This window comes from Modicisalibacter xianhensis (genome assembly GCF_900113605.1).
GTDB classification, from domain to species: domain Bacteria; phylum Pseudomonadota; class Gammaproteobacteria; order Pseudomonadales; family Halomonadaceae; genus Modicisalibacter; species Modicisalibacter xianhensis.
In genome coordinates, this window is sequence record NZ_FOPY01000006.1 from 57521 (window position 1) to 113962 (window position 56442).

Sequence of the window (56442 nt, forward strand, 5' to 3'; positions counted from 1 at the left end):
TCGAACCGCCGGAACTGGAAACGCGCGTGGCCATCCTGATGAAGAAGGCCGATCAGGCCAAGGTCGACCTGCCGCATGACGCGGCCTTCTTCATTGCCCAGAAGATCCGCTCCAACGTGCGCGAACTGGAAGGCGCCCTGAAAAAGGTCATTGCCGACTCCCATTTCATGGGCAAGCCGATCACCCAGGACTTCATCCGCGAGTCGCTCAAGGATCTGCTGGCCCTGCAGGACAAGCAGGTCGGCGTGGACAATATCCAGCGTACCGTGGCCGAGTACTACAAGATCAAGGTTGCCGACCTGCTGTCCAAACGACGTTCTCGTTCGGTGGCGCGGCCGCGTCAGGTCGCCATGGCGTTGGCCAAGGAGTTGACCAACCACAGCTTGCCGGAAATCGGTGATGCCTTCGGTGGTCGCGACCATACCACCGTGCTGCATGCCTGCCGCAAGGTCCAGGCCTTGCAGGAGGAGAGCGCCGACATCCGCGAGGATTACAAGAATTTGCTGCGATTGCTGACCAGCTGACACACGGCAGCCATCGTCATGCGATGGCACAATGTTGCCCAGGAACCCAGTTCAAGAGTGGAGCCTTCATGAAATTTTCCATCTCCCGCGAAGCGTTGCTGCGCCCGCTGACGCTGGTCGCTGGTGTGGTCGAGCGTCGTCAGACACTGCCGGTGCTGTCCAACGTGCTGCTCGAGGTGCAGGATAACCAGCTATCCCTGACCGGTACCGACCTCGAAGTCGAATTGATCGGTCGCACGGAGCCCAATACCGTCGACGAGCCCGGCTCGGCTACCGTGCCGGCCCGCAAGCTGATGGATATCTGCAAGTCGCTGCCGGATCAGTCCGAGATCAACTTCAGCCTGGAAGAGGGGCGGGCGGTGTTGCGCGCGGGGCGCTCGCGATTCACCCTGTCGACGCTGCCTGTCGCGGAATTTCCCAATATCGAGGACGGCCAGAGCACCCAGGAGCTCAGCCTGCCGCGCGGCACGCTGAAGCATCTCATCGACTCCACGGCCTTTGCCATGGCGCAGCAGGACGTGCGTTATTACCTCAACGGCATGCTGCTGGAACTGGGCCACCATATCGTGCGCACCGTGGCGACCGACGGACACCGCCTGGCGGTCTGCTCGCGGTCGGCGGATGTCGATGTCGATCCGGTGCAGAAGCTGATCGTGCCACGCAAGGGTATCCTCGAGCTGGCCAGGCTGCTGGACAACAGCGATGAGCCGGTCAGCCTGACGCTGGGGGCCAATCATGTTCGTGCCCACACCGGTGAATTCACCTTTACTTCCAAGCTGGTCGACGGCAAGTTTCCCGATTACGAGCGGGTCATTCCGCGCGGGGGTGACAAGGCCTTCATTGCCGAGCGCGCCGAGCTACGCCAGGTCCTTTCGCGTACCTCGATTCTCTCCAACGAGAAATACCGCGGGGTACGCTTGAACCTAGAAGAAGGCAATCTACGCGTCATGGCCAACAATCCGGAGCAGGAAGAGGCCGAGGAAAACGTCGCTATCGAATACGACGGTACGGCCATGGAGATCGGCTTCAATGTCGGCTATCTCATCGATGTGCTCAATGCCCTCGACGAGAGTCGTGTTCAGATGACCCTGTCCGACCCCAACAGTAGCGCAATCATGGAAGAGCCGGGTGGTGGCGACGCCCTCTACGTTGTCATGCCCATGCGCCTCTAATCCTTCCGACCGGCGGCGCTCTTGCGCCGCCGCCGAGCGCAACGATGCCTCTCGACCGTCTGACCTTCCTGGGCCTACGCAATCTCGACTCGCTGGACATGCGTCCGTCTGCCGGGATCAATCTGATCTTCGGTGCCAATGGCAGTGGCAAGACCAGCGTACTTGAAGGTGTGCATCTGTTGGGTATGGGGCGTTCGTTCCGTACCCAACAGGTCAAGCATGCGATTGGCCATGACAGCGATGCCCTGGTACTCCATGGCCGCCTGTCGGGGTCACCTCCCTTGCCGCTGGGTGTCCGTCGGCAACGTGCCAGCAGTGAACTGGAAATGCGCCTGGGAGGCGAGCGCGTCGCGCGCGTGGCACAGCTGGCCGAGGCCTTGCCCTTGCAGTTGATCAATCCCGATGCCTTCCGGTTGCTCGAAGGCTCGCCTGCCTCTCGGCGCGAGTTTCTCGATTGGGGAGTGTTTCACGTGAAACACGACTTCTTTGCGGTCTGGAAAGGGTTCCGTCGCGCGCTGAAACATCGGAATGCCCTGCTTAGGCATGATAGAATCGACCTTCAGTCCATCAGGGTCTGGGAGCATGAGCTGGTGCAGTGGAGCGAACGGCTCGATGCACTACGCGAGGCCTATGTGGAACGCTTTCTGCCGGTCTTCGAGGAGACGCTGGCAGGCCTGCTGTCGTTGCCCGGCCTATCGCTGAAATACAGTCGGGGCTGGGATCGCAGCCGTGCGCTGGCCGAGGTGCTGGAGCAGGGGCGTGACAGCGATAGCCAGATGGGATTTACCCAACAAGGCCCGCAACGCGCCGACCTGCGCATCAGGCTGGAGCGTCGCCCTGCCGTCGAGGTGCTATCCCGGGGGCAGCAAAAGCTGGTGGTCAGCGCCATGAAACTTGCGCAGGGGCGCCTGCTGGAAGCCTTGACGGGGCGGACCTGCATCTACCTCATCGACGACTTGCCTGCAGAGCTGGACATCGAGCACCGGCAGGCTTTCTGCCGCTGGCTGGAGCGCATGCAGTGTCAGGTCTTCATCACCAGTGTCGAGCGCGAAGCGCTGGCCGGCCTGTGGCAGCCGGAAACCGCAGTCGCGATGTTTCACGTGAAACAGGGGCGGCTCATGGACCATGGACAGTACGACTTCACGACGGAGTAGCCAATGAGCGAACAGGCTTACGACTCATCGAGTATCAAGGTTCTCAAGGGCCTGGATGCGGTACGCAAGCGTCCAGGTATGTACATCGGCGATACCGACGATGGGACTGGCCTGCACCACATGGTGTTCGAGCTGGTGGATAACTCCATCGACGAGGCATTGGCGGGGTACTGCAGCGAAATTCGTGTCATCATCCATCCGGACGAGTCGATCACGGTCAGTGATAATGGGCGAGGCATTCCCACCGACATCCACTCGGAAGAGGGGGTGTCGGCAGCCGAAGTGATCATGACCGTACTCCACGCGGGGGGCAAGTTCGACGCCAATTCCTACAAGGTGTCCGGTGGGTTGCACGGTGTCGGGGTTTCCGTGGTCAATGCGCTCTCCGAAGAACTCAAGCTGACCATCTGGCGCAGCGGCGACGTCTACGAACAGATGTATCAGCATGGTGTCCCTCAGGCCCCCCTGGCGATCGTCGGTCAGACTGAGAAAAGCGGCACGCGGGTGCACTTCCGTCCGTCCAAGGACACCTTCACGCATATCGAGTTTCACTACGACATACTCGCCAAGCGTCTGCGCGAGCTGTCATTTTTGAACTCCGGCGTGGCCATTCGCCTGCTCGATGAACGGAGCGGCAAGGAAGAACTCTTCCATTACGGTGGCGGGCTCAAGGCCTTCGTCGATCATCTCAACACCAACAAGAGCGTGCTCAACCAGGTGTTCCACTTCTCCGTGGATCGTGATGATGGCGTCACCGTCGAGGTGGCGATGCAGTGGAACGATACCTTCTCCGAAAACATCTTCTGCTACACCAACAACATTCCGCAGCGTGATGGCGGAACGCACTTGGCCGGGTTTCGTGCAGCGCTGACGCGCTCATTGAACAACTATATCGAGGCCGAGGGGCTGCTCAAGAAAGCCAAGGTCAGCACATCCGGCGACGACGCTCGCGAAGGCCTGACGGCGATCATTTCGGTCAAGGTGCCCGATCCCAAGTTCTCCTCGCAGACCAAGGACAAGCTGGTTTCCTCCGAGGTCAAGACAGCCGTAGAGCAGGAACTAGGTCGCCAGTTGTCAGATTACCTCATCGAGCATCCCAACGAGGCCAAGTCGATCGTCAACAAGATGCTCGAGGCGGCGCGGGCCCGCGAAGCGGCGCGCAAGGCGCGCGACATGACGCGTCGCAAGGGAGCGCTGGATATCGCCGGCCTGCCTGGCAAGCTGGCCGACTGTCAGGAGAAGGATCCCAGCCTCTCCGAACTTTACCTGGTCGAGGGTGACTCGGCGGGCGGCAGTGCCAAGCAGGGCCGCGACCGGCGTACCCAGGCGATCCTGCCGCTCAAGGGCAAGATCCTCAACGTCGAGAAGGCGCGCTTCGACAAGATGCTGTCGTCCGCAGAGGTGGGTACGCTGATTACCGCCTTGGGCTGCGGCATCGGGCGAGAGGAGTTCAACCCGGACAAGTTGCGCTACCACTCGATCATCATCATGACCGACGCCGACGTCGATGGCTCGCATATCCGTACGCTGCTGCTGACGTTCTTCTTCCGCCAGATGCCCGAATTGATCGAGCGTGGCCATGTGTTCATCGCCCAGCCGCCGCTGTACAAGATCAAGCGAGGCAAGCAGGAGATGTATCTCAAGGACGAACAGGCGCTGCTCGACTATCTCACCTCGACTGCCCTGGATGGCGCTCGCCTGCATGTGCACGCCGATGCACCGGGAATCGGTGGCGAACAGCTCGAGACGCTGGTGAGCCAGTATCGTGACGTGATGAAGCGCATCGACCGTTTGTCGCGCGTCTATCCCAACGAGGTGCTGCGCAAGATCGTTCATGCCGCGACCCTGAAAGGCGAAGAGAGCCTCAAGGATCGCGTGACGATGCAGAACTGGATCGAGTTCTTGCAGGCGGAGATGGATGCTCTGGTAGCTTACGAAGGCGGGCCGCGGCATGTCTTCCAGCTGCAGGAGGATACCGAACGTGGCATCTTCCTGCCGAGCGTGGCGCTGACGGCTCATGGTGTGACGACGGATTACGTCTGGGGGCTGGATTTCTTCCAGAGTGCCGATTATCGCGCCATGGCAGCCCTGGGTGAAACGCTCAATAACCTGCTGGAAGAGGGGGCCTACGTATCGCGAGGCGAGCGTAGCAAGCCGGTGACCACCTTCTATGAAGCGCTCGACTGGCTGATGGCGGAAGCCCAGCGAGGTCTTTCTATCTCGCGTTACAAGGGGCTGGGTGAGATGAACCCCGACCAGCTTTGGGAAACCACCATGGACCCTGAAACACGGCGCATGCTTCGCGTGTCGATCGAGGACGCTGTCGCGGCCGACATGATGTTTAACACGCTGATGGGCGACGAGGTAGAGCCGCGGCGTGACTTCATCGAACAGTTTGCGCTGATGGCTAATTTGGACGTGTGATCGTTGTCCACTGGGACTGGTTTCATCCAACCCGGCTTCTTGCGAGGCCGGGTTTTTTATTGCAATGAGGTAGATAGTAGCCTACCAGCGACTGAACGTTAAACCATTCCCCCTGAGTGAAGGCAAATCTGCTTCGCAGTCATGGGTCTCTTGCTGCGCAGCAAAACTAGAATAATCAATAAGTTAAATGCACAAAATGCAGAGAGTTCAACCCAGTTAACAGCCTGTGCTGTGCAAATAACCGCCACTGTCTTGCTGCGCAGCATGAGAGTGTAGATATTGAGACGGGCGGATCGATGTAAATCGAATGGGCTCTGTGGTCCCCGGCGTGGAGAGGATAATTCCTCTGCATGAGTGTATATCGTTTACTGCACTAGCGGTCCGGCGTGGCGGCGATGCGGAAGGAAAGGTCTGTAACGGCTGGCGCGAAGTGCAGGGCTACGGATTGATCCATCGAACGTCAACAAGGATACCTGAGGCATCGTAAGACAACCTTGCCCTTAGATTGTGTCGCCGCCTCAGTTGAAGCCAGTCCAGCGTCCTGGTCTTGAAATGGATAACTCCGAAATGCATCTTGCCTTTCGTATCGTGTGTCCCCTGCAGTGCATCGGTTTCAGTGAGGGTGGCGTCAGCGTGCTCGTTCCCGGGTGGTCCTCCCGTGTAGGTTTGGCGTGTCCAGCTAGGTAGGGCCTGCCAGGCGTGGTTGGCAACGGCGCTATCTGGCGAGTAAATCCTGGCTGTTCCCTGCAATCGAAGCTGAAGTCGGGTCTGGCCGCAGAAGCCCAGAATTGTCATGTGAGGGTTTCTGGATAACTCCAGCCACTTGGGGCTGCGTACATCAGTATGAAAGGCGAGTGTCCGCGTTGCCCTATCCGCGTCGCGCAAGACAACCATGCGCGCTTGCGGTTTGCTCTCGGCATCGACAGAGCAGAGGGTCAAGTAGCGAAAGCCTGACTGCGGGTCGGCCACGGCATTGACAAGTTCAACCCAGGTCGAAGCGTCTATGTCGGCGAGTGTCAATGGTAGAGATGCCATCGGGTCGTCTGATGCCATTTGAATTCGCCTCGCTACAGGGTGCTTTGGTTGGTTCAGTGCAAGGGTTGTAAAAAATAGGCGAAGCCCGCCAGATCATCGAATATCCTGACATTAGCCAATCCTCCCTTGGCCTCGGTGCGATGTCCCTTGCCGGTGCGCACCAGAACGCCATGGCATCCTTTGCTTTCACCTGCCTGCAGGTCACGCAGGCTATCGCCGACCAGCCAGGCTCCATCGAGACTTTCCAGTTTCAGTACAGCCTGAATTTCGTCGAGCAAGCCGACACGCGGCTTACGGCAGACGCAATCGTCATCAGGTCCGTGGGGACAATAGGCAATGTGGGCAATGTCACCTCCGGCGTCGCGTACGAGATGCTGCAGGCGTTCGTGCATGCGGGTCAGTTCTGCCTCGTCGTAATAACCGCGAGCGATGCCAGACTGATTGGTCGCCACGGCAATCGTCCAGCCATGCTGGGACAGGTGAGCGATGGCCTCGATGGCCTGAGGGTAGGGCTTCCACTCATCGAGCGATTTGATGTACTCGTCGGAGTCCTCGTTGATGACCCCGTCGCGGTCGAGGATCACCACTTTTTGTGGCACCAGGTCGTAGGGTTGGGTAGGGAGCGGCTGCTGGCTCATGATCTGAAGGCTCCTGTCATGTTTCACGTGAAACACTTCGCCAAGATGCTAGCCCGTGTTTCACGTGAAACAGTGCGCATGAAAAAGGCCGGCTAGATACCGGCCTTGGGTGTGTCATTCAGTATAGCGAATGGCTTACTGCTGCAGTTCGGCGATATCCGCCACTTCGAGGAACAGCCCTTGAAGGTTAGCCAGCAGTGCCAAGCGATTGCGGCGCACGGCCTCGTCATCGGCCATGACCATGACCTTGTCGAAGAAGGTGTCGACAGGCTCACGCAGCGCAGCCAGGGCATCCAGTGCCTCGCTGTAACGCGCCTCGGCGAATAGCGGGGCTACCTCGCGACGGCGCGCCTCCAGGGCATCGGCCAGGGCGCGCTCGGCATCTTCGGCTAGCAGGTCACTGGCGACATGGAGGGAAATGTCATCGCCCTGCTTGGCGAGGATATTGGAAACACGCTTGTTGGCCGCGGCCAGGGCGGCAGCTTCCTCGCGCTGGCTGAATGAATGCACAGCACGGGTGCGACGGGCGAAATCCAGCGGACGGGTTACCGGGCGCGAGCGTACGGCGAGATAGACTTCGACAGCGATACCCTCGTCTTGGGTCCAGGCGCGGAAACGGTCGAGCATGTACTCGAGCACTTCGTCGACCAGCCCCTCGGCCTTGGGCAGGTCGCGGTGCTGTGCGGCAGCCTGTTCGAGCAATTCGCGCAAATCCAGATCGAGCTCGGCCTTGATCAGTATGTTGAGCACGCCGATGGCGGCACGCCGCAAGGCGAACGGGTCCTTGGCGCCAGTGGGACGCTGGCCGATGCCAAAGATACCAGTCAGGGTATCGAGACGATCAGCCAGCGCCAGGGCCAGACCGGTCCTGGTCTGCGGAATGTCATCGGCGGCGAAGCGTGGCAGGTATTGCTCCTGCATGGCCAGGGCGACGTCCTCGGGCTCGCCATCGTGACGCGCATAATAGCAGCCCATAATGCCCTGCAATTCGGGGAATTCGAGAACCATCTCGCTGACCAGGTCGCACTTGGCGAGTTGCGCAGCACGCGCGGCATGCTCGCTGTCGCCTTCGATGCGTTCGGCAATGTAGCGGGCCACGGCCTCGCTGCGATCGGCCTTGTCGGCCAAGGTGCCAAGCTGCTGCTGGAACACCACGCTTGCCAGGCCATCGCGACGCGACGCCAGGCTATGCTTGAGATCGGTCTCGTAGAAGAACGCGGCGTCGGCCAGGCGAGGGCGAATGACCTTTTCGTTGCCCTCGATGACCTGCTGCGGATCGCGACTGTCGATATTGGAAATGGTGATGAAGGTCGGCTTGAGCTTGCCGTCGCCATCGAGCAGGTGGAAGTACTTCTGGTTGGCCTTCATCGATGAGATCAGGCACTCCGCAGGCACCTCGAGGAAGCGCTCGTCGAAGCTGCCAGCCAGCGCTACCGGCCATTCCACCAGACCACTGACTTCGTTGAGCAAGTCCTCGTCGATCACTGCCGTGGCTTCCTGAACCTCGGCCTCGGCCAACACCTGCTCGCGGATGCTCTCGCGGCGACGCTGGCGGTCGGCCAGCACGTAGGCGTCTTCCAGGACAGCCAGGTAATCGTTGGCATTGGGGAGTGCAATGGCCTGCGGCGCATGGAAACGGTGCCCGCGTGTCTCACGACCGGACTTGAGGCCAAGGATCTCGGCCTCCACTACATCGCTGCCGTAAAGCATGACTAGCCAATGCACCGGACGCGAGAATTCGATTCGCGAGACACCCCAGCGCATGTTCTTGGGGACAGGCAAGGCAGCGACCGCCTTGGCAGCGATGGTGGGCAGCAGGGCGGTCACCGCTTCCCCAGTCTGCTCGTAACGATAGCCTAGCCAGGTGCCTTTGTCGGTTTCCAGATGAATCAGTTCGTCGACACTGACGCCACACGACTGGGCGAAGCCCTGGGCGGCCCGGGTCGGTTCGCCATCCTTGAACGCCGCTGCCAGTGCAGGGCCGCGACGCTCGATCTGGCGGTCGGGCTGTTTTTCGGCGAGGGCGTCGATCTGCACGGCCAGACGGCGCGGCGTGGCGTAGGCGCGCACCTCGCCGAACTCGACCTCGGCCTCGCGCAGGCCGGCAGCGATGCCGGAGGCCAGTGAGTCGGAGAGACTGTCGATGGCGCCCGGCGGCAGTTCCTCGACGCCCAGTTCGACCAGTAGGGTGTTGGATGCCATGCTCACGCGTCTCCCTCTTCGGCTAGCGGCTCTTGGGCAAGTAGTTCCTGGCGCAGGGCGTCGGAGGCCATGGGGAAGCCGGCCGCCTTGCGCGAATCAAAATAGGCGTGGGCCACGTCACGGGCCATGGTGCGCACACGCAGGATGTAGCGTTGTCGCTCGGTCACCGAGATGGCGTGACGAGCGTCGAGCAGGTTGAAGGTGTGCGAGGCCTTGAGCACCATCTCGTAAGCGGGCAGGGGCAGGTTGGCTTCGAGCAACTTGGCGCATTCGCCTTCGAGGTGGTCGAAGCTGGCGAACAGGGCCTGCACATCGGCATATTCGAAATTGTATGTCGATTGCTCGCGCTCGTTCTGCAGGTAGACATCGCCATAGGTGACCTTGGAGCCGTCGGGCGCCACGGTCCACACCAGGTCATAGACGCTGTCGACGTCCTGCAGGTACATGGCGATGCGCTCAAGGCCGTAGGTGAGCTCACCGGTGACCGGGTAGCACTCGATGCCACCGGCCTGCTGGAAATAGGTGAACTGGGTCACTTCCATGCCGTTGAGCCAGATTTCCCAGCCCAGCCCCCAGGCCCCCAGGGTCGGCGATTCCCAGTTGTCTTCGACAAAACGGATGTCATGCACCAGCGGGTCGATGCCCAGACGCTCGAGAGAACCGAGGTAAAGTTCCTGAAAGTTTGCCGGGGAGGGCTTCATTACCACCTGGAATTGGTAGTAATGCTGCAGGCGGTTGGGATTCTCGCCGTACCGCCCATCGGTGGGGCGGCGCGACGGCTGTACGTAGGCGGCATTCCAGGTTTCGGGGCCGATGGAGCGCAGGAACGTAGCCGGGTGAAAGGTCCCGGCGCCGACTTCCATGTCCAGGGGCTGCATGACCACGCAGCCCTTTTCGGCCCAGTACTGCTGCAGGGCGAGGATCAGGCCCTGAAAGGTTGTCACGTCTGGCGTCGACTGTGTCATTGGTGAAGCACCGTTGGCCCATGAATTCACAAACTGTCGAGTATACAATCAGCGGCTAATCGGTTATAGGCACCGGGGTGGAATGTCCCTGTACGTCGGCCCTGCGGCGTTGGAGTTCACCTCGATCGGTACATTGACTTCAATTCGGCTTCGCCGCGGACGGCCCACGGCGAAGCTAGCCAAGATAGGGGATCGACATGATCGTAGTGACGGGCGGTGCGGGCTTCATCGGCGCTAATCTGGTCAAGGCGCTCAATGCGCGCGGCCGCAACGACGTGCTGGTGGTCGATGACTTGAGCGACGGCACCAAGTTCGTCAACCTGGCCGATTGCGCCCTTGGCGATTATCTCGACAAGGATGACTTCCTGCAGCGTATCCAGGCCCAGATGCACGGCGAGGATGGCGGGCTGCCGCCCATCGAGGCCATCTTCCATGAGGGTGCCTGCTCGGATACCACCGAATGGAACGGCAAGTACATGCTCGAGAACAACTTCGAGTATTCCAAGATTTTGCTGCACTACTGCCAGAAACGCGGCATTCCGTTCCTGTATGCCTCGTCGGCGGCCACCTATGGCGGCAGCGAGGTGTTCGTCGAAGCACCCGAGCACGAGAAGCCGCTCAACGTCTACGGTTATTCCAAGCTGCTCTTCGACCAGTATGTCCGGGCACGCTGGAAGACCTTCAACAGCCAGGTGGTGGGCTTCCGCTACTTCAATGTCTACGGGCCGCGCGAGCAGCACAAGGGCAAGATGGCCAGCGTTGCCTATCACCACCACACCCAGGTGCGCCAGGGCCAGAATCCGCGCCTGTTCGGTGCCTGGGACGGCTACGACGCGGGCATGCAGAGCCGCGACTTCATCTATGTGGGCGATGTGGTCGACGTCAATCTGTGGTTCCTCGACCATCCCGAGCAGTCCGGCATCTTCAACCTGGGTACCGGGCGTGCCGAGCCGTTCAAGGCCATCGCCGAGACGGTGATCGACTATTACGGCAAGGGCGACATCGAGTACATCGATTTCCCCGACGAACTCAAGGGCCGTTACCAGAGCTATACCCGTGCCGACATCTCGCGCCTGCGCCAGGCCGGCTACAGCGCCGAGTTCCGCACGGTGCGCGAGGGCGTGACGGCCTACCTGGAATGGCTCAATGGCTGAGGCGACGACGACAGGCGAGCGGATCCTGGTTGTGGGGCCATCCTGGGTTGGCGACATGGTCATGGCCCAGAGCCTGCTCAAGACCCTCAAGACGCGCCATCCCGGCTGCTCGATAGCGGTGCTGGCACCGGGCTGGTCGCAGCCGATCCTGGCGCGCATGGCCGAGGTCGACGAGGCCATCGGGCTCGACGTCAAGCACGGTGAATTCGGCTGGGGTGCGCGCCGGACACTGGCTCGTTCGCTGCGCGGACGCTTCGACCATGCCATCGTGCTGCCGCGCTCGTGGAAGTCGGCGCTGGTGCCGTTCCTGGCGAAAGTGCCGCGGCGTACGGGGTTCACCGGTGAACAGCGCGTGGGGCTGCTCAACGAGCGACGGCGCCTCGACAAGACGCTACTGGACCAGACCGTCAAGCGCTTCGTATCGCTGGGCTTGCCTGAAGGCGAGGCGGCACGTGGCGACTTCACGGTTCCCCAGCCGCGCCTCGAGATCGATACCGTCAACCTTGCCAGGCTGAAGGCCGAACATGGCCTGGGCGAATGGCCGGCGATCGCGATGATGCCGGGCGCCGAGTACGGCCCGGCCAAGCAGTGGCCGCTCGAGCATTTTCGCCGTCTGGCCGAGCAGTTGATCGACGATGGGTTCGAGGTTCGTGTGATGGGTGGCCCCAAGGACGTCGATGCGGGCGAAGTGATCGTCAGTGGCCTGTCGCAGGCGTTCAACCTGTGCGGGCGGACGCAACTGGCCGATGCCGTCGATCTGCTGGCCGACTGCCGCCAGGCCGTGACCAACGACTCGGGCCTGATGCATGTGGCGGCCGCGGTAGGTATCCGTGTGCAGGCGATCTATGGCTCGTCATCGCCGCGCTACACGCCGCCCTTGACCGACAACGCGCGTATTCACACCCTGGCGTTGACCTGTGCTCCATGTTTCGAGCGTACCTGCCCGCTGGGGCATACCCACTGCCTCAAGCAACTCGCCCCCGAACGGCTGTTCCGCGCGATTCGGGAGGAAGCACTGACCTAGTCCCGGGCGGTGTCGTTCTGCGCCGTGGTGGGTGGCGGCATGTCGTCGGCCTGCTTCCACAGCCGCTGCTGGAGGGCGTTCTCCGCAAGCAGGCGGGCATTGAAGCCTTCCAGTCCGTGGCGCTCGACCAAGGTCTGCGCCTGTGACAGCAATGAAGCGCCCAGTCCGGCCCGATGGGAGGAAATGGTAAAGCCCATGGCCTCCAGCAGGGTAGGCAGGGTATCGACGGTCGACGCCTCGCGCTGGATCACCCCTCGGGGCAGGCCATTGCCGAACATCATCAGCGTGTTCTCGCGCGGCCCCTCGATCAGGCGCTGCCAGGCGGAGTTTTTCATCGACAGGTGATCGCTGGCCACCACCACCAGGGTGTTCTCCAGCAGGCCCTCGGCCTCGAGGCGTTCGATGAAGCGACGCGCCAGGAAGGCACTGCACTGCACCGAGTAGAGGATGTTGACACCGTCGAACTCGCCCTGGCGGTCGTAGCACGACTGCGCCGGATACCCGTAGGGCGGATGTCCCGAGAGGGTCAGGCCGACGAAGGCGAACGGACCGGGTTTCTTGGCCAGTTGGCGGATCTCTGTTACGGCCATGTCGAGCAGCGAGTCGTCGTTGATGCCCCAACTGTTGACGTATTCCGGGTCCTCGAGGCGCTTCTCGAGCTGCTCGCGCCCGAGCATCCGGTCGAAGCCGTGATCCTGATAGAACAGACCCTTGCCGGCGAACTTCAGGCTGGCACCGCCCATGAACATCTGGCGGTAGCCCTGGGCGTCGAGCAGGTCGCCCAGGCAGTTCACCCCGGGGACCACATGATGCAGTGGCTCGAACTGGTTGTCGTGCATCAGACCTGCCGGCATCAACGGCGCGCCGCACTGGCTGGCGATCATGCCGCCCATGGTCCAGCCGGTGTTCTCGATCTGGCGCACGCCGTGAAATACCAGCCCGCGCTGGCCGAGTAGTTCGAGATCGTCGTAGGCATCGCCGAAGCGGGCCTCATCGGCATAGGTGCCTTCGATACTTTCCAGATAAAGCAGGATCAGGTTGGGCGGGTTGGCCGGTGCCTTTTCGATGACTGGCGGCACATAGCGCCGGTCGAGCCAGGAGTCGTCCTCGGCGACAATGGCGGCGCCCTGGCGGGTGATACCGAACAGCAGCGGATTGAAGGCCAGCAGGAACATCACCAGCACTTTCTCGAGCAGGCGCCAGCGATGATCGACCCGTACCAGCCAGGTAAAGGCGGCCAGCATGAGCAGGCCAACCAAAGTATGTACGATGGCGTAAAGGATCCGTCCGGTGCCGCCATGATCGGTCACCCCAGCCTGGAAATGAAACAGGATGGCCGACAAGTCGACCCGGCCATAGCTGTTGGTGACGTAGATGCATAGCCACCACAGGGCCAGGGGAAACAGCGACCAGGGCCAGACCTTGTCCGGCGCTCGGGCCTGCTTCGGCGCTCCCCAGCGAAACCCCCAGGCCAGGGCCAGCCAGAGCCCCAGGATGGGCAGCGTGAACAGGTGAGGCAGGGCGATCACGGTGGTAATGGCATAACCGAGGCACAACCCGAGCAGAATCAGGGAAGGCCATCGGTGCCCGGGATGACGAATCGACATCGTTGCAGCGTCCTTTCAGCAATCCCGAAAGAGTAACAAGCCTGTCGTGGGCTTGTCATAAGCAAACTCAATGTCGTGTCATGACATGGCCGTCATCGGTGCGCCAGCAGGCTGCGATACAGCGCTAGGTAGCGCTCGGCCATGGCGGCGGGCGTGAACGCCGCCAGGCGCTGCCGGGCCCCGGTCACCAGGCGCCGGCAGCGCTCGGGATCGTCGAGCAGGGCGACGATGCCCTGGGTCAGCGCCTCGGCATCGTTGGCCGGCACCAGAAGGCCGCTTCGCTCATGCACGACGATGTCGGGAATACCGTCGACATCCGTGGCGACGATCGGCACGTCGTGGTCCATGACATCGAGCAGGGTCGAGCCCAGGCCCTCGTTGCGCGACGGGAAGGCGAACAGGTCCATGGCCTCGAGATAATCGCCGACATTGCTGCGAAAGCCTTCCCAGACGAGGTTGTCCAGGTCGGCGCTCTCCTGCCGTAGCACGGCGTCATCCTCGCCCTGGCCCAGGCACACGAATAACAACTCAGGGTGTGACTCGCGCAGTCGACGGGCGGCATCGATCAGCAGGCGCTGGCCCTTGTGGCGATCGACCAGTGCGCCGATATGACCGACCACACGCCGCCCCGCGAAACGCTGGCGCAGCGCCTCGACCTGCTGCGGATCGCTGGGCAGGTGCGACAGGGCGCTGGGAATGCGCGTGACAGGACACCAGCCCAGGGCATCGAGATGTTGCTCGATGACGCAGGAGATTGCCACGGCGCTGGCGGCCGAGCGATAGGTGAGTCGATTGAATGGCTTGTCCTTGACCGGCTGCGGCACGCGTCGGGTCAGGATATATGGGACGCCGCGCAGCCGATGGTGCAGGTAGGCCCAGTGCACGGCCTTGGCCTCGTGGGCGTGGACCAGGTCGGCGTGCCCGCCGCGGAAGTGGCCGGCCAACTGGTGATCGGCCGCCAGGATGGCGACATCCACTCCGGCCAGCGCTGCCGGCAGCGGCGAATCGTGGCGGCAGACCAGGCTCTGGCTGACGCCATGGGCCGCGAGGGCGCGAATCAGCAGCACGGTCTGGCGTTCGCCACCGCGAAAGCCCTTGGCGAGATTGACGTGGCGCACATGCAAGGGCGTGGAGGAGGTCACCATACCCGGTCGAAGTCCTCGGCATCGCGAACCTTGCGATCGCGCTGGTATTCGAGCAGCTTGGCGTACTTGAGGTAAGCGTTGACTGCGGCGGAAAGGGCCACGGAGACGCCATCGATGCCCGACAGGAATCCGCGTTGGAAGACGTACTTGCGGACGAAGGCATTGGCGCCGTGCACGAACGGTGACAAGGCATTGGCCCGTTTGCCCTTGAGATACATGATTTTGGCCGCGCGGGTAGAAAACCGGCCGCTGGCCTTGGTGAACAGCTCGCTGAGGTTGGCAAACGAGTAATGCTCGATGTCGGCCTCCAGCCGGGTGACGTCCCTGGTCGTGACCGAGGCGTGCTGGCGGCTGTCGGAAAAGCCGGTGCGCTCGCGGTCGTAAAGGCGGATGCAGTAGTCGGGATACCAGCCACAGGTTTTGACCCAGCGCGAGCCGATGAAATTGCGCCGGCGCAGGGCAAAACCGGCCTGGGTCGTCGTGGCCAGGTCGAGTTCCCGAATGGCTTGCACGGCCTCGTCGGTCAGGCGCTCGTCGGCATCCAGCGAAAGTACCCAACGATGGTTGGCCTGGGCAGGACCGACGTTCTTCTGCGGCCCATCGCCGAGGTAGGGCTGCGCGATGACCCGGGCGCCGGCGCGTTCGGCGAGTTCGCGGGTGGCGTCGTGGGAGCCGGAGTCGACGACGATCAGCTCGTCGCAGACGCGTGCCAGCGAGGCCAGGCAGGCCTCGATATTGTCAGCTTCGTCGAGCGTGATCACCACGCCGGTTATGGGGGCCATGAATGCTCCGGAATTGCTGGGGGCGAAGAGACCGCTAGGGGGCATAGAAACGCTTGGATACTTGCATGGCCTCCAGCACAGCGGGGGATATCGTTTCCTTCTGCTCGTTCAGCTGCCGGTCGACGACTTTCCAGCTGCCAGTCCCGTCGACCACCGTGATGCGCTGCTTCTCGATGATGCCATAGTCGAGATAGCTGCTCGACATGACCCACGGATGGTCCAGCGTGGCATCCAGCATATCGCGTCCCTGGCTATAGTCCTGACTGGCATTGGCGCACCCTAAAACATGACGCATCAGGGTGGGCACCACATCCAGGTGACTGGTAGTGCCCTCGTGCTTGCCGGCAGAAATGCCGGGGCCATGCAGGATCATGGGTACCTGTGTCTGCGGCGGGGCGAAGTGACTGTTGTGCCCCCAGTAATTCTTGCCGAAGTCATTGAACGACTGGCCGTGGTCGCCGGTCACGATCAGCACCGTGTTCTGCCAGTCACCGCTGGCCTTGAGATCGTCGATGACCCGCCCGATCAAGCGATCATCATGATAGACAGCGTTGCGGTGCAGGTTGTAGTAAGGCCGCGGGTCGGTATCCGGCCCCAGCTTGAGATAGTTCATGCGTCTTGCCGTGGGCTGGAACGGCATTGTCGCGTCCTGCGGTGTACTGTAGCCGTGAGGTGCATCATAGAAGAGCATGCCGAACCAGGGCGTTTCGGAGTCCGTCCGGCGCCGTGTGGCCTGCCAGTCCAGCCATGACTCGGTCATGGCCCGGTCGCGCTGTGCCGGTGTCTCGCCCTGGGCAGCCGGCGGAAGCTCAGGCACCGAGGCAAACACCGAGCGGTCAAAGCCGACACTGTCCAGGCTAGCGGCGCTGAATATACCCAGTTCATAGCCTGTCTCTTGCAACTGTTTGATCAGCAGCGAGGGGGTCTGGGTGTCCTCGAGCAGATGGTAGTAATTGCCGGTCAGGCCATAGAACAGGCTCATGACTCCGCTGCGTGTGCTGTTGCCGCCACTGAAGTGAGACAGGTAGCGTCGTCCTGTCCCATCGAGGGCCGCATGCATCCGTGGTGTGTTCCGTGCGCTGTACTCATCGCGACGCCATGAATCGATCAGGACCAACAGGATGTTGGGAGGCCGTGTTCCGGCATTGCAGGACAAGGGCTGGCGTGGCCAGTTCAGGCTTTCCGCCCCTTCTGGCGACGTGCCGATATTCGCGTTGCGAGCGGCACGCGGGTCGAGCCAGCCACGCGCCTCCATGAAATCCTTGGCCGTCGCCGGAAACAGTAACGGGTAGATAGCGGCCTGTTGTGTGACGCTGCGCTGGTAGCGGGCATCACCGACGATATGTATCGCGTGGCTGGCGGTCATGATCAGGAGCAGGGCACCGGCCATGTGCCAGACGGGCAGGCGCACGGTCCGTGACGAATTGAACAGGAACCTGGCGAGCCAGGCCTCACCCGCCAGCAGTACCAGGGCGATACCCAGGACAGCGAGCCAGGTTGTCGTCGTGAAGCTGAAGATTTCACCGTTCTGGTCATTCAGGAACAGCGTGATCATGAACTGGTTGATGTGGAAACGGTACTGAGCGTAGACCCCGGTATCCAGCAACAGGAGCCACAGCCCGGCCGTGGCCAGCAATGCGGCTGGCAACCATGCGGCGCGACGGGGCAAATCCAGCGCGATGACTGCCAGCGGCACCCAAGCGAGCAGCACCAGTAAACCGAAGTGGCCGACCCATGTGGTGACGAGATAGCTGGCGCCGAGCCAGTCATCAGGTGTCTCCAGATACGGAACGTAACGAAGGGCGATCAACCAGACCAGTGGCAGGTTACATAGCGCAAAGGCAAGGCTGGCGCGCAGGCGCCGGCGGGGAGAAGAAAGGGAAGTATCGTTCATGGTGTCTCGTTACTGGACGTCATAGCCTCGGCGTATCTGGCGCAGCCTGGCCTTGCCTTGGCCAGGGACAAATCGCTCCACTGAACGTTGCAGCCGCTTGAGGTTGGCCTCCTGCCAGTTGCCTGGAGCGCGCAGGCGACAGCGATCGAGATCGATCAGCCAGACGCGCTCGTCGGGAGTGACCAGCAGGTTGCGCACGTTGAGGTCGACGTGATCGAGCCCCGCCTCATGAAAGCGCCGCACCGTTTCGCCAACCCGGGCCAGCAATGCCTCGTCGGCTTCCGGCAGTACGTCAGCCAGCGACCGGGCGCCCATCAGGCGCTCGGTCAGCAGGCCGGCCTGGTAGGTCAGGCCATGTCGCCACACGCAGCCAGCCACCGGGGTGGGGACCGGCAGGCCTCGCTCGTGCAGCGCCGCATTCAGGCGCATTTCACGAAAGGCCCGGGTGCGTTCGAGGCCGGTCCACACGTAGCGGGTCTCGCTGATACGCGCGGCGAAACCGCCGCGTAGATAGGTACGCAATACCCATTGCGCGTCGCTTGGCACCACCGCGCTGGCAGAGATGAACAGGCTGGCGCCACGCCCCGGTGCCTGGCCGGTCACGGCATCGCGGGCCTGCCAGAAGGCGGGGGTGAACCAGGCGGGCGTGATTTGTGGCGCGGCCATGGCGTCACATAGAATGCCGGCATCATATAGAATGAAAGCTTTTCCCGTCTGGAGCGTAGCCAACCGCATGAAGCGTCCTCTGCCCGAGCGCCCCGCACATATTTGCGTGTTGCGGCTTTCCGCACTGGGCGATGTCTGCAATCTGGTGCCCACCGTGCGCGCCCTGCAGCGCCAGTGGCCCGAAGCCCGTCTTACCTGGATCGTCGGCAAGGGCGAGCACAGTCTACTTTCTGGCCTGTCCGGGGTCGAGTTCGTGGTCTATGACAAGGCCTCCGGCCTGACCGGCATGCGCGAGATCTGGCGTCAGCTCGCCGATACGCACTTCGATGTCCTGCTGCACATGCAGCAGGCCCTGCGCGCCAGCGTGCTGTCGCTGGGGCTCAAGGCCAAGGTCCGGGTCGGTTACGACAAGGCTCGCGCCAAGGATTGGCAGCATCGCTTTACCCACCGCCAGCTCGACCCGCACCCCCGCGCCCACGTCCTCGAGTCATTCATGGACTTTGCCCGACTGTTGGGCGTCGATCCGGCCTATACCGACCATCTCGAGTGGAACCTGCCGGTGCCCGAGGCGGCCATGGCCGAGGCGGCACGGCTGAGCGGTGACGCGCCCTACGTGCTGATGAGCCCGTGTGCCAATCCGCGCCTGCGCAACTTCCGCAACTGGTCGCCGGAGGGCTACGCCACCGTCACTGAGCATCTCTGGGCCCAGCATGGCTTGAAGACGCTGCTGACCGGCGGCGGCAGTGCCCAGGAGCGCGAGATGGGCGAGCGCATTCGTGCCCTGGCCCCCGACGAGGCGGTGATCGACGCCATCGGCGCCAGCTCGCTGAAGGGACTGCTGGCGCTGATTGCCCGGGCGCGCCTGGTAATCGCTCCCGATTCGGGACCGGTGCACATGGCCAATGCCCTAAGGACGCCTACCGTGGGGCTCTATGCCACCACCAATCCCGACCGCGCCGCGCCCTACCTGTGGCGAGAGTATGTGGTAAATCGCTATCCCGATGCGGTGCGCGCCTACCTGCACAAGGACCCCGAGACCATCACCTGGGGCGAGCGGGTGCGTCATCCCGATGCCATGTCTTTGATCCGTGCCGAGGATGTCATCGCCCAGGCCGAGGCGCTGCTGGCGCTTCCTCGCACCGCCACGTCGGAGCCTACGAATGAAGCTTGATCTTACCGCCCTGGAACAGGCCCGCCTGCTGATCGTCGGCGACGTCATGCTCGACCGCTACTGGCACGGCGGCACGTCGCGCATCTCACCGGAGGCGCCGGTACCGGTGGTACACGTCGGCGAGTCCGAGGATCGTCCCGGCGGGGCGGCCAACGTCGCGCTCAACATCGCCTCGCTGGGCGGGCATGCCGCATTGGCCGGCCTGGTCGGCAACGACGACAATGCCAACCTGCTCTCGCAGCGCCTGGAAACGTCAGGTGTGAGTGCTCACTTTCAGTACAGTGACGCCATTCCCACGATCACCAAGCTGCGCGTGATGAGCCGCAACCAGCAGCTGATCCGTCTTGATTTCGAACAGAAGCTCGGCGATGTCGATACCACCGAGCTATTGGGCAAGGTCGAGGCGGCACTGCCCGATAGCGACGTGGTGATCCTTTCCGATTACGGCAAGGGCACGCTCAATCGCGTCGAGTCGCTGATCGCGATGGCCCGCGCCGCCGGCAAGCGTGTACTGGTCGACCCCAAGGGCAGCGATTTCAGCCGCTATCGCGGTGCCAGCGTGATCACCCCCAACCTCAGCGAGTTCGAGACCGTGGTCGGCCATTGCCGCGACGACGACGAGCTGGCGGCCAAGGGCGAACGGCTGCGCGCCGAACTCGATCTCGAGGCGTTGCTGGTCACCCGCAGCGAGAAGGGCATGACCCTGATCCGCGAGGGCCATGCGCCGCTGCACCTGCCGACCCACGCCCGCGAAGTGTTCGACGTCACCGGGGCCGGCGACACGGTGATTGGCGTGCTCGGCCTGGCCCTGGCGGCGGGCCATGCCTATCCGGAGGCGATGACCCTGGCCAATCTCGCCGCCGGGTTGGTGGTCGCCAAGCCGGGCACGGCGACGCTCTCCGTCGCCGAGCTCTACACCGCCCTGCATGGCGACAAGCTGGCGGAATTCGGCGTGATCGCCGAGCCGGCGCTGGTCGAGGCGGGGCGTGCCGCCCAGGCGCGCGGCGAACGCGTGGTGATGACCAATGGCTGTTTCGACATTCTGCATGCCGGCCATGTCGCCTACCTCGAACAGGCCAAGCGCCTGGGTGACCGGCTGATCGTGGCGGTCAACGACGACGCCTCCATCTCGCGCCTTAAGGGGCCGCAGCGGCCCATCAACCCGCTGGCACGACGTATGCAGGTGCTGGCCGGGCTGGGCGCCGTGGACTGGGTGGTGGCCTTCGGCGAGGACACCCCGGCGCGCCTGATCGAGGCGGTGTTGCCCGATGTACTGGTCAAGGGCGGCGACTACAAGCCCGAGGAGATCGCCGGTGGCGAGGCGGTCATTGCCAACGGTGGCGAGGTCAAGGTGCTGGGCTTCGAGGACGGTGTATCCACCACGGCCATGATCTCGACCATCCTTGATCGTGAACGCTGAGCGCCGCGTGTCGTCGGCACCGCCCAAGGGCTGGGCTCGCTGGCTCTACAGCGGCGCGCTTTACACGCTATCGCCGCTGATATGGCGGCGGGTCTGGCGTGAGCAGGTACCCACTCACCCGCGTCTTGAACGGCTTGGCCATGTGCCGGAGTCGAATGATCCCACCCTCTGGCTACATGCCGCCTCGGTGGGCGAGGTGATCGCCGCCCGGCCATTGATCGAGGCGCTGCGGCGTCGTTATCCCGCGCACCAACTCGTCGTGACCACCATGACAGCGACCGGCGCCGAGCGTGTCGAGGCGCTGTTCAAGGGCGAAGTGACTCATCACTTCGTGCCGCTGGACTTCCCCGGGGCTGCGCGGCGCTTCGTGCATACGCTTGCTCCCGAACTGGCGATCTTCTTCGAGACCGAACTGTGGCCCAACCTGCTCGAGGCCTGCCATCGCCGGGGCGTGCCGGTGGCGGTGGTCAACGGCCGATTGTCGGCACGCGCCATGCGTGGTTACCGGCGACTCGGGGCGCTGATGGCTAATGCCCTGGCCAAGGTCGACTGGCTGGCAGCAAAATCCAGCGAGGATGCCGAGCGCTTTCGCGAACTGGGCATGCCCGGGGAACGGCTCGACGTGGTGGGATCGCTCAAGTTCGATATCGACGCCGATGATCGGATGTCTGGAGAAAGTGAGCACTTACGTGCATCATTCGGCCCGCGGCCGGTATGGACCGCGGCGTCGACCCACCCCGGCGAGGACGAGCAGGTGCTGATGGCGCATCGTCGCGTTCGTGAGCGCTATCCCGATGCCCTGCTGATTCTGGTGCCGCGACATCCCCAGCGCTTCGACGACGTGGCCGAGTTGTGCCGGGAACGGGGCGAGACTCTGGCGCGCCGCTCGCGCAGCGAGCCCGTACAGGACAAGACGACGGTCTACCTGGGCGATACCATGGGCGAGCTGATGCGCCTTTATGGAACTACCGATGTGGCTTTCGTCGGGGGCAGCCTGGTGCCGGTCGGCGGACATAACCTGCTCGAGCCGGCCATCCTGGGCGTACCGGTGCTGAGTGGCCCCGAGCTGGCCAATTTCAGCGATGTCGCCGAGGTGCTGCGTAGCGCCGATGCGCTGGTGGACGTCGCCGATGCCGAGGCCCTCGGCGAGGCGGTCAGTGCCCTGCTAGCGGCACCGGACGAGCGTCGTCGTCGGGGTGAGGCTGCCAAGGCAGCGGTCATGGCCCAGCGTGGTGCGCTGGCGCGCACGCTGGCCGGCCTGGCGAAGTTGCTGCCAGGCGACGCCGAGACGCCATTGCCGGATGGGGTGAACCATTAGGTAGCGCCTGGAAGAGTCCACCATGAATCTGTTCCACAAGAGCCGTAAGCTTCGCTATTACTCCGCCGGTCTGCTCACGCTGCTGGCGCCGGATCGCCTCTTTCGCTATCGCCTGGAACGGATACTGGCCGGCTACCGCGGCCAGGCGCTGGATGACGTCCTCGACCGGGTCGAGTACTACAACAAATGCCAGTCGCCTTTCACGCTCGACGTTCGTGCCCAGCGTGTCGCCGATTTCCGCTATGAGCGACGCGGTACGTACTATCTGGACACCAAGAGCGTGGTACGCCATTTCGATCCGGAATGCCGCTTTGCATACCGTTTCGGCGATGTTACCCGGGTGCCCGAGGTGCCCACCTTCGTCAAGAGCCGGCCCATTGACGGCGATAACGCCAACGCCGTGCTGCTCAAGCTCAACCAGATCCGTCATTATAATTTCGTCGACGACCCCCAGCCCTTCGAACGCAAGCGCACGGCAGTGGTCTGGCGTGGCAAGTGCTTTCACGACCAGCGCCGCGCGGTTATCCAGCGCCTGCACGACACGCCGGGCATGGATATCGGCCAGACCGACCCCAAGCGCAAGGCCCAGGCCGACTATCGCCCTTTCATGGCGATACGCGATCAACTGAATTACAAGTTCGTGCTGAGCCTGGAGGGCAAGGACGTCGCCACCAACCTCAAGTGGATAATGGCGTCGAATTCGCTGTGCTTCATGCCCCGGCCGCGCTTCGAGACCTGGTTCATGGAAGGCCGCCTGGAGCCCTGGCGGCATTACGTGCCGCTGCGGGACGATTGCGCCGACATCGAGGAGAAGATGGATTACTACGCCACGCACACCGACGAAGCGCTGGAGATCATCGCCAATGCCCAGCGCCACGTGGCACAGTTCAAGGATCGCCAGCGCGAACGGCTGGTCTCGCTGCTGGTGGCCAGGAAGTATTTCGAACTGTCGGGCCAGCTCTAAGCTCTGTCTGAAAAACCGGTGAGCAATGGCCAGACAAGGCAAAAATTCGCGAAAAAGCGGAGTTTACGCGGTGTAAATGAGCATTTTGAGCCGATTTTTAACGCCGTGTGGGCGAGCGCAGCCATTTCTCAGACAAAGCGTAAACAAGCGAGGTGTTCCATGCACGTGACGGTCTATAGCGCCCAGCCCTACGATCGGCAGTATCTCGAGGAGGTGCGCGCTGCCCACTTCGCCGAGGCCGGTATCGAGTGGCGGTTCCAGGCCGCGACACTGAATGCCGGGACCGTGGCGCTGGCGCAGGACAGCGAGGCGGTGTGCGTATTCGTCAACGATGTGCTGGACGCCGGAGTGCTCGAGGCGCTGGCCCGCGAAGGTGTCAAGGCGGTAGTGCTGCGTTGTGCCGGCTACAACAACGTCGACCTCGATGCCGCGAAGCGCCTGGGTCTGTTCGTCGCCCGGGTACCGGCTTACTCGCCGGAGGCCGTCGCCGAACATGCCATGGCGCTGATCATGACGCTGAATCGCAAGACTCACCGTGCTTTCAACCGCGTGCGCGAGGGCAATTTCTCCCTCGACGGCCTGCTCGGCAGCACGCTGCACGGCAAGACCGCCGGGGTGGTCGGTGCCGGACGCATCGGGTTGGTCATGGCCAGGCTGCTGCAGGGCTTCGGTTGCCGGGTGCTGGGCTACGACCCGTTTCCCAACCCGGCCTTCGACACCTTGGGCGAGCGTGTCGATCTCGATACGCTGCTGGCGCAGGCCGACATCGTCTCGCTGCACTGTCCATTGACCGAAGACACCTATCACCTGATCAATGCCCCGGCCCTGGCGAAAATGAAGCCTGGCGCAATGCTGGTGAATACCTCGCGCGGCGCGCTGATCGACACCCAGGCGGTCATCGAGGCGCTCAAGTCGCGCCAGTTGAGCGCACTGGCCATCGACGTCTACGAGCAGGAAAGCGAGCTGTTCTTCCACGACCACTCGGCGGAGATCATCGACGACGACGTCTTCGCCCGGCTGATGACGTTTCCCAACGTGCTGGTCACCGGGCATCAGGGCTTCTTCACGGTCGAGGCGCTGCGCGAGATCGCCGAGGTCACCTGCAGCAACCTGGTTGCCTACCGACAGGGCGAAAGCGGGCCCAATCGCCTGACCTAGGCGTCAGGCTGTGATGCGCTCCACGCCACGCTCGGTACCCAGCAGCAGCACGTCGGCGCCACGCGCGGCGAACAGGCCGTTGGTGACCACGCCGACGATATTGTTGAGGTCGGCTTCGGTACGTTGCGGATCCTCGATCAGGAAGTCGTAGCAGTCGAGGATCTGGTTGCCGTTGTCAGTGACCACGCCTTCGCGATAGACCGGCGTGATGCCGCGCTTGACCAGCTCGCGAGCCACGTACGAGCGCGCCATGGGAATCACCTCGATGGGCAGCGGGAACCCTCCCAGCACCTCGACGCGCTTGGAGGCATCGGCGATGCACACGAAGCGTTCGGCGCAGGCCGCGACGATCTTCTCGCGGGTCAGCGCGGCGCCACCGCCCTTGATCATCTCCAGGCGTGGATTGATCTCGTCGGCACCGTCCACGTAGACCGGCACACTGCCGACGTGGTTGAGCTCGAAGACATCGATGCCCTGGGCCTTGAGGCGTTCGGCGGTGGCCTGGGAACTCGCCACGGCGCCCTTGAAGTCATGGCGCAACGCGCCCAGCAGGTCGATGAAGTGATTGGCCGTGGAGCCGGTGCCCACGCCGATCACCGTATCGTTGCCCAGCAGGGGCTTGATTTCGTCGATGGCGGCGGCAGCGACTGCACGCTTGAGTTCGTCCTGGGTCATAGATGGCTCGTGGCTGAATGGCAAAGATGCCATTATAGGCGAGCCCATCGCCCCGATTGAATGGTGTCTGGCCAAGACGCTGGACGCCGGGGCGCCGCCTTTGCTACCAATAGGGGTTTTTCCCAGCCCCGGTCCCGCGCGATCTCTCAGGACACCAGGATGCTCGAAGACACCGTCAAGAAGATACTCCAGGCCCGCGTTTACGAAGCCGCCCACGAAACGCCGATTTCCCCGGCCCCCTTCCTTTCCCGCCGTCTCAACAACCAGATCCTGATCAAGCGCGAGGACCTGCAGCCGGTCTACTCCTTCAAGGTGCGTGGCGCCTACAACAAGATGGCCATGCTCTCCGAGGAGCAGAAGGCCAAGGGCGTGATTGCGGCCTCGGCGGGCAACCACGCCCAGGGGCTGGCCCTGTCGGCGAAGAAGCTCGGCGTCAAGGCGGTGATCGTGATGCCGCGCATCACCCCGGACATCAAGGTCCAGGCGGTGCGTGCCCGTGGCGCCAAGGTCGTGCTGCGCGGCGATGCCTTCAGCGAGGCGCTGGCTCATGCGCTGGAGCTGATCGAGGAGCATGGCTACACCTACATTCCGCCGTTCGACGACATCGACGTGGTGGCCGGCCAGGGCACGGTGGGCATGGAGATCCTGCGGCAGCAGACCGGGCGCCTCGATGCGATCTTCGTGCCGGTGGGCGGCGGTGGGTTGATCGCCGGCGTGGCTGCCTACGTCAAGTACCTGCGGCCCGAGGTCAAGGTGATTGGCGTCGAGGCCGAGGATAGCGCTTGCCTGAAGGCTGCGCTCGACGCCGGCGAGCGCGTGGTTCTCGATCAGGTCGGCGTGTTCGCTGAGGGGGTGGCCGTGGCGCAGATCGGCGAGGTGCCGTTCTCCATTGCCCGCGACCTGATCGACGACGTGATCACCGTCAACACCGACGAGATGTGCGCGGCGGTCAAGGACATCTTCGAGGACACGCGTGCCGTGTCGGAGACCTCCGGCGCGCTGTCGCTGGCCGGGCTCAAGAAGTACATCCAGCAGACCGGTGCCGAAGGCGAGACACTGCTGTGCATCAACTCCGGAGCGAACACCAACTTCGATCGTCTGCAGCACATCGCCGAGCGCACCGAACTCGGCGAGCAGCGCGAAGCGATCCTGGCGGTGACCATTCCCGAGCGGCCGGGTAGCTTCAAGAAGTTCTGTCGTACCATCGGCAAGCGCATGGTGACCGAGTTCAACTACCGCTATGCCGACCCCGAGGATGCCCACATTTTCGTCGGCGTGCAGGTCAAGCCGGGGGGCGACGACCGCGCCGAGCTGATCCGCAAGCTGCGCGAAGCCGGCTACCCGGTCGAGGACCTGACCGACAACGAACTCGCCAAGCTGCACATCCGCCATCTCGGTGGCGGGCGTCCCAAGGAGCACTTCGAGGAGCAGGTCTACCGCTTCGAATTCCCCGAGCGCCCCGGGGCGCTGATGAACTTCCTCACCCACCTGCCGGCCGACTGGAACATCTCGTTGTTCCACTACCGCAATCACGGCGCAGCCTATGGTCGCGTGCTGGTCGGCATGCAGGTACCCAACGGTGATCGCGGCCATGTCGAGGAGTACTTCGACCGGATCGGCTATCGCTACTGGAAGGAAACCGACAACGCCGCCTATCGCCTGTTCATGGCCTGAAACAAAACGTGATGTCATGTGCCGGGAACTTTTCAGGAAGTTGCATTTCTTACCCGAAAGTTTTCCCGGCCTCTGCCGATAAGTCTTTCAAGAGGGTAAACAACGAAGTTAGTAACCGTTCGCTTACATTGAAAGCGCCGTGTGGCCTGGGCTGGCGTTGAAGCAATCGTTAATTAACCAGTTGTCATTCTTTTTGCGTAGCCCTATAGTCGCCCCTGTTATCTGGGGTAGTTATAACAACGACTTTTCACGGAGCGGTTAATGAAGCGCAAGCCCGATCTGGTCATGGCACTGGTACTGATTTTCGGTCTGGGTGTGGTGGCAACCGGTTATGCTCAAACCTTTGTCGGCACCTGAGCGGTGTCCGTCTCGCGATACGCCAGCGTGTCACGAGTCAGGTTGAACGATACGATTCCGAACCGGCAGGCAACGCAAGTTGCCTGCCGGTTCTCGTTATGGAGGGCTCATCCTCGGTCGGGACGGACAACGCGGGCATCGCTGACAATGGCATCGAGCGGGACATCCCACGATGCAATGGGCAGGCGCTCGACACGCTGGCAATCGTGAGCCACGCCGATCAGGCGAGGCCGTGGTCGACGATGACGCACGAAGGCGAAGCTGCGGTCGTAGAAGCCGCCGCCCATGCCCATCCGATTGCCGGCATCATCGAAGCCGACCAGCGGGAGCAGCACCAGGTCCAGTGCCCAGGGCGGCAATTGCCGGGCGCGGTGGGCACCATGGCGGGTATGCGGCTCGCGAATGCCGAAGCGGTTGGCCACCATGGGCGTGTCTTCGTGATAGTGCACGAACCACAGCCGGTTGTCGGACAGGGGGCGAAGCACTGGCAGGTAGACCTTGGCGCCACGACGTTTCAGCCAGGGCAGCAGCACGGTAACGTCGATCTCGCCGTCGTTGGGCAGATAGATGGCGATACGCCGGGCGCGTTGGACTTCCGGCAGGCTACGTAGACGTTTGCCAAGTGCGTCGGCGGCCTGCCGGCGCTGCAGCGGTGACAGGGCTCGGCGGCGCTGGCGCAGTTCGCGTCGCAAGGCCTTGCGACGCTGAGGCTGAGACAGGCTGTCGGTAAGGGAATCTTCGATGAAATCCACGGCTGACCGGCAAGACGTTGAGGCGGAAAATCTGCCCTGAAAGCCGATTTCCCGTCATGGGATAAGAGTTCCCCAGAGTGCCGTTGTCGCTCTGGCCCTTGAACCCACTGGTTCAAGGTGGGTGGCCGCAGGCAGACCGTCAGGCTTTCCGTCGCACGGACATGCACACGGGCCTGCCTAGCTATTGGCCCCCTGGGTACTGCGCATAGGCTCGAGGGACTTCAGCGACTGGCGCACACCCCAGGGAACGCCTTCATCCTAACAGAGCCCCGGGATTGTGGCCAAAGTTATGTGTCGCGCCTCACGATGTCGCCTCGCGCGAGCCGGGCAAGCCAATGAGCGCCTGGCCGAGTCGCTCGTTGAGCCGGGCCAGGTTCTCTTCGTCGGCACGGTGCTCGTCCTGGCTGCGGATCAGTTCGTGAGCGATATTGAGGGCGGCCATGATGGCGACCTTTTCCGAATCCAGCACCTTGCCGCGGGAATGGATGCCGTGCATGGCACGATCCAGGTAGCGCGCGGCCCGCTCCAACTGGGGGCGCTCCTCGGGTGGGCAGGCGATGACGTAGTTGCGACCCAGCAGGGTGATCTCCGTCGTCGATCGTTTGTCATCGCTCATGGCTGACTCCTGGACAGGGGTGGGCCAAGGACGGGCCCGATACGGTAAGATGCAGACAGTTCCGGCCACTATAGAGAGGCGGTATAGGCCGGTCAATGCAGCCTCGCGCCGCCGCATTCCGGCTCGAGGGCATTGCCGAGAATAACGCCTCGGTCGTCCCATACCTTTCCACGCGTCACGGATAACCATGCCGATCATCAACGACCAGCACGATTTCTCATCCATCGCCAACGTTTTCCTGGTACACGGCAGCCTGCAGTCGCCGGCTTTTCTCGACGGCCGACTGGCCGCTGGCCTGGCATTGCATGACTTGCCTGCCGAGGCCTGGCTCGAAGAGGTCTGCGCCGCCATGGGCGTCGAGCAGCCCAAGGACCGCGATCAGGGCGAGGTTCTGCTGGGCTGGCGCCGCCAGGTACTCGATGCACTGTCCGCCGCCGAGCTCAACTACGAGCCGCTGCTGCCCGACGACATGTTCTCGCTGGCCGAGCGCGCCCGCGGGCTGCGCGAATGGACCCTGGGCTTTCTCGAGGTCGTCGGCGAGGTGAGTGCCGAGACCCGCGACGCCTGGTCGGCCAACCTGCGCGAGGCCATCGAGGATCTCGAGGTGCTAGCCGGGATCGACGACCTGGCCCTGGAAGACGATGCCGAGAACGAGAACGACCTGTTCGCCCTGACCGAGCACGCGCGCATGGCGGCCATGCTGCTGTACACCGAGCAGCATCCGGGGCGCCCGCAGGTGGAACAGGTCGACGACGAACCCCAGCAATGAGGAACGTAAATGCCACATGACATCCTGCCGCGCCCCGCGGCCATCGGTCTGGACGAATACCGAGGCCGTCGCCAGGCCCTGATGGCAGCCTTGCCAGCGCGCAGTGCCGTGTTGCTGCCGGCAGCCACCCTGGCTACGCGCAGCAACGACAGCGAATATGCCTTTCGCCAGGACAGTGATTTCCATTACCTGACGGGCTTTCCCGAGCCGGAGGCGCTGCTGGTGCTGCTGCCCGGCCGCGAAGCAGGCGAGAGCGTGCTGTTCTGCCAGGACAAGGACCCCACCAAGGAGGCCTGGACCGGCATTCGCATCGGGGCCGAGGGCGCCGTGGCACGCTTCGGTATCGATCAGGCGTTCGAGAATGCCGAGCGCGACGAGCGGTTGAGTGAACTGCTGGATGGCCGCGAAGCGCTCTACCTGCCGCTGGACGACGAGGCGGCGGTTGCGCTGGGCGAAGCGGTGCGGCGCGAGCTTGGCACCAGGGTGCGCCAGGGCGCCGAGGCCCCCCGGGCATTGTGTGACGTAACGCATCTCATCCATGAGCGGCGTCTGGTCAAGAGCGAGGCCGAGTTGTCGCTGATGCGCCATGCCGCCGAAATTTCCGCACGGGCGCACCTGCGCGCCATGCGTACCTGCCAACCAGGACTGCACGAATACCATCTCCAGGCCGAACTGGAGCACGAATTTTTGTGGCAGGGCGGGCAGGCGCCGGCCTACAGCACCATCGTCGGCGGCGGCGCCAATGCCTGCGTGCTGCACTACATCGAAAATGCCGACTCGCTACGCGATGGTGACCTGGTGCTGATCGATGCCGGCGCCGAGTTCGACCTCTATGCCGGTGACATTACCCGGACCTTTCCGGTCAATGGTTACTTCACGCCCGAGCAGCGGCGCGTCTACGAGATCGTGCTGGCTGCCCAGGAGCGTGCCGTGGAGGCCGTGGCGCCGGGCGTCACGCTGGGCGAGATTCACCAAGGCGTGGTGAACGACCTGACGGCAGGGCTGATCGAGCTGGGACTGCTCGAGGGGAGCGTGGAGGAGCGTGTCACGGATGAGAGCTATCGCCGCTTCTATCTTCACTCGACCTCGCACTGGCTGGGACTCGATGTCCACGATGTCGGGGGTTATCGCCGCAATGGCGAGCCCCGGTTGCTGACGCCGGGCATGGTGCTCACCGTGGAGCCAGGTCTCTACCTGCCCGAGGACGAGGACATTCCCGAAGCACTGCGGGGCATCGGCATTCGCATCGAGGATGACGTGGCAGTCACTGATGAGGGGCACGAGGTACTGACATCGGCCGTGCCCAAGCGCGTGGACGATATCGAAGCACTGATGGCGAAAATTTGATCAGCGTCGACAGCAGGAAATCAGCCAATACGTAATTTACGTAATAGGGATAATGGCTATGCGAGGTGGGACATGAATCACTCCGAGCGCGTGGATATCGCCATCATCGGGGGCGGCCTGGTCGGAGCCAGCCTGGGCTGTGCGCTGGCGCCGCTGATCCGGCGACACGGATTGCGGGTCGCCGTCATCGAGGCCAATGCCCTGCCTGCGGACGGCATGCAGGGTTACCAACCCAGTTTCGACGCCCGCGCCAGTGCCATCGCGCAGGGTTCGCGGCGGCACTTCCAGACGCTGGGGGTTTGGGATGCGCTGACGCGGGAGGCCCAGCCCATCGAGACGATTCATGTCAGCGAGCGTGGGCGCCTGGGGGTGACGCGACTGACGGCAGACGAGCTGGGTGTCGATGCGCTGGGCTACGTCCTCCCCAATGCCTGGATGGGGCGCGTGCTGCATGACCGCCTGACGGATATCGATCTCGACTGGCACTGCCCGGCGCGGGTCGAAGATATCGCGGCCTCGCCGCAAGGCTATCGTTTGCGCCTGTCCGATGGCAGTGAGCTGCATGCCGGGCTGACGGTACTGGCTGATGGCGGGCGTTCCGGGCTCAAGGAGCGCCTGGGCATCGCCAGCCACGAAGCGCCCTACGACCAGGCGGCACTGATTACTACGCTCGAGGTCAGCCAACCGCATCGTGGCGTGGCATTCGAGCGCTTCACGGCCGAGGGCCCCCTGGCCTTGCTGCCCTTGACCGGCAATCGGATGGAGCTGATCTGGACGCACGCCGCCGGGGAGGAGCATGCAACATTGGCACTCAGCGACGGTGATTTCCTGGCCAGGCTGCAGCGTGCCTTCGGCGAGCGCGCCGGGCGTTTCCGGCGCGTCGGGCGCCGCCATGTCTATCCGCTGTCGCTGGTTACCGCCGAGGAAAGCGTTCGTCCCGGCCTGGCCGTGCTGGGCAATGCCGCGCATGCCCTGCATCCTGTGGCGGGACAGGGATTCAACCTGGCGCTGCGTGGTGTGATGGACCTGGTGGCTGCAATCGATGCCGGCATCGCGTCGGGACAGCCGCCGGGCGACATGAGCGTCATGCACGCGTTCGAGGCCCGCCGTGCCCTCGACCGGCGCAACGTCATCCGCTTCAGCGACGGCCTGATTCGTCTGTTCGGAGTGTCGCATCCGTTACTGTCGCATGTGCGGGCGGCGGGGCTGGTGGGGTTGAATCTGGCAGGACCTGTCCGCCGGGCCTTTGCCCGGCGGGCCATGGGTCTGGAGAGGTAAAAGGGAGTAGCCATGAACGAATCGCAGGCAGAATCGGAAGTGATCGTCGTCGGTGGCGGCCTGGTGGGGGCGGCGCTGGCATGCCTGCTGGGCGAGGCCGGGGTGACGGTGACGGTGCTCGATGCACGCCCCGGGCCGCTGGATGGCGAGGCGGTGGGGCGTGGCCAACCAGCGCAGCGGGTCAGTGCGGTGACACCGGTCAGCCAGCGGCTGCTGACCCGGCTCGGGGCCTGGCCGGCCATGGCGGCACGCCGGGTGACGCCGTATACCGGCATGCAGGTGTGGGATGCCGAGGGCAATGGCGAGATCAGCTTCGATGCCGACCAGGCCGGGACCGACGTGCTCGGGCATATCGTCGAGAATGACGTCATGCTGGCGGCGCTGGAAGCGCGCCTGGCCAGGCTTCCCAGTGTGACGCAGGTATTCGGGGCACGGCTGGACGTAATGCAGACCACGGCCGTGGGGCGGCGCCTGATGCTGGCTGACGGACGGCGCTATTTTACACCGTTGGCGGTGGCGGCCGACGGGGCCCGCTCACAGGTACGCGAGCTGGCCGGCATCGACGTGTCGGCCCGCGAGACTGGCCATGCCGCCCTGGTGACCACCGTGCGCACCGGGCGGGGGCACGGTGGCGTGGCCCGACAGGTATTCCTGGCCAGTGGTCCCCTGGCCTTCCTGCCGCTGAGCGTGGCCGGCGACGATCACTATTGCTCGATCGTGTGGTCGACGTCGCCGGATGAGGCGGCACGACTGTGCGCGCTGCCGCGTGACGCTCTGGGGCGCGAGATGGCTGCCGCCTTCGAGCAGCGTCTGGGCACGGTGGAGCCCATCGACGATGCCGTGCATATCCCGCTGACCCAGCGCCATGCCGGACACTACGTCGAGCCAGGGCTGGCCCTGGTGGGCGATGCGGCGCACAGCATCCATCCGCTGGCCGGCCAGGGCGTGAATCTGGGCTTCATGGATGCGGCGGTACTGGCAGAGGAACTGATCGAGGCCCGGCGCCGGGGTGCCGAGCTGGGCGACATACGCATCCTGTCGCGCTACGCGCGCCGTCGGCGGGGTGACAATGCGTCCATGCTGGCGCTGATGGACGGCTTTCGGCTGTTGTTCGGATCGGAAAACCCGGCACTGCGCCTGGCACGCAATATCGGACTGTCCGGCGTCGATCGCCTGGAGCCGGTCAAGCGGTTGCTGATGCGCCAGGCGATCGGTGAACGAGGGCGGCTCCCAGCCTCATGTCGCTAGTCACTGCGGCCCGCCGGGGCAGGACTGTGCCAGGGCGCTGTGAACCCTTCCATGGGCGCTACATTCGTCATCCATGACGAATGACCCTGGCTTCGCCCTGTCCCCGTCGTGGTGGGTGGAGGTGGCTTTGCCTAGTCGGCCCTGTCGCGCCCCGTGAAACGCGGCTCGAGGACGTTGAGCGCCTTGAGCAGGTTGAGGGCCTCGCCCAGCTGATAGTCCTGTACTGGGTCGCCTGAGGGGCGCAATCCCGGGCTTGTGCCATCGACGTTCTCCAGATGGCCGCGCAGGTCGGCCTCGCGAATCTCCAGGCCCGAGGACTCGGCAATCTCGAGCCGGCCACGCACCACTTCGACATCCGGCTCGATGCCCTGAGCCTGGATCGAGCGGCCGTCCGGGGTGAAATACAGCGCCGTGGTCAGCTTGACGCCGTCCCCGTTGCCCAGCGGCATGACCTGCTGAACCGAGCCCTTGCCGAAGCTGCGTGTGCCCATGATGATCGCGCGTTTCTGGTCCTGCAGGGCGCCGGCGACGATCTCGGCGGCCGAGGCGCTGCCACCATTGATCAGCACCACGACGGGCACGTCCGGCGCTGCGCTGTCCGGGGTGGCGCTGAAGCGCATGTCACTGTCGTCGAGGCGGCCTTCGGTGTAGACGATCAGGCCGTCATCGAGGAACGCATCGGCGACCTCAATGGCGCCGTCCAGCACGCCTCCGGGGTTGTTACGCAAGTCGAGCACCAGGCCCTTGAGCGGCGTCTGGGTCTGAAACTCGTTCAACGCCTCGCGAATCTGCTCGCCGGTGCGGTTTTGGAATTGACTGATACGCAGGTAACCGTAGCCCGGCTCGAGCATTTCGCTCTTCACGCTATCACTGCGAATGACCTGGCGCGTCAGGGTGACGTTGCGCGGAGTGGACTCGTTGCTGCGCAGGATCGTCAGCTCGATCTCGGTCCCTGCCTCGCCGCGCATCAGCGAGACGGCCTCCTCGAGCGACAGTCGGTCGGTGGGTTGGTCGTCGATGCGCAGAATGGTATCGCGTGGCTGCAGGCCGGCCTCGGCCGCCGGCGTGTCGTCGAGCGGGGCGATCACCGTCAACTGGCCGTTCTGCATGCCCACTTCGATGCCGATACCGCCGAATTCGCCCTGGGTGGATTCGCGCAGGGCCTGGAAGTCCTCACCATCCAGGTAGGCCGAGTGCGGGTCGAGCTCACCGAGCATGCCGCGCATCGCGTTGCGCAACAGGGTACTGTCGTCGACTTCCTCGACATAGGCGCGCTTGATGCGCTCGAAGACTTCGGCAAAGGTCTGGATATCGGCTACCGGCAGGTCGTCCGTGGCCTCGCTTTCGGGCGCTGCGAGCGTAATACCCGGCAGGCTGAGCAGCAGCGTCGGCAGTAACCAGGTCAGAAGGGGAAGGCGCATGCTCTCTCCAGGTCATGGCGGTTAGATGTCCAGCATAGCGTTACGGTCGGGGCCAGTGCTACATCGGCTCACCGTCAGCGCTGGCTTATCCAGCGCCGCGGGTCGATCGGGTCGCCGTTGCGCCGCACCTCGAAATACAGGCCCGGAGACGGGCGGCCACCGGTATTGCCGACCGCCGCGATCACCTGGTCGTTCGTCACCCGGTCGCCGACGCTCACGTCGAAGCGCTGGACGTGGGCATAAAGCGACATGATGTCGTCGCCGTGGTCGACGATCAGCAGGTTGCCAAAACCGCGCATCCAGTCGGCAAAGACCACTCGGCCGGCATGGATGGCACGTACCGGCGTGCCTTCGGCGGCAGCGATCAGCAGGCCGTTGCGATTGACGCCGTCGCCACTGCCGTAAGTGGATACCACCTTGCCCTGTACCGGCCAGGGCAGCTTGCCCTGGGTCTTGGCGATCGCTGTGGACGGCGGCGGCTGCTCGAGCCGCTTGAGTTCGCGGCGTACCTGCTCGAGAACGCGCTCGGCATGGGCTCGGTCCTGGCGCAGGCCTTCCAGGCGCGACTGCTCGCTGGCGTAGCGGGCGTCGAGCTTGGCGACCAGGGCCTGGCGTTCGCGCATGCGTGACGCCAGGGTGGCGCTCTGCGCATCGAGTTCGCTGAGCAGCGCGTCGAGGCGCGAGCGTCGCTGGGTCAGTGACTCACGGTTGTCGGCCAACTCCCGGTCGAGGCGGGCCAGGGCCTCGATGCGCGCCCGGCGCGCATCGGCCAGGTAGTTGAGGTAGGTCTGCATGCGGTCCAGGCGCGCCGGATCATCCTGATTGAGCAGCAGCTTGAGCTGTGGCGTGTCGCCTAGGCGGTAGAGGGCGGCAATCTGCTCTCCCAGGGCCTGGCGCTGGGCGGTCTGCTGGGTCTGCAGTTCGCGCTGCCGGGTTTCGAGGGAGGCGATTTCGTCGTCCAACTGGCGCCGTTCGGCCTGCAAGGCATCGAGGCGATGGTGAATATCTGCCAGTGCCGTCTCGACCTTCTCGAGCTGGCGTCCGGCATCGCTGCGCGCCTCGCGGGTACTCTCGAGTCGCGTATCGAGGGCCTGGATGTCGCGCTTGAGGGCATCGACCGTGGCCTTGGCGTCGCTTTCGCTGGGGCGCTCCTGTGCCAGGAGCAAGGGCGCGGGCGCCAGGATGAGCAGCGCCGCCATCATGGCGGCGCGCAGTGGACCGGGACGAGTCATGACGCTCAGCGATACTCGATCAGCACATTGCCGGTCATGTCGTCGGGGATCGGCTCGCCCATCATGGTCAGCAACGTCGGCGCGATGTCGCACAGGCGTCCGTCGTCACGCAGCTTGGCCTGGCGGCGGGTGACGTAGACCAGCGGCACCTGGAAAGTGGTGTGCGCGGTCTGCGGATTGCCGGTCTCCGGGTTGACCATCTGCTCGGCATTGCCGTGATCGGCAGTGACCAGGCATTCGCCACCGGCGCGTTCGATGGCCTCGACGACCCGGCCCAGGCATGTGTCGACCGCCTCGATGGCCTTGACCGCGGCATCGAAGTCGCCACTGTGGCCAACCATGTCACCGTTGGCGTAGTTGCAGACGACCAGGTCGTACTTGCCGGCATCGATGGCCGCAACCAGCGTGTCGGTGACCTCGAAGGCGCTCATCTCGGGCTTCTCGTCGTAGGTCTTGACGTCCTTGGGCGAGGGAATCAACTCACGGGTCTCGCCGTCGAACTCGGCCTCGCGACCGCCGGAGAAGAAGAACGTCACGTGGGCGTACTTCTCGGTCTCGGCGATACGCAGCTGGGTCATGCCGCGCTTGGCCACCACTTCGCCCAGGGTATTGTGCAGGTCCACCGGCGGGAAGGCGCACGGCGCGGGGATGTCGGCAGCATATTGGGTCAGCATCACCAGCCCTTGCGCGGCCAGCCTGGGGCGCGCCTGACGGGTGAAACCGTCGAAATCGTCCTCGACGAAGGCGCGGGTCAGCTCGCGGGCACGGTCGGCACGGAAGTTCATGAAAATTGCGGCATCGCCATCTTCCATGACTACCGGCTTGCCGGCCGGGCGGATACTGGTGGCGGCCACGAACTCGTCGCTCTCGCCGCGCTCGTAGGCGGCGTCCAGGCCGGCCTCGGCAGTGTCAGCGCTATGCTCGCCGACGCCCTCGGTGACCACGCGATAGGCCTGCTCGACACGCTCCCAGCGGTTGTCGCGGTCCATGGCAAAGTAGCGCCCGACGATGGAAGCGACGAAGCCGTGTTCCTTGCCGACCAGCGACGCCAGCTTGGCGTTGGCGCGCTCCAGCGAGGGTCGGGCGCTCTTGGGGGCGGTGTCGCGTCCATCGAGGAAGGCATGGATGTAGATGCGCTTGGCGCCGCGCTGGGCGGCCAATTCGGCGGCGGCCAGAATATGGTCTTCGTGGCTGTGCACGCCGCCGGGCGACAGCAGGCCGAGCAGGTGCACCGCACGGCCTGCCTCGACGGCGGCATCGATCGGCGCGGTCAACGCCTCGATGCTGGCAAGTTCGCCATCCTCGATGGCCTTGGTGATGCGCGTGAAGTCCTGATAGACGATACGTCCAGCGCCGAGGTTCATGTGGCCGACCTCGGAGTTGCCCATCTGGCCATCGGGGAGGCCGACATGCTTGCCGTCGGTGTGCAGCAGGCCGCTGGGATAGGTCTGCTCGAGGCGGTCCATGACCGGTGTCCTGGCGGCGTACACGGCGTTGTGATCCGGGGACTCGTTGTAGCCGTAGCCGTCAAGGATGATCAGTGCCACCGGGCGTGGGCGGGTAGCGGTCGTGTCTGTCATTGGGGGCCTCGCTTTGCGGTATCGATAAGTTTCGCCTTGGCGGGGAGATTCCGGTGTCGCGAGGTGGCCTCGCGTGGCGTGATGCGGCCTGTACCGGCGTCCCTGCTCGGTGTCGCGGCATGCGCTGTCTTGCAGCATCATAACGCACGCAGGTCGCGGGCGTCATAGCCTGCGCGAGTGACGGACGCATCGCCATGGCTTGTGTATACTGGGCGCGCCCGAATACAGGGGTAGACCTCAACAAGAGTTATCCGGACCCATGATCGATCAGCTGTTCGAATTCGTGCAGAATCACCCGCTTCTGGTGGGTGCGTTTCTGATTGTGCTCGTGGCCTGGCTCGCCTACGAGTTCCAGCGCGGCAACCACGGCGTCGACTCCAGCCAGGCCACCTCCCTGGTCAATCGCGAGGACGGCGTCATCGTCGACATTCGCGATGCCAACGATTTCAAGGCGGGCCACATTGCCGGCGCACGCAACATTCCCCAGAGTCGCCTCGACGACCGCATGTCCGAGCTGGACAAGTTCAAGGACAAGCCGGTGATCGTCGTCTGCAAGCATGGCCAGTCGTCGGGACTCGCCGTGGCCAAGCTGACCAAGGCCGGCTTCAGCCGGGCGGTCAAGCTCAAGGGGGGCATGACCCAGTGGCAGGCCGACAGCCTCCCGGTGGTCAGGAAATAAACGCACGCAACGCATCGCATCTTTAAGGAATCATGAGCATGGCGGAAGACAACAATCAGGCCGCACAGGGCCAGAACCAGCAGCAGCTCCAGTTCTCGCTGCAGCGCATCTACGTCAAGGACATCTCCTTCGAGTCGCCGAATTCGCCGGCGGTGTTCCAGCAGCCGTTCAAGCCCAAGGTCGGCCTGGACCTGAACACCTCGAGCGAGCAGGTCGGCGAAGACCTCTACGAGGTGGTCATCAAGGTCACCGCCCAGGTGTCGCATGCCGAAAGCGGTACTACCTCATTCCTGGTCGAGGTCGAGCAGGCCGGTCTGTTCCGTATTGCCGGGCTCCAGGGCGAGCAGCTCGATCACACCCTGGGCGCATTCTGCCCCAACGTGCTGTTCCCCTACGCACGTGAGTGCATCGACAACCTGGTCAATCGTGGCAGCTTCCCTCCGCTGATGCTGGCGCCGGTCAACTTCGAGGCCATGTACGCCCAGAAGAAGCAGCGCCAGGCCGAAGGCAGCGATACGGCCCAGTAAATGACAAGCGACCTGTCAGGACCGCGCATCCATGTCGACACCGAGTTGGCCGCCGATACCGAGCTGACCCTGCCCGAAGGGGCGGCGCGCCATGTCGCGGCCGTCCTGCGCCTGCGTGAGGGCGCGACGCTGACGCTGTTCGACGGTCGCGGCCACGAGGCCGCGGCCGTCATCGTCGAGGCCACCCGCAAGCGGGTGGTGGCGCGTGTCGACAAGGTCGTGCTCGGGCGCAGCGAGTCGCCGCTGGCCGTCCACCTGGGCCAGGCGATCTCCAAGGGCGATCGCATGGACTATGCCATCCAGAAAGCCGTGGAACTGGGCGTGGCGGCGATCACGCCGTTGTATACCGAACACGGCGACGTGCGCCTCAAGGGCGAGCGCGAGGCCAGGAAACTGGCCCACTGGCAGGGCGTGGCTATCAGTGCCTGCGAGCAGTGCGGGCGGGCCACCGTGCCGACCGTGCATGCCCCGCAGTCGCTGGGGGCCTGGCTGCAGGCACGCGACGAGGCCCTGCGCCTGGTGCTGCATCCGGCCACCGAGTCTATCTGGCAGGCGGCTGAAAGCGTGGCCTGTGCCGCGTTGCTGATCGGTCCCGAAGGCGGGCTCTCCGCCCCGGAAGTCGAACAGGCCGGTCAGGCCGGTTTCATGTCATTGACCCTCGGCCCGCGTGTCCTGCGCACCGAGACGGCGCCGGTCGTTGCGTTGACGCTGTTGCAGCATCACTTCGGCGATCTTTGAGCAGTCGTCCTACGCTTAGCGCAAACCACGTCACTTCATCTTTTCAGGAACTCTGGCCATGGCTCGCAACTCTCATGGGCGCAGTGCCGATGGACCGTTGGTCTCCGTCGGTGAGGTCGCTTATCTCACGGTGGTAACGGTCAACGAGACCGGCGCCTTTCTGGACTGGGGTGGCCCCAAGGACCTGCTGCTGCCCTACGGCGAGCAGCGCTTCCGGCCCGATCCCGGCAAGCGCGTGCTGATCATGGTGAGCGAGGATGCCCAAGGGCGGCCGATTGCTTCGATGCGTCTCGACCGTTTCCTGCGCGATGCCGCCGAAGGGCTGGCGCCGGGCGACCAGGTCGAGCTGATCGTCGCCGAGCGCACCGACCTGGGCTACAAGGCGGTGGTCGATCATCGTTACTGGGGCTTGCTTTATCACGATGCCGTGACCCAGCCGCTGCGTCGCGGCCAGCGCCTGACCGGCTACGTGCAGCGGGTGCGCGACGATGATCGCCTGGACCTGGCGCTGATGCCGCCGGGCGAGGCCCGTCTGGACGTGGTGGGTGACAAGGTGCTGACTGCGTTGCGCGAGAGCGGTGGCTACCTGCCGCTGGGCGACAAGAGTTCGCCCGAGGCGATCAAGGCTCGGCTCGGCGTCAGCAAGAGTGCCTTCAAGCAGGCCATTGGCCGTCTCTACAAGCGTCGCCTGATCGTCATCGAGGATGGCGGCATCCGTCGCCAGTTCGACACACGCAACGACTGACCGGTGGCCGAGTCTTCGGCCTTGGTCCCGTTCAGCGTGCTGCGTCATACTGCGCCCATCGTTCTACAGCCATGGAAACCCAACCATGAGTCAATCCGCTCTCAAGATCGGCGTGGTGATGGATCCCATCGGGGCCATCGCCTACAAGAAGGACACCACCATGGCCATGCTGTGGGCCGCCCAGGATCGGGGCTGGTCGCTGCATTACATGGAACAGGAAGACTTGTTCCTGGCCGATGGCCGCGCCATGGCGCGCATGCGTGACCTGACGGTCTACCGTGATCCGGATAGCTGGTATGCGCTGGGCGAGCCAACCTCACGGGCCCTGGCCGAGCTCGACGTGGTCCTGATGCGCAAGGACCCGCCCGTCGATACCCAGTTTCTCAACGCGGTCCACCTGCTGGGCTTCGCCGAGCGCGAGGGCGTGCTGGTGGTCAACCCCACCCGCGCGCTGCTGGAATGCAACGAGAAGCTGTTCGCCCAGCAGTTCCCGCAGTGCAGCGTGCCGACCACGGTATCGAGCAACGAGAAGGTGCTGCGCGCCTTTCACGCCGAGCATGGCGATGTGATCTTCAAGCCGCTGGATGGCATGGGCGGTACCGGAATCTTCCATGTGCGTCCGGAAGGCCGCAATCTGGGCGCCATCATCGAAATGCTCACCGAGCGTGGCCAGCGCCAGATCATGGCCCAGCGCTACATCCCCGAGATCAGTGCCGGCGACACGCGCATTCTGCTCATCGACGGCGAGCCGGTACCCTATGGCCTGGCACGCGTGCCGATGGCCGGCGAGACCCGTGGCAACCTGGCGGCGGGCGGGCGTGGCGTCAGCCGCGAGCTGACCGAGCGCGACCTGTGGCTGGTCGAGCAGGTCAGGCCGGCCATCAAGGAGAAGGGGCTGATGTTCGTCGGCCTCGACGTGATCGGTGATTACATCACCGAGATCAACGTCACCAGCCCGACCTGCGTGCGCGAGATCGACGATCAGCGTGGCACCGACATCGCCGGCCTGCTGATGGACGCTATCGTGCGTCGGCTGGGCGTGTAGGCAGGACACTCGCATGGCCGTATCGCCGGGCAGCGTCATGCGTCATGTGCCGGTCGGGCATCGATATCGGCAGCTGGCGGCCTGGGCCGTGGCGCTGGGGCTGCATGCGCTGGTCATCGCCGGGCTGGCCGGCTGGCAGATCGACAGCGAGAGGGTGTCGCGCGAGCCGACCAGCCTCGACGTGGTGCTGGTCACCCAACCCTCCGTCGACCCCGGCGCGGCCCAGGCCATTGCCGAGGCCAACCAGCAGGCCATACGCCGCGAACGGGCAGTCACCAAGCCCGATCAGCCGGCGGCCCCACCAACGCCTGTCGAGGCACCGGCCCCGTCATCGCCTACGGTGCCTGACGAACCGGTGTCACCGCCAGCTAGCGAGGCGCCGGACGACCCGCCGGCGCCACCCGTACCCGACACTCCGCCACGTGCCGAGCCCGTCGACGAGCCGGCCTCACCGCCTGCTCCATCGCAGCCCCAGGCACCGGCCGAACCGTCCAAGGCGGGGGCTGCCCCCAGTGGCCAGGCCCTGCTCGCCCAGGCGACATCGAGCATTCGCCAGCGCAGTTTCGAGGCCGCTCCCGCGACCGATACGACCGGCGACCGCGTCCAGCAGGCCGCGCGGCGTGCCGCCGAGGCGCGCTATGTTGCCGACTGGACGCGGCGCGTCGAGACCTACGGCAACCGCGTCTATCCGGCACCGTCGCATCTGGAAGGCCAGTTGCGCATCCGGGTGGTGATTGATAGTGGCGGTCAGGTACGCCAGGCAGAGGTGATACACTCATCAGGGTACCCCGAACTCGACCAGGCCGCGCTGAAGACGATCCGGGGAGCGGCGCCCTACCGGCCCTTCGATCGCGGCATGGGCGACCGCGACTCGCTGACCATCACGCGGGTGTGGCGTTTCGGTAAAGGGAATAACTTCGGCGTGCGTTGACGCCCAGGAGGCACATGCAAAGCTTGCGCAACCATTTCTTGCTGGCGATGCCTCACCTAGAGGACCCCAATTTTGCCGGCAGTCTCAGTTACCTGTGCGACCATGACGAAAACGGCACCATGGGCATCATCGTCAACCATCCGCTGGAACTGACGCTCGATGTGCTGCTCGAACAGGTCGACATCGATGCCGACGAGTGCCCGGTACGCGACACGCCGGTGTACTACGGTGGGCCGACCCACAAGGACCGTGGCTTCATTCTTCATCGCGGCAGCAGCGAGCCGTGGGACTCGAGCATCCAGGTGGCCGACGACGTGGCATTGACCACCTCGATGGACATGCTGCATGCCCTGGCCACCGGCATGGGGCCCGACACCTTCATGATCTGCCTGGGCTGCTGCGGCTGGGAGGCCGGTCAGCTCGAGAACGAACTCAAGGAGAATACCTGGCTGACCGTCGAGGCCCGTCCCGACATTCTTTTCGACCTGCCCCCGGAGCAGCGCCTGAATGCCGCCGCGGGCATTCTGGGCGTCGACCTGAACCTGCTCACCAGCCAGATCGGGCACAGTTGATGGCTGGGGCGGGACAACGGCTGATCCTGGCCTTCGACTTCGGTACGCGGCGCATCGGCGTGGCGGTGGGCAACGAACTGCTGGCCAGCGCCTCGGCGCTGGACCCGCTGCCGGCGCGTGACGGCATTCCCGACTGGAACGTGGTGACACGATTGGTCGAGGAGTGGCGGCCGGACCTGTTCGTGGTCGGGCTGCCGCTCAACATGGACGGCAGCGAGTCCGAGATGAGCCTGCGGGCCCGCAAGTTCGGCAAGCGACTCTTCGGGCGCTATGGCAAGCCTTGCGAGATGGCAGACGAGCGTGGTTCGACGTCCGAGGCCAAGACCATCGCCCGGGAGGCCGGGCATCGCGGCAACTACCGCGAAGAGGGCGTCGATGGCCTGGCCGCCCAGTTGATCCTCGAGGGCTGGTTTGCACGCAACGAAGGGTTGCCGTCGCGTCACGAGTGACCGCGACTCAGAACTCGCGGTCGTCCACGCCTAACTTTCTGGGCACGAACCACCTCACGTCGCGCAGGTCCTTCTCGATCTGGTCCTCGACCTCGAGCAGCGTGGCGAAGATCGCCATGCGCACGGGTATGCCGTTGTCGGTCTGGCGGAATATCGCCAGACGCGGGTCACCGTTGAGATCCACGTTGAGATCGTTGGCGCCCGGGCGGCTGTCGCGCGGCAGCGGGTGCATGACGATGGTGGTGTCGTTGCAGCGCTGGTCGAGGAAGGCGCGGTCGATGGTGAAGTCCTGCGACACGCCCGAGAAGCTTTCCATCATCTCCTCGGTGAAGCGCTCCTTCTGGATGCGGGTGGTATAGATCACATCGAGGTCGCTGAAATCGCTGGCCAGACTCTCGCGCAGCTCGACCCGGTGCCCGCGCGAGGCCACCAGATCGACGAGGTGGCTGGGCATCTCCAGCCCGGGCGGCGACACCAGGGTGATGCGCATCGGCGCGTAGAGCGACAGCAGCTTGATCAGCGAGTGCACGGTGCGCCCGTATTTCAGGTCGCCGGTCAGCAGCAGGTGAGCGCCGGCCAGCGTCTTGCCCAACCGGGTGAATTCCTTGTCGATGGTGTACAGGTCGAGCAGCGCCTGGCTGGGGTGCTCGCCGGGGCCATCGCCGCCGTTGATCACCGGCACGTTGGTGGCCTGGGCGAATTCGGCCACCGAGCCCTGGTCGGGGTGGCGCATGACAATGGCATCACAGTAGCCGCTCATCACCCGGCTGGTGTCGTAGAGCGACTCGCCCTTGGCCATCGACGAGAAGGTGAAGCCGGTGGTGTCGCAGACGCTACCCCCCAGGCGGCAGAAGGCAGCATGGAAGCTGACGCGGGTACGGGTGCTGGCCTCGAAGAACAGGTTGCCGAGCACGGCGCCCTCCAGGACCCGGGTAACCTTGCGACGCTGGGCGATCGGCTCCATGCGGCTGGCGACGCGCAGCAGGTGGTCGACGTGATCGCGGGACAGGGAATCGACGGAGAGCAGGTGGGAACTCATCGCAGCGGCCTCGGCATGACGGTGGCAACGGAATCGGGGGCTAGTGTAACCGTCCTGGCCGCTGACAGCACGGTGAGACGCCTCCGGCTTCGCTTGTCGCCGCCGAAGACGCTCTTCTATCTTCAGTAGGTCATGCGTCACCGGCGCCGAAGGAAAGTGGCGCTTTTTCCCATCAGTGCAACACAGGAGTGAATGCACATGGCCGATGAAAAGTTTCCTCCCCAGCATCAGCAACAGCCCGGCGATGAATACGAGATGCAGCCGGAGCCCGAGTTCATCCGCGCCAGCTACCGCGGTGCCGACAAGCTCAAGGACAAGGTGGCGTTGATCACCGGTGGCGACAGCGGTATCGGACGTGCCGTGGCCGTGCATTATGCGCGTGAAGGTGCCGATTGCGTGCTGGTCTATCTCGACGAGGATCGCGACGCCGAGGACACCAAGGCGCTGGTCGAGGCGGAAGGGCGCCGCTGTGAACTGATCAAGGGCGACGTCGGCGATCCGGCATTCTGTCGCGAGACCGTCGACAAGGCGCTGCAGACATTCGGCAAGCTCAACATCCTGGTCAACAATGCCGCCGAACAGCACAACTGGGACGACATCACCCAGATTCCCGACGAGCAGCTCACGCGGACCTTCCAGACCAATATCTTCAGTCACTTCTACATGATCAAGTCGGTCCTGCCGCACCTGCACGAGGGTGATTCGATCATCGGCACCTCGTCGGTCAATGCCTTCAAGGGCAATCCCTCGTTGATCGATTACAGTGCCACCAAGGGGGCCATCCAGGGCCTGGTGCGCTCACTGGCCACACCGCTGGCCAGCAAGGGTATCCGCATCAATGCCGTGGCGCCCGGCCCGGTCTGGACGCCGCTGATCCCGGCCACGTTCCCCGAGGAGAAAGTCGAAAGCTTCGGAGGACAGGTGCCCATGGATCGCGCCGGCCAGCCCAGCGAGATCGGGCCGGCCTATGTCTATCTGGCCTGCGAGGAGTCCTCCTACATGTCGGGCCAGACCCTGCACCTCAATGGCGGTGTGGTGCTCAATACCTAAACCTGCAGGGCAAGGTTGGAAAACGCATCGGCCCCGGCAAGCGTGGGCTTGCCGGGGCCGACATGCAATCGGAAGCCTCGCCGCTCAGGCGCGCTTGGCGATCTCTTCCAGGGTGGGCAGGCGCCCGCCTATCTGCAGGGTAATCTCGCGGGCGGCACGACTCACCAGGCCACCGAGTTCGGCCAGGCGCGATTCGGGAATGCGCGCAACCGGGCCGGAAACCGAAATGGCCGCGAGCGGATTGGCGTGTTCGTCGTGGATCGATGCAGCGACACAGTGCAGGCCGATGGCATGTTCCTCGCGGTCGCAGGCGTAGCCTTGGCGACGAATCTCAGCCAGGCCTTCACGCAGCCGCGACGGCGTGTCGAGGGTGTTCTCGGTCACCCGGTTGAGCCCACGCGATTGCAGAATTCTTTCGACCTCGCGATCCGGCAGCCAGGCCAGCAGGGCCTTGCCGACCCCGGACGCATGCAGCGGTGCGCGCGAACCCAGGCGGGTGATCATGCGCATCATCTGCGACGATTCGCTCTGGGCAAGAAATACCGCCATGCCGTCGTCGCGGATACCCAGGTTGGCGGTTTCGCCGGAGTCCTGGGTCAACTGGCGCAGGAAGGGACGGGCAGTGGCAACGAAATCGCGCGCTTCGAGGAAGGTGTTGCCGATCTGGAATGTCTTGACGCCGATCTTCCACAAGCCCAGGTCGGCATCCTGAATGATGAAGCCCTGCTTGTGCAGGGCCTGGAGCAGGCGATGCGTGGTCGAGGGCGCGAGACCGACGATCTGGGCGATATCGGACAGGCCCAGCCCGGACGGCGCCGCCGCCAGGCCCTCGAGGATATTGAGTCCGCGCACCAGCGACTGGCTGTGCCCGCTACTGCTCTTACCGGATCCTGCCGGGCGACCGACCGGTTTGCGTCTGGTTTCCGTCACGCCCAAGTTCTCCTCACAACGCGTTCCACTGGCGTTCAAGGATACACGCTCGCGTCACGGCTGTCCGCTCTCGCGGAATGGGTTTCCATTTTCGCCTGATCAACGCAGCCGGGCGCGGTATGGTGGCGTTCGGCTAGTCAGCGACGCGATCGTCCAGGCGGAAGCGGGCGATATGGTTGATCTGTTCGATGGCGGTACGCCGCTCCTCGGCAGGCGAGTGTTCCAGGCGCGTCTCGAAGGCGGCGAGGATCTTGTGACGATCGCTGCCCTTGACGGCCATCACGAATGGAAAGCCGAAGCGGGCCTTGTAGGCCTCGTTGTAGCGATGGAAGCGCTCGAACTCCTCCTCCGAACACTGGTCCAGCCCGGCGCCGGCCTGTTCCCGGGTCGAATCGGCGGTCAGCACACCCTGCTTGGCGGCCTTGCCGGCCAGGTCGGGGTGAGCCCGGATCACCTCGAGCTGGCGCTCGGCCGGGGCGTCCTGAAGTATCCGGCCCATGCGCTCGGCCAGGCCTGCCGGCGTATCCTGTGTCTGAGTCAGGCCGGTATCCCAGGCAAGCTCGGCAATCCAGGGCGAGTGTTCGTAGATATCTCCGTAGTGTGCGACGAAGGCATCCCGGTCCAAGGTGCTGGGGCGGGGAGAAAGATAAGGCTCGGTCATGGTTGTTTTCCTTGGCTGGCGAGTGGCTCGGCTGTTGTCAGTGTAGACGTTAAACCAAAACTGTATACAAAAAAACTTTGAACTGTATCTCTTTTGGCGCTAAAACTGTCTTCATGCTGGCATCGGCTTGGCTGTTGCCACACAGGATGCCTGACACGACCAGAACAAGAGGAGAGTCACCATGGGACGACTGACGACACATGTGCTGGATACCGCACGGGGTTGCCCGGGGCACGGCCTGCGTATCGAGATTTTCCGTATCGACGGAGAGCAGCGCACCCGGCTCGGCGAAGTGACCACCAATGACGACGGCCGTTGCGATGCGCCAATCCTGGAGGGTGAGGCCTTCTCCGCCGGTGAATATGAACTGCTATTCCATGCCGGCGAGTACCTGGATGGCCAGGGCATTGCAGGTAGCACACCGCGCTTTCTGGATCGCATCCCGTTGCGCTTCGGCGTGGCCGACGCCAGCCAGCACTACCACGTGCCACTGCTACTCTCGCCCTATGGCTATTCGACCTACCGCGGCAGTTAAGCGCGCCCTGCTGCAAATCGAACAATAAACTGCCCGAGACGAGAGCCCACCTATGGAAGCGTACCTTCAGGATTTTCTTAACATGCTGCTGCGCTGGCTGCATGTGATCGCCGCCATCGCCTGGATCGGCGAATCGATCTATTTCGTCATGCTCGACAATAGCCTGCGCCCACCCAAGGCGGCCGAGGACCAGCGCAAGGGAATCTTCGGCGAAATGTGGGCGGTTCACGGTGGTGGCTTCTACCACAACCAGAAATATGCCACGAGCCCGGACAAGCTGCCGAACGACCTGCACTGGTCGTTCTGGAAAGCCTATACCACCTGGCTGTCGGGTTTCGCCCTGTTCATTACCCTGTACTTGGCCAATCCTGAGTTCTACCTGATCGACCCCTCCGCCAACTGGGCCTGGGCCGCCAACATGACCGGCTGGCAGGCCAATCTCATGGCGTTGCTGTTCCTGCTGGGTGGTTGGGTGATCTACAACGAGCTGTGCAAGCGCCTGAGCCCCAACATGGAGCGCGACGGCATGCTCAGCCTGGCGGTCGCCGTGATGATGGTCGTGGTCGCCTACCTGAGCACGCAGATCTTTGCCGGGCGCGCCGCCTTCCTGCTTACCGGGGCAGTGATGGCCACGGCGATGTCGGCCAACGTGTTCTTCTGGATCATCCCCGGTCAGCGGCGCATGGTGAAGGCCATGAAGGCCGGCGAGACACCCGATCCGCTCGATGGCAAGCGCGGCAAGCAGCGTTCGGTGCACAACACTTACTTTACGCTGCCCGTCGTGCTGCTGATGCTCAGCAACCATTACTCGTTCATGTATTCGCATGAACACGCATGGCTGATCATGACGCTGTTCATCTTCGCCGGGGCATTGATTCGTCAGTTCTTCGTGCTGATGCATGCCGGCAGCATCAAGCCGGCCTATCCGGCCGCCGGGGTCGCGCTGATCCTGCTCAACGTGTGGATTGCGGCGCCCAGTGTCGGCAATGCGCCGGCTGCGGGTGACGAAGCCACGCTGGCGGCCGCCAGCGTCGATGGCGGCGCCTCGCTGGAACGTGTCCATGAGATCATCGATGCGCGTTGCGTACAGTGCCACGCCCAGTCCCCCGAACACCCCGGCTTCACCGCCGCACCGGCCGGCGTGGCCTTCGACAGTAGCGAGCAGATCGTCAACCAGATCGCGCAGATCAAGCAGGTCGTCGCCAGTGGCTACATGCCATTGGGCAACATGACCCAGATGACCGACGAGGAGCGTGAGGTGATTGCCGCCTGGCAGGCGCCGTGAGCCAGCGTCTGCGTAGGGCGAGTCGTCGATTGCCTGCTTATGCATATACAATGGGCCCATCGACGAGTAGAGCGGGGAAACCTGATCATGACCGAGCCCCAGCAAATGGCTGACAGTGCGGGCAACGGCGATACCGCGCCCAAGCGACGCCGTGGCAAGAACGGTGACGGGGCCGAACGCCACGACGCCATCTATCGCACCATCAGCGATGCCATCATCGAGCACAAGCTGCGCCCCGGTGCGCGCCTGCGCGAGGATGCCCTGGCCGAGGTGTTCGGCGTCAGTCGTACCGGTATCCGCAAGATTCTACAGCGCCTGGCGCTGGAGCACCTGGTGACGCTGACGCCCCGGCGCGGCGCCAGCGTCACGCGGCCGACCGCCGAGGAGGCACGGGACGTTTTCGCGGCCCGGCAGATGGTGGAGTGCGGGGTCATGGATGCCGTGGCGCGGCGCATGACGGCGGCCGATGCCCGCGAGCTGCGCGACCTGGCGGCCCGCGAGCGCAAGGCGCTGAAAAGCGGTGAACAGAGCACGGCGATCAAGCTCTCGGCCGAATTCCACGAGCGCCTGGCGCAGCTATCCGGCAATGCCACCCTCGCCGAGTTCATTGGTCGGCTGTGTTCGCGCTCCTCGCTGATTCTCGCCGTCTACGGTACCTCCGGCCATCTGGGCTGCGAGTCCCATGACCACGAGGACCTGATCAGCTACCTCGAGGCCGGCAAGGGCGAGCGTGCCACGGCATTCATGGGGCGTCACCTCAAGGCCATCGAGGCCTCACTGTCGATCGACGAGCAGGAAGACGAGGTGCCGGACCTGCGGCAGATCTTCTCGGTGTGAGTCGCGTCTCCAGGCACATCGCCCCGGCCAACTGGCCGGGGCGATGTCGTTTCAGGCGTGGTCTTTGCGTGCCGATGCCGAGGAGCCGGCCAGCGCGGCGGCATCTTGGCGCATCAGGGCGTAATAGAGCACACCGCCCAGCGCCGCACCGATCAGCCAGGCATAGCCATTCAGGCTGGCCAGTGCCGGAACCAGCACCGTGGCCAGCGAGAACACGGCAGCCATGCCGAAGGCCGCCAGGGCCTTGCGATTCCAGCCTTGGGTGTAGTGATAGGCGCTGTCGGGGGCGGAAGAGAACAGTTGCTCCATGTCGAGGTGCTGGCGTTTCACCAGGTAGTAATCGGCGACGATAATGCCGTAGAAAGGGGCAATGATGGCGCCGATGGCGTTGACGAAGCCGGGAATGCCGATCTGGCTGATTACCGCCACCCACAGGCCACCGATGAAGAAAGCCAGGATCGCCGTGATCAGGCCACCGACGCGAAAGCTGATCCTGCTCGGGAACAGGTTGGCCAGGTCATAGGCCGGCGGAATGAAGTTGGCCACCAGATTGATGCCCACGGTCGCCGCAAAGAAGGTCAGGGCGGCGACGATGGTCAGCGGCAGGGAGTCCACGTGCTCGACGATGTCGGCCGGGTTGGTCAGCGCCTCGCCGAACAGCACGATCGTGCCGGCGGTGATGATCAGCGCGATGAACGAGAAGAAGGCCACGTTCAGCGGCAGTCCCAGCAGGTTGCCGAGCTTCATCTGGCGCTCGCTTCTCACGAAGCGGCTGAAGTCGCCGAAGTTGATCACTACCGCAGCGAAGTAGGCGATCATGGTGCCGACGATGGCCAGGAAGGCGCCGATACCGCCTCCTTGCGTACCGCTGCCCTGGAAGATGCCGCCGATGGCGGGAATCAGTTCATCGCCGGCCTGATACCAGACCACACCCATCAGCACTAGCATGACGACATAGACTAGCGGCCCGGCCCAGTTGAGAAAGCGCTTGATGGGCTCGATGCCCTGCCAGAAGATCGCCAGCTGGAACACCCAGACGATGGCAAAGGACAGCCACGCCACCCCCGACAGGCCGAGGAAAGTCGCACCGTCGCCGCCACCGAACAGGGCGGTGATCAGCAGCGCCACGGCGGTCGAGGCGAAGTAGGTCTGCACGCCGTACCAGAAGATGCCGATGATCGCGCGCAGCATGGCCGGCAGGTTGGCACCTTTCACTCCCATGCTGGCGCGGACCAGGACCGGGAAGGGAATGCCGTACTTTACGCTGGGCCGCCCGGTGAGGTTGACCAGGAACATGACCACCACGCCGGCCAGTATGATCGCTGCCATCACCGCCCAACCGTTCAAGCTGTAACTCAGAAACAGCGAGGCGGCCAAGGTATAGCCGAACAGGCTCTGAATGTCGTTGGACCACACGTTGAAGATTTCGAAGGCGCCCCAGTTGCGCTCCTCGTGCTTGAGGGGTGCCAGGTCGTCGTTGTATAGCGCCGGGTCGATGTTGCGGATCGCAAGCTCGTTGTCGGACATGTCGTTCACTCATTGTTGTTGGCATAACGCCTCGTTCGCCGTGAGGCGAACGGGGAAGTCGGAGGGTGACCCGTGCGGGCGTCGATTACTGGCGAAAGCGCTGGCAAGGGGCCCAGTAGCGCATCAGCAGCAGGTAGGTCAGCCCGGCGGGAAGCAGGCTGGCGTACCAGGAGATCGACGACACGTTCAACGCCACGGCGGCGCCGACCAGCGAGGCGATAACCGCCGCGTAGTTCACGCCGCGATAGGGCCCGGTTTCGTCATAGAGCTTGTCGACGTCCAGCGTACGCCGCCGGATCAGGTAATAGTCCACTACCAGTACGGCGAAGATCGGGCCGAGGAAGGCCGAATAGGTCTGCACGAACAGTTGCAGGCCGGCCGCCGATTCGTCCTTGACCAGCTCCCAAGGGAAGGTGGCGAAGGCCAGCAGGCCGACGACGACCGAGGCAGTGCGGTACTTCAGCTTGAAGGTGTCCATCAGCACGTAGGTCGGCGGTACCACGTTGTTGAGCACGTTGGTGGTGACCTGGGCGAAGGCGATGAACAGCAGGGTGGTCATCAGCAGCGGCGTATTGTTCACGGCATTGGCGAACACCTGGATGGGATCGGCCACGCCGGTCGCCTCAGAGACCATGAAGCCGATCAATCCCATGAACAGGGTGCACGGCAAAATCGACATGGAGTACAGCGTGGTCAGCAGGCCCGGGCCACTGCCATGCTTGAGCTCACGGGAATAGTCGCTGACATTGAGCATCATGGTGCTGTAGATGCCCAGGAACAGCATGGTCGCGCCCCAGAACGGCAGGCCCCAGCTGCCTTCCATGGTCAGCAGGCTGGCCGACAGCTCGCTGCCGTAGCGATCGACGGTGCTGTAGAACATATAGACCAGCGAGCAGAGGATGAAACCGCTGCCGATGTTTTCCAGCCACTTGATGCCTTGGAAACCCAGTACCGACAGGCCGATCTGCAGCAACTGGAAGGCAATGAAGTAGAACACCAGGTTGTCGAAGCCGAACAGCGTGGCCGAGACCATGTTCAGCGCGCCGGCGCCGATCCAGCTCTGGAAGCCGTACCAGACGATGGCGGGCACTGCGCGCACCAGGCCGGGAAAACGCGTGCCACTGAAGCCGAAGGCGCTGCGCGCCTGGACCATGAAGGGAATGCCGTACTTGTAGCCGGCTGCACCATTGAGTGCCAGCGCCACCCCGATCACGAAACAGCCGATGGCGATGGCCAGAGTCGCCTGCACCAGGTTGAGTGTACCAACCACGCTCGATCCCATGGTGAAGGTACCGATCGAGACGCAACCGCCGAACCACGCCAGCAGGTAGGAGAAACGTCCCATGATGCGGGTTTTCTGGGGAGCCAGCGACTCCTCGCCGGCAGCCTTGGTGGCGGTGGGCTGTGGGGTAGCTGCAGGTTGGCCCGGCACCGCCCGGGGGGGAAGGGAATGGTCATGCATGGTGATTACCTCGCAAGGGATAGCTATCCAGCTTGTTGTTGTCACTCGCCGGTCATGCCGGCGAATGGTCTTGCGGCGTGCTGTATGTCGTTATTCTTGTAGGTCGCGTGAGCGACCTCAGTCGATGTTCAGGTGCGAGAAGCGTTCGAACTCGCCACTGAATGGTTTGGGTCGGGGAAAGGCCAGGTCGCCGTGCTTGCTGGTACCCAGGCCCAGCCCCACCAGAGCTTCGGCCAGCTTGACCGCTGCGGTGACGCCTTCGACGATGGGCAGCCCCACGGCGTCGCGGATCTCCCCGGTCAGGTCGGCCATGCCGCCACAGCCTAATACGATGGCGCCTATGCCGTCCTCGTCGCGGGCCCGCCGGCACTCGGCGATTACCCGGTCCAGGGCGCTTGCCCCGTTGTCCTCGAGGTCGAGCACCGGGATCTCGGCGGCTCGTACCCGGCGGCAGTGATGGGCAAAGCCATAGCTCTGCAACAGATGCTCGGCGATGATGCCGGTGCGCCCCAACGTGGTGACGATGGAGAAGCGCGTACTGATCAGCGTGGCCATGTGGAACGCCGCTTCGGCGATGCCAATCACTGGCGCCCGAGTCAGCTCGCGGGCGGCAAGCAGTCCCGGGTCGCCGAAGCAGGCGATGATGTAGGCGTCCACCTGATCGCGCTCGCCGGCACGGATCTCGTCGGCAACGCCCACTGCGCTGACTGCCTCATCGAAGTGGCTTTCGATGGAGACCGGGCCGCTGGCCGGGTTGGTGGCGGAGACCTGCGTGCCTGGCGCCGCGATGCGGCTGGCTGCCTCGCCGATCTTGCGGGTCATGCTCGCCGTGGTATTGGGGTTGATGACTCTGAGGTGCATCGGTTGTCCTTGGCAGCGATTGCCTGTTTTGTTCACGATAATTTCGCTTCTTGTACACAAAATAGGACAAGGCGTTGACAGGTGCAAGTGATTGCGGGACGGTGAGGCGGGTTTTTTATTTCTCTTTTTAAACAATGACTTGTAATTTAAACGCTCACTGTCCGAGCAATGGCTGGTCATTGTGGTCAAGAGGTATGCTCAACTGCCGCCACCATTGGTCGTCAATTTATTTATGATATTGTATACAGTTAATCGCGTGGCATTGCTGATAGAGTGCGTTGCGCAGGCAGTGCTTGGGTTCGTCATCGTGACGTCGGGATGGCATGGAGGGCGCTCGGGAGCGAGGATAAGCAGTACCTGCTGTGGATTCAGGGCGCAGTTCACGTGATGCCTTCATGTGAAGCGGATCGCACTGGACTTGCAGGACCTCTGAATACAGGCTAGGTTTGCTTTGTATACATTATTAAGTGCCACGCTGCGCTGAATGTCCCTTCACTCCGCGATAGGGCCAATACTTGCGGTCAACAACAAAAGGAACCCTGCCATGACGTCAGGAAGAGACTCCGGTTACCCCCGTGACCTGATCGGCTACGGCCGTACGCCGCCCCAGGCCAACTGGCCCGGCCGGGCCCGCATTGCCGTCCAGTTCGTGCTCAACTACGAGGAAGGTGGCGAAACCTGCGTGCTTCACGGTGACAGCCACTCCGAGAAGTTCCTGTCCGAGATCGTCGGCGCCGAGGCCTATCCCGAGCGCCACATGAGCATGGAATCGATCTACGAGTACGGTTCGCGCGCCGGTGTCTGGCGCATCCTCAACGAGTTCGAGCGCCGCGGACTGCCGCTGACGGTCTTCGGCGTGGCCATGGCACTGGAGCGCAACCCCGAGGTCGCCCACGCCTTCAAGGAGCTCGGCCACGAGATCGCCTGTCATGGCTGGCGCTGGCTGCACTACCAAGGGGCACCGGAGAGCGTCGAACGCGACCACATGCAGCGTGCCATCGAGATATTCCAGACGTTGTACGGCGAGAAGCCGCTAGGCTGGTATACCGGTCGCGACAGTCCCAACACGCGTCGCCTGGTGCTCGACCAGGGCAGTTTCCTCTACGATAGCGACTACTACGGCGACGACCTGCCGTTCTGGACGCGCGAGCAGGACAGCCAGGGCGAGACGCATACCCACCTGGTGGTGCCCTACACCCTGGATACCAATGACATGCGCTTCGCCACCCCGCAGGGCTTCAATACCGGCGAGCATTTCTTCACTTACCTGCGCGACGCTTTCGACGTGCTGTATGCCGAAGGCGAGGAATCGCCCAAGATGCTTTCCATCGGCCTGCACTGCCGCTTGATCGGCCGTCCGGGGCGTTTCCGGGGGCTGCAGCGCTTCCTCGACCATATCGAGTCCCACGACCGAGTCTGGGTCACGCGCCGCGTGGACATCGCCCGCCACTGGGCAGAGCATCACCCGTGGCAGGGCTGAAGCGCGTGAGCCGGATTTCAACGAACAAGCAAGGCTGATCAATGGCACAACGAACCTACTATTCCCCCAAGGGCGGCCTGCCCCCGCAGACACAGATGCTCTCGGACCGGGCGGTCTTCACTGAAGCCTACGCGATCATTCCCAAGGGCGTACTGCGCGACATTGTGACCAGTTACCTGCCGTTCTGGGAGGACACCCGGCTGTGGGTGTTGTCGCGGCCCATGTCGGGCTTTTCCGAGACCTTTTCGCAGTACATCATGGAAGTCTCGCCTGGCGGTGGCAGTGACCGTCCCGAGTTGGACCCCGGCGCCGAAGGCGTATTATTCGTGGTGGAGGGCGAGTTGACGCTGACCCTCGAAGGCGAGCGCCACGTCATGCAGCCAGGCGGCTATGCCTTCCTGCCGCCGGGCTGCGATTGGCAGGTCAGGAACGGCGGCGATGACGTGGTGCGTTTCCACTGGGTGCGCAAGGCTTACGAATTCGTCGAGGGTATCGACATGCCAGAGGCCTTCGTCACCAACGAGAACGATATCGCGCCGACGCCGATGCCGGATACCGAGGGCGTCTGGGCCACCACGCGCTTCGTCGACCCGGCGGATCTGCGTCATGACATGCACGTGACCATCGTCACCTTCCAGCCCGGGGGGGTGATTCCCTTCGACGAGACGCATGTCATGGAGCACGGCCTCTACGTGCTGGAAGGCAAGGCTGTCTATCATCTCAACCAGGACTGGGTCGAGGTCGAGGCCGGCGACTACATGTGGCTGCGCGCCTTCTGCCCGCAGGCCTGCTACGCCGGCGGCCCGGGGCCATTCCGTTATCTTCTTTATAAAGATGTGAACCGCCACATGAAGCTTCGTTTAACCTGAAAACTGTCTGCACTCGTCCATGCGGTGTTAAAAACCAGCTTAAAATGCTCATTTACATCTATGTAAACTCCGCTTTTGCGCTGGTTTTTGCCTTGCCTGGCCTTCGTTCGCCAAGTTTTCAAGCCAAACGAGACATTTTGGATCGGGTCAGAAGGATAGATGCATGCTGAAACTCAACGCACAGCCGCTGACGCCGGAGGCCTTCGCGCCGTTCGGCGATGTCATTGATACGCGCACCTCAGAGTACTTTCATATCAACGCCGGGCGTACCCGGCGCTATCATGACCTGGCCAAGGTCGAGACTTTGGGCGACGAAGCGCATGCGCTGATCAGCATCTTCGTCAGCCAGCCGGTCGAGGTGCCACTAGTACTGGAGTTTCTCGAGCGCCATCCCCAGGGCAGCCAAGCCTTCATGCCGCTGCACGAGGAGCGTTTTGTGATCGTGGTAGCACCGCCGGGCGACGAGATCGATCCGCAGGATGTGAGAGCATTTGTCACTGATGGTCGTCAAGGCGTGAACTACCGGGCGGGCACCTGGCACGCCATTCAGTCGGTACTCGAGCGGGCAGGGGAATTCCTGGTCGTCGACCGTGGCGGGGCGGGCAACAACTGCGACGAGCATCCGCTTTCCGTGTGTGTCAGCCTAAGCTGACGCACTGCCCGCACCTGCTACCGGCAGCCGCCTGACGCGGCTGCCGGTACGTCTCATTGATTGGCTTGGGTCGTATTCCAGGGGCTGTCGTACTGTGTGTAGTCGAACGTCGGCAGCGTCTTGGTCTCTTCCGAGGAATACGAAATCTGATAGGCGCTGTCGCCCGGGCGCCACCCCTGCTCGTAGCCATAGAAAGGGTAGG

General features: G+C 63.7%; 53 protein-coding genes and 1 other RNA gene (2 of these 54 only partly in view). 31 read left to right on the forward strand and 23 right to left on the reverse strand.

The genetic code is table 11. From position 1 onward, the window contains the following. The 4 genes from dnaA to gyrB all read left to right on the forward strand — a co-directional run. Positions 1-524: the 3' end of a chromosomal replication initiator protein DnaA gene (gene dnaA / locus BM194_RS08265; RefSeq protein WP_092845625.1), read on the forward strand. The gene continues 949 nt to the left of window position 1, outside the view; only the last 524 of its 1473 coding nucleotides appear in the window; its start codon lies off the left edge, out of view; it ends in the stop codon at positions 522-524. 68 nt (positions 525-592) lie between these two features. Further along, positions 593-1696 (forward strand): DNA polymerase III subunit beta, encoded by a 1104-nt coding sequence (dnaN, locus tag BM194_RS08270; protein WP_092845627.1) that lies wholly within the window; start codon positions 593-595, stop codon positions 1694-1696. Between the two features lie 44 nt (positions 1697-1740). Further along, complete coding sequence (gene recF / locus BM194_RS08275) at positions 1741-2850, forward strand: DNA replication/repair protein RecF (RefSeq protein ID WP_092845629.1); 1110 nt, start codon at positions 1741-1743, stop codon at positions 2848-2850. Between the two features lie 3 nt (positions 2851-2853). After that, on the forward strand, positions 2854-5274 hold the full coding sequence (gene gyrB, locus BM194_RS08280; RefSeq protein WP_092845631.1) for a DNA topoisomerase (ATP-hydrolyzing) subunit B: 2421 nt from the start codon (positions 2854-2856) through the stop codon (positions 5272-5274). Positions 5275-5712: 438 nt separating this feature from the next. Here gyrB and BM194_RS21115 read toward each other — a convergent pair whose 3' ends face one another. The 4 genes from BM194_RS21115 to glyQ all read right to left on the reverse strand — a co-directional run bounded on the left by BM194_RS21115 (position 5713) and on the right by glyQ (position 10114). Continuing rightward, complete coding sequence (locus tag BM194_RS21115; protein WP_218155383.1) at positions 5713-6327, reverse strand: pyridoxamine 5'-phosphate oxidase family protein; 615 nt, start codon at positions 6325-6327, stop codon at positions 5713-5715. Between the two features lie 35 nt (positions 6328-6362). Next, entirely contained in the window at positions 6363-6947 is a 585-nt protein-coding gene (gene gmhB / locus BM194_RS08290; RefSeq protein ID WP_092845633.1) for a D-glycero-beta-D-manno-heptose 1,7-bisphosphate 7-phosphatase, read from the reverse strand. Between the two features lie 135 nt (positions 6948-7082). Next, positions 7083-9149 carry a glycine--tRNA ligase subunit beta gene (glyS, locus tag BM194_RS08295; protein ID WP_092845635.1) on the reverse strand — a complete coding sequence of 689 codons (2067 nt, stop codon included), beginning with the start codon at positions 9147-9149 and terminating at the stop codon, positions 7083-7085. 2 nt (positions 9150-9151) lie between these two features. Beyond that, a complete protein-coding gene (gene glyQ, locus BM194_RS08300; RefSeq protein WP_092845637.1) occupies positions 9152-10114 on the reverse strand; it encodes a glycine--tRNA ligase subunit alpha in 963 nt (320 codons plus the stop codon). Between the two features lie 197 nt (positions 10115-10311). Here glyQ and rfaD point away from each other — a divergent pair, with 197 nt between their 5' ends. Together rfaD and waaF are read left to right on the forward strand one after the other, a co-directional pair. Continuing rightward, positions 10312-11268, forward strand: a complete 957-nt coding sequence (gene rfaD, locus BM194_RS08305; protein ID WP_092845639.1) for an ADP-glyceromanno-heptose 6-epimerase — start codon at positions 10312-10314, stop codon at positions 11266-11268. After that, positions 11261-12292, forward strand: coding sequence for a lipopolysaccharide heptosyltransferase II (waaF, locus tag BM194_RS08310; protein WP_092845641.1), 1032 nt, complete (start codon positions 11261-11263; stop codon positions 12290-12292). The genes rfaD and waaF overlap by 8 nt, the downstream gene beginning before the upstream one ends. Here waaF and BM194_RS08315 read toward each other — a convergent pair. The 5 genes from BM194_RS08315 to BM194_RS08335 form a co-directional block, all read right to left on the reverse strand. Beyond that, positions 12289-13899, reverse strand: a complete 1611-nt coding sequence (locus BM194_RS08315) for a sulfatase-like hydrolase/transferase (protein ID WP_092845643.1) — start codon at positions 13897-13899, stop codon at positions 12289-12291. The genes waaF and BM194_RS08315 overlap by 4 nt on opposite strands. Positions 13900-13991: 92 nt before the next feature. After that, positions 13992-15044, reverse strand: a complete 1053-nt coding sequence (locus BM194_RS08320) for a glycosyltransferase family 4 protein (protein ID WP_092845645.1) — start codon at positions 15042-15044, stop codon at positions 13992-13994. Beyond that, positions 15038-15826 (reverse strand): glycosyltransferase family 2 protein, encoded by a 789-nt coding sequence (locus BM194_RS08325; protein WP_092845647.1) that lies wholly within the window; start codon positions 15824-15826, stop codon positions 15038-15040. Before BM194_RS08325 ends, BM194_RS08320 begins: the two co-directional genes overlap by 7 nt. 34 nt (positions 15827-15860) lie before the next feature. Next, positions 15861-17720, reverse strand: coding sequence for a DUF3413 domain-containing protein (locus tag BM194_RS08330; RefSeq protein WP_092845649.1), 1860 nt, complete (start codon positions 17718-17720; stop codon positions 15861-15863). A 9-nt stretch (positions 17721-17729) separates the two neighbouring features. After that, positions 17730-18455, reverse strand: coding sequence for a 3-deoxy-D-manno-octulosonic acid kinase (locus tag BM194_RS08335; protein WP_092845651.1), 726 nt, complete (start codon positions 18453-18455; stop codon positions 17730-17732). Between BM194_RS08335 and BM194_RS08340 the strand changes: the two genes are divergently transcribed. From BM194_RS08340 to BM194_RS08360, 5 genes are all read left to right on the forward strand, one after another. Next, positions 18454-19557, forward strand: coding sequence for a glycosyltransferase family 9 protein (locus BM194_RS08340; protein WP_092845653.1), 1104 nt, complete (start codon positions 18454-18456; stop codon positions 19555-19557). The genes BM194_RS08335 and BM194_RS08340 overlap by 2 nt on opposite strands. After that, positions 19547-20977 carry a bifunctional D-glycero-beta-D-manno-heptose-7-phosphate kinase/D-glycero-beta-D-manno-heptose 1-phosphate adenylyltransferase HldE gene (gene hldE / locus BM194_RS08345; RefSeq protein ID WP_092845655.1) on the forward strand — a complete coding sequence of 477 codons (1431 nt, stop codon included), beginning with the start codon at positions 19547-19549 and terminating at the stop codon, positions 20975-20977. Before BM194_RS08340 ends, hldE begins: the two co-directional genes overlap by 11 nt. Then, positions 20967-22295 carry a lipid IV(A) 3-deoxy-D-manno-octulosonic acid transferase gene (gene waaA, locus BM194_RS08350; protein WP_092846011.1) on the forward strand — a complete coding sequence of 443 codons (1329 nt, stop codon included), beginning with the start codon at positions 20967-20969 and terminating at the stop codon, positions 22293-22295. Before hldE ends, waaA begins: the two co-directional genes overlap by 11 nt. A 22-nt stretch (positions 22296-22317) precedes the next feature. Continuing rightward, on the forward strand, positions 22318-23259 hold the full coding sequence (locus tag BM194_RS08355; protein ID WP_092845657.1) for a glycosyl transferase family 90: 942 nt from the start codon (positions 22318-22320) through the stop codon (positions 23257-23259). Positions 23260-23418: 159 nt separating this feature from the next. Then, on the forward strand, positions 23419-24417 hold the full coding sequence (locus BM194_RS08360; protein ID WP_092845659.1) for a 2-hydroxyacid dehydrogenase: 999 nt from the start codon (positions 23419-23421) through the stop codon (positions 24415-24417). A 3-nt stretch (positions 24418-24420) separates the two neighbouring features. On the opposite strand, the gene rpiA is transcribed toward BM194_RS08360, so the two are convergent. After that, on the reverse strand, positions 24421-25092 hold the full coding sequence (gene rpiA / locus BM194_RS08365) for a ribose-5-phosphate isomerase RpiA (protein WP_092845661.1): 672 nt from the start codon (positions 25090-25092) through the stop codon (positions 24421-24423). 60 nt (positions 25093-25152) lie between these two features. Between rpiA and ilvA the strand changes: the two genes are divergently transcribed. Beyond that, a complete protein-coding gene (gene ilvA / locus BM194_RS08370; protein WP_092845663.1) occupies positions 25153-26766 on the forward strand; it encodes a threonine ammonia-lyase, biosynthetic in 1614 nt (537 codons plus the stop codon). A gap of 464 nt (positions 26767-27230) precedes the next feature. Here ilvA and BM194_RS08375 read toward each other — a convergent pair whose 3' ends face one another. The 3 genes from BM194_RS08375 to BM194_RS08385 all read right to left on the reverse strand — a co-directional run bounded on the left by BM194_RS08375 (position 27231) and on the right by BM194_RS08385 (position 28491). Then, the gene (locus BM194_RS08375) at positions 27231-27875 is read right to left on the reverse strand and encodes a 5-formyltetrahydrofolate cyclo-ligase (RefSeq protein WP_218155384.1); all 645 of its coding nucleotides are present in this window, start codon (positions 27873-27875) and stop codon (positions 27231-27233) included. A 65-nt stretch (positions 27876-27940) separates the two neighbouring features. Then, positions 27941-28125: non-coding RNA, 6S RNA (ssrS, locus tag BM194_RS08380), on the reverse strand. 51 nt (positions 28126-28176) lie between these two features. Then, entirely contained in the window at positions 28177-28491 is a 315-nt protein-coding gene (locus BM194_RS08385; protein ID WP_092845665.1) for a cell division protein ZapA, read from the reverse strand. 187 nt (positions 28492-28678) lie between these two features. On the opposite strand from BM194_RS08385, the gene BM194_RS08390 reads away from it, so the two are divergent. The 4 genes from BM194_RS08390 to BM194_RS08405 all read left to right on the forward strand — a co-directional run bounded on the left by BM194_RS08390 (position 28679) and on the right by BM194_RS08405 (position 33133). After that, a complete protein-coding gene (locus BM194_RS08390; RefSeq protein ID WP_092845667.1) occupies positions 28679-29260 on the forward strand; it encodes a UPF0149 family protein in 582 nt (193 codons plus the stop codon). A 9-nt stretch (positions 29261-29269) separates the two neighbouring features. Continuing rightward, positions 29270-30607 (forward strand): Xaa-Pro aminopeptidase, encoded by a 1338-nt coding sequence (gene pepP / locus BM194_RS08395; RefSeq protein ID WP_092845669.1) that lies wholly within the window; start codon positions 29270-29272, stop codon positions 30605-30607. Positions 30608-30679: 72 nt separating this feature from the next. Beyond that, positions 30680-31885: a 2-octaprenyl-6-methoxyphenyl hydroxylase gene (ubiH, locus tag BM194_RS08400; protein ID WP_092845671.1), complete on the forward strand. Its 1206-nt coding sequence runs from the start codon at positions 30680-30682 to the stop codon at positions 31883-31885. Between the two features lie 12 nt (positions 31886-31897). Beyond that, the gene (locus BM194_RS08405) at positions 31898-33133 is read left to right on the forward strand and encodes a UbiH/UbiF/VisC/COQ6 family ubiquinone biosynthesis hydroxylase (RefSeq protein ID WP_092845673.1); all 1236 of its coding nucleotides are present in this window, start codon (positions 31898-31900) and stop codon (positions 33131-33133) included. Positions 33134-33264: 131 nt separating this feature from the next. Here the strand turns inward: BM194_RS08405 and BM194_RS08410 are convergent, their stop codons facing one another. From BM194_RS08410 to gpmI, 3 genes are all read right to left on the reverse strand, one after another. Beyond that, positions 33265-34554 (reverse strand): S41 family peptidase, encoded by a 1290-nt coding sequence (locus tag BM194_RS08410; protein WP_092845675.1) that lies wholly within the window; start codon positions 34552-34554, stop codon positions 33265-33267. Between the two features lie 74 nt (positions 34555-34628). Next, positions 34629-35786 carry a murein hydrolase activator EnvC family protein gene (locus tag BM194_RS08415; RefSeq protein WP_092845677.1) on the reverse strand — a complete coding sequence of 386 codons (1158 nt, stop codon included), beginning with the start codon at positions 35784-35786 and terminating at the stop codon, positions 34629-34631. 5 nt (positions 35787-35791) lie between these two features. Further along, positions 35792-37366: a 2,3-bisphosphoglycerate-independent phosphoglycerate mutase gene (gene gpmI, locus BM194_RS08420; RefSeq protein ID WP_092845679.1), complete on the reverse strand. Its 1575-nt coding sequence runs from the start codon at positions 37364-37366 to the stop codon at positions 35792-35794. 259 nt (positions 37367-37625) lie between these two features. Between gpmI and BM194_RS08425 the strand changes: the two genes are divergently transcribed. The 8 genes from BM194_RS08425 to ruvX all read left to right on the forward strand — a co-directional run bounded on the left by BM194_RS08425 (position 37626) and on the right by ruvX (position 43052). Then, the gene (locus BM194_RS08425) at positions 37626-38045 is read left to right on the forward strand and encodes a rhodanese-like domain-containing protein (RefSeq protein ID WP_092845680.1); all 420 of its coding nucleotides are present in this window, start codon (positions 37626-37628) and stop codon (positions 38043-38045) included. Positions 38046-38083: 38 nt separating this feature from the next. Further along, positions 38084-38572: a protein-export chaperone SecB gene (gene secB / locus BM194_RS08430; RefSeq protein ID WP_092845682.1), complete on the forward strand. Its 489-nt coding sequence runs from the start codon at positions 38084-38086 to the stop codon at positions 38570-38572. Then, a complete protein-coding gene (locus BM194_RS08435) occupies positions 38573-39310 on the forward strand; it encodes a 16S rRNA (uracil(1498)-N(3))-methyltransferase (protein WP_092845684.1) in 738 nt (245 codons plus the stop codon). Between the two features lie 58 nt (positions 39311-39368). Further along, on the forward strand, positions 39369-40055 hold the full coding sequence (locus BM194_RS08440; RefSeq protein ID WP_092845686.1) for a CvfB family protein: 687 nt from the start codon (positions 39369-39371) through the stop codon (positions 40053-40055). Positions 40056-40140: 85 nt separating this feature from the next. Further along, entirely contained in the window at positions 40141-41100 is a 960-nt protein-coding gene (gene gshB / locus BM194_RS08445; protein ID WP_092845688.1) for a glutathione synthase, read from the forward strand. Positions 41101-41113: 13 nt separating this feature from the next. Beyond that, a complete protein-coding gene (locus BM194_RS08450; RefSeq protein WP_092845690.1) occupies positions 41114-42031 on the forward strand; it encodes an energy transducer TonB in 918 nt (305 codons plus the stop codon). 14 nt (positions 42032-42045) lie between these two features. Further along, positions 42046-42603 (forward strand): YqgE/AlgH family protein, encoded by a 558-nt coding sequence (locus BM194_RS08455; RefSeq protein ID WP_092845692.1) that lies wholly within the window; start codon positions 42046-42048, stop codon positions 42601-42603. Then, positions 42603-43052, forward strand: a complete 450-nt coding sequence (ruvX, locus tag BM194_RS08460; RefSeq protein ID WP_092845694.1) for a Holliday junction resolvase RuvX — start codon at positions 42603-42605, stop codon at positions 43050-43052. Before BM194_RS08455 ends, ruvX begins: the two co-directional genes overlap by 1 nt. 7 nt (positions 43053-43059) lie before the next feature. Here ruvX and BM194_RS08465 read toward each other — a convergent pair whose 3' ends face one another. Further along, entirely contained in the window at positions 43060-44091 is a 1032-nt protein-coding gene (locus BM194_RS08465) for an aspartate carbamoyltransferase (protein ID WP_092845696.1), read from the reverse strand. 198 nt (positions 44092-44289) lie between these two features. Here BM194_RS08465 and BM194_RS08470 point away from each other — a divergent pair, with 198 nt between their 5' ends. Next, entirely contained in the window at positions 44290-45141 is an 852-nt protein-coding gene (locus tag BM194_RS08470) for an SDR family oxidoreductase (RefSeq protein WP_092845698.1), read from the forward strand. Positions 45142-45225: 84 nt separating this feature from the next. Here the strand turns inward: BM194_RS08470 and BM194_RS08475 are convergent, their stop codons facing one another. Both BM194_RS08475 and uraD read right to left on the reverse strand, forming a co-directional pair. Further along, entirely contained in the window at positions 45226-46071 is an 846-nt protein-coding gene (locus tag BM194_RS08475; protein WP_092845700.1) for an IclR family transcriptional regulator domain-containing protein, read from the reverse strand. Between the two features lie 133 nt (positions 46072-46204). Continuing rightward, complete coding sequence (gene uraD / locus BM194_RS08480; protein WP_092845702.1) at positions 46205-46732, reverse strand: 2-oxo-4-hydroxy-4-carboxy-5-ureidoimidazoline decarboxylase; 528 nt, start codon at positions 46730-46732, stop codon at positions 46205-46207. A 181-nt stretch (positions 46733-46913) separates the two neighbouring features. On the opposite strand from uraD, the gene uraH reads away from it, so the two are divergent. The 3 genes from uraH to BM194_RS08495 all read left to right on the forward strand — a co-directional run bounded on the left by uraH (position 46914) and on the right by BM194_RS08495 (position 49389). Then, the gene (gene uraH / locus BM194_RS08485; protein WP_092845704.1) at positions 46914-47267 is read left to right on the forward strand and encodes a hydroxyisourate hydrolase; all 354 of its coding nucleotides are present in this window, start codon (positions 46914-46916) and stop codon (positions 47265-47267) included. A 52-nt stretch (positions 47268-47319) separates the two neighbouring features. Further along, positions 47320-48552 carry a urate hydroxylase PuuD gene (locus BM194_RS08490; protein WP_092845706.1) on the forward strand — a complete coding sequence of 411 codons (1233 nt, stop codon included), beginning with the start codon at positions 47320-47322 and terminating at the stop codon, positions 48550-48552. An 87-nt stretch (positions 48553-48639) separates the two neighbouring features. Then, the gene (locus BM194_RS08495; RefSeq protein ID WP_422730647.1) at positions 48640-49389 is read left to right on the forward strand and encodes a GntR family transcriptional regulator; all 750 of its coding nucleotides are present in this window, start codon (positions 48640-48642) and stop codon (positions 49387-49389) included. A gap of 51 nt (positions 49390-49440) precedes the next feature. On the opposite strand, the gene BM194_RS08500 is transcribed toward BM194_RS08495, so the two are convergent. The 3 genes from BM194_RS08500 to BM194_RS08510 form a co-directional block, all read right to left on the reverse strand. Next, positions 49441-50916, reverse strand: a complete 1476-nt coding sequence (locus BM194_RS08500; protein WP_092845708.1) for an NCS1 family nucleobase:cation symporter-1 — start codon at positions 50914-50916, stop codon at positions 49441-49443. Between the two features lie 85 nt (positions 50917-51001). Beyond that, positions 51002-52378 carry an NCS1 family transporter gene (locus BM194_RS08505; RefSeq protein ID WP_244890916.1) on the reverse strand — a complete coding sequence of 459 codons (1377 nt, stop codon included), beginning with the start codon at positions 52376-52378 and terminating at the stop codon, positions 51002-51004. A 117-nt stretch (positions 52379-52495) separates the two neighbouring features. Further along, positions 52496-53239: an aspartate/glutamate racemase family protein gene (locus tag BM194_RS08510; protein ID WP_092845710.1), complete on the reverse strand. Its 744-nt coding sequence runs from the start codon at positions 53237-53239 to the stop codon at positions 52496-52498. A 544-nt stretch (positions 53240-53783) separates the two neighbouring features. On the opposite strand from BM194_RS08510, the gene puuE reads away from it, so the two are divergent. From puuE to BM194_RS08525, 3 genes are all read left to right on the forward strand, one after another. Beyond that, on the forward strand, positions 53784-54719 hold the full coding sequence (gene puuE, locus BM194_RS08515; RefSeq protein ID WP_092845712.1) for an allantoinase PuuE: 936 nt from the start codon (positions 53784-53786) through the stop codon (positions 54717-54719). Between the two features lie 41 nt (positions 54720-54760). Further along, the gene (locus BM194_RS08520; protein ID WP_092845714.1) at positions 54761-55588 is read left to right on the forward strand and encodes a bifunctional allantoicase/(S)-ureidoglycine aminohydrolase; all 828 of its coding nucleotides are present in this window, start codon (positions 54761-54763) and stop codon (positions 55586-55588) included. 163 nt (positions 55589-55751) lie between these two features. After that, the gene (locus BM194_RS08525; protein ID WP_092845716.1) at positions 55752-56240 is read left to right on the forward strand and encodes an ureidoglycolate lyase; all 489 of its coding nucleotides are present in this window, start codon (positions 55752-55754) and stop codon (positions 56238-56240) included. 53 nt (positions 56241-56293) lie between these two features. On the opposite strand, the gene BM194_RS08530 is transcribed toward BM194_RS08525, so the two are convergent. Further along, positions 56294-56442, reverse strand: the 3' end of a protein-coding gene (locus tag BM194_RS08530) for a PRC-barrel domain-containing protein (protein WP_244890917.1). 691 nt of this gene lie beyond the right edge of the window; only the last 149 of its 840 coding nucleotides appear in the window; its start codon lies off the right edge, out of view — the gene reads right to left on this strand; it ends in the stop codon at positions 56294-56296.

Bases quoted from the DNA above. Each gene is read 5' to 3' on its own strand.
- dnaN (WP_092845627.1), top strand. From the start codon at position 593: ATGAAATTTTCCATCTCCCGCGAAGCGTTGCTGCGCCCGCTGACGCTG.
- recF (WP_092845629.1), top strand. From the start codon at position 1,741: ATGCCTCTCGACCGTCTGACCTTCCTGGGCCTACGCAATCTCGACTCG.
- gyrB (WP_092845631.1), top strand. From the start codon at position 2,854: ATGAGCGAACAGGCTTACGACTCATCGAGTATCAAGGTTCTCAAGGGC.
- BM194_RS21115 (WP_218155383.1), bottom strand. From the start codon at position 6,327: ATGGCATCAGACGACCCGATGGCATCTCTACCATTGACACTCGCCGAC.
- gmhB (WP_092845633.1), bottom strand. From the start codon at position 6,947: ATGAGCCAGCAGCCGCTCCCTACCCAACCCTACGACCTGGTGCCACAA.
- glyS (WP_092845635.1), bottom strand. From the start codon at position 9,149: ATGGCATCCAACACCCTACTGGTCGAACTGGGCGTCGAGGAACTGCCG.
- glyQ (WP_092845637.1), bottom strand. From the start codon at position 10,114: ATGACACAGTCGACGCCAGACGTGACAACCTTTCAGGGCCTGATCCTC.
- rfaD (WP_092845639.1), top strand. From the start codon at position 10,312: ATGATCGTAGTGACGGGCGGTGCGGGCTTCATCGGCGCTAATCTGGTC.
- waaF (WP_092845641.1), top strand. From the start codon at position 11,261: ATGGCTGAGGCGACGACGACAGGCGAGCGGATCCTGGTTGTGGGGCCA.
- BM194_RS08315 (WP_092845643.1), bottom strand. From the start codon at position 13,899: ATGTCGATTCGTCATCCCGGGCACCGATGGCCTTCCCTGATTCTGCTC.
- BM194_RS08320 (WP_092845645.1), bottom strand. From the start codon at position 15,044: ATGGTGACCTCCTCCACGCCCTTGCATGTGCGCCACGTCAATCTCGCC.
- BM194_RS08325 (WP_092845647.1), bottom strand. From the start codon at position 15,826: ATGGCCCCCATAACCGGCGTGGTGATCACGCTCGACGAAGCTGACAAT.
- BM194_RS08330 (WP_092845649.1), bottom strand. From the start codon at position 17,720: ATGAACGATACTTCCCTTTCTTCTCCCCGCCGGCGCCTGCGCGCCAGC.
- BM194_RS08340 (WP_092845653.1), top strand. From the start codon at position 18,454: ATGAAGCGTCCTCTGCCCGAGCGCCCCGCACATATTTGCGTGTTGCGG.
- BM194_RS08335 (WP_092845651.1), bottom strand. From the start codon at position 18,455: ATGCGGTTGGCTACGCTCCAGACGGGAAAAGCTTTCATTCTATATGAT.
- hldE (WP_092845655.1), top strand. From the start codon at position 19,547: ATGAAGCTTGATCTTACCGCCCTGGAACAGGCCCGCCTGCTGATCGTC.
- BM194_RS08355 (WP_092845657.1), top strand. From the start codon at position 22,318: ATGAATCTGTTCCACAAGAGCCGTAAGCTTCGCTATTACTCCGCCGGT.
- BM194_RS08360 (WP_092845659.1), top strand. From the start codon at position 23,419: ATGCACGTGACGGTCTATAGCGCCCAGCCCTACGATCGGCAGTATCTC.
- rpiA (WP_092845661.1), bottom strand. From the start codon at position 25,092: ATGACCCAGGACGAACTCAAGCGTGCAGTCGCTGCCGCCGCCATCGAC.
- ilvA (WP_092845663.1), top strand. From the start codon at position 25,153: ATGGTGTCTGGCCAAGACGCTGGACGCCGGGGCGCCGCCTTTGCTACC.
- BM194_RS08385 (WP_092845665.1), bottom strand. From the start codon at position 28,491: ATGAGCGATGACAAACGATCGACGACGGAGATCACCCTGCTGGGTCGC.
- BM194_RS08390 (WP_092845667.1), top strand. From the start codon at position 28,679: ATGCCGATCATCAACGACCAGCACGATTTCTCATCCATCGCCAACGTT.
- pepP (WP_092845669.1), top strand. From the start codon at position 29,270: ATGCCACATGACATCCTGCCGCGCCCCGCGGCCATCGGTCTGGACGAA.
- ubiH (WP_092845671.1), top strand. From the start codon at position 30,680: ATGAATCACTCCGAGCGCGTGGATATCGCCATCATCGGGGGCGGCCTG.
- BM194_RS08405 (WP_092845673.1), top strand. From the start codon at position 31,898: ATGAACGAATCGCAGGCAGAATCGGAAGTGATCGTCGTCGGTGGCGGC.
- BM194_RS08410 (WP_092845675.1), bottom strand. From the start codon at position 34,554: ATGCGCCTTCCCCTTCTGACCTGGTTACTGCCGACGCTGCTGCTCAGC.
- BM194_RS08415 (WP_092845677.1), bottom strand. From the start codon at position 35,786: ATGACTCGTCCCGGTCCACTGCGCGCCGCCATGATGGCGGCGCTGCTC.
- gpmI (WP_092845679.1), bottom strand. From the start codon at position 37,366: ATGACAGACACGACCGCTACCCGCCCACGCCCGGTGGCACTGATCATC.
- BM194_RS08425 (WP_092845680.1), top strand. From the start codon at position 37,626: ATGATCGATCAGCTGTTCGAATTCGTGCAGAATCACCCGCTTCTGGTG.
- secB (WP_092845682.1), top strand. From the start codon at position 38,084: ATGGCGGAAGACAACAATCAGGCCGCACAGGGCCAGAACCAGCAGCAG.
- BM194_RS08435 (WP_092845684.1), top strand. From the start codon at position 38,573: ATGACAAGCGACCTGTCAGGACCGCGCATCCATGTCGACACCGAGTTG.
- BM194_RS08440 (WP_092845686.1), top strand. From the start codon at position 39,369: ATGGCTCGCAACTCTCATGGGCGCAGTGCCGATGGACCGTTGGTCTCC.
- gshB (WP_092845688.1), top strand. From the start codon at position 40,141: ATGAGTCAATCCGCTCTCAAGATCGGCGTGGTGATGGATCCCATCGGG.
- BM194_RS08450 (WP_092845690.1), top strand. From the start codon at position 41,114: ATGGCCGTATCGCCGGGCAGCGTCATGCGTCATGTGCCGGTCGGGCAT.
- BM194_RS08455 (WP_092845692.1), top strand. From the start codon at position 42,046: ATGCAAAGCTTGCGCAACCATTTCTTGCTGGCGATGCCTCACCTAGAG.
- ruvX (WP_092845694.1), top strand. From the start codon at position 42,603: ATGGCTGGGGCGGGACAACGGCTGATCCTGGCCTTCGACTTCGGTACG.
- BM194_RS08465 (WP_092845696.1), bottom strand. From the start codon at position 44,091: ATGAGTTCCCACCTGCTCTCCGTCGATTCCCTGTCCCGCGATCACGTC.
- BM194_RS08470 (WP_092845698.1), top strand. From the start codon at position 44,290: ATGGCCGATGAAAAGTTTCCTCCCCAGCATCAGCAACAGCCCGGCGAT.
- uraD (WP_092845702.1), bottom strand. From the start codon at position 46,732: ATGACCGAGCCTTATCTTTCTCCCCGCCCCAGCACCTTGGACCGGGAT.
- uraH (WP_092845704.1), top strand. From the start codon at position 46,914: ATGGGACGACTGACGACACATGTGCTGGATACCGCACGGGGTTGCCCG.
- BM194_RS08490 (WP_092845706.1), top strand. From the start codon at position 47,320: ATGGAAGCGTACCTTCAGGATTTTCTTAACATGCTGCTGCGCTGGCTG.
- BM194_RS08495 (WP_422730647.1), top strand. From the start codon at position 48,640: ATGACCGAGCCCCAGCAAATGGCTGACAGTGCGGGCAACGGCGATACC.
- BM194_RS08500 (WP_092845708.1), bottom strand. From the start codon at position 50,916: ATGTCCGACAACGAGCTTGCGATCCGCAACATCGACCCGGCGCTATAC.
- BM194_RS08505 (WP_244890916.1), bottom strand. From the start codon at position 52,378: ATGCATGACCATTCCCTTCCCCCCCGGGCGGTGCCGGGCCAACCTGCA.
- BM194_RS08510 (WP_092845710.1), bottom strand. From the start codon at position 53,239: ATGCACCTCAGAGTCATCAACCCCAATACCACGGCGAGCATGACCCGC.
- puuE (WP_092845712.1), top strand. From the start codon at position 53,784: ATGACGTCAGGAAGAGACTCCGGTTACCCCCGTGACCTGATCGGCTAC.
- BM194_RS08520 (WP_092845714.1), top strand. From the start codon at position 54,761: ATGGCACAACGAACCTACTATTCCCCCAAGGGCGGCCTGCCCCCGCAG.
- BM194_RS08525 (WP_092845716.1), top strand. From the start codon at position 55,752: ATGCTGAAACTCAACGCACAGCCGCTGACGCCGGAGGCCTTCGCGCCG.